We start from the raw sequence: 57,208 nt of genomic DNA, 5'->3' as shown, positions 1-57,208 counted from the left end.
CCACGGGCTTGCGGGCGAAGGTGCCCATCACGTATTCGGATTCCAAAGCCATTTCGCGGGCGAGAGTCATGGGATGCTCCTAACGGTTTTCGATGAGCTTGGCGGCGAATTTGCTGACAGGGGAGACGTTCAGGAACTGGGCCGAGGCGAGGCCTCCCACCATGGTGCCCATGCCGGAGTCGGTGAGCAGCTCCAGCAGCAACGCGTGGGGCACCGTGCCGTTGATGATATGGGCGGCGCTAACGCCGGAATCCAGCGCGCGCACGCAGCTGGAAAGCTTCGGGATCATGCCCGAGGAGAGTTTGTCGCCGCGCACCATGGCCTCGGCCTCGCCGAGGGTCATCTCGGCGATGAGGGAGTCGGGGTCGGGGTAGTTCTCGTAGAGGCCGTCCACATCGGTGAGGAAGATGATCTTGTGGGCGCCGATAGCCGCAGCAATGTAGCCGGCCGCCACGTCGGCGTTCACGTTGTAACAACCGCCGTCCTCGCCGATGGCGATGGAGGCAATGATGGGGATGTAATCGTCGGCCACCAAGTCCTCGATGAGCTGGGTGTTGATGCGGGTGATCTTGCCCACGCGCCCCAACTCCGGTCGGGCCTGCTCGGCCACGATGATGCCGGCGTCGGTTCCCGAGACGCCCACGCCCATGTTGCCGTGGGCGTTCATGGCCTCCACCAGATGCTGGTTCACTTCCCCGGTGAGCACCATGCGCACGAGATCCATGGCGTCGTCGGTGGTGACGCGCTGGCCGTCGATGAATTCCACGGGCAAGTTGAAGTTGGAGAAGGCGCGGTTGATGGCCTTGCCGCCGCCGTGGACGAGCACCGGGTTCACACCCAAGATCTTCAAAAGCACGATATCGGCCATGACTTCGGCGGCCAGCTGGGGGTTTTCCATGGCCGAGCCGCCGTACTTGATGACGATGGTCTTGCCCGTCACCTGCTTGAGCCATGGCATGGCCTCGTAGAGGATCTCGCCGGTGCGTACGGGTACGCCCTCAGCGCGAGCTTCGTTAGCGTATTTCATGAGCGGTAATCTCCATTGATCGTCACGTACTCGTGCGAGAAGTCGCAGGTCCACATCGTGGCCGACTCCTCCCCCGCGTGCAGATCCACCTCGATGGTCACTTCGGGTTCTTCGAAGCGACGCAGGGCCTCTTCTTCGTCGAAATCGACCACCAGGCCGGCACGGCACACAGGCAGGCCCAGTATATCGATATCCACGTCCTCCTGGTTGAAACGAGCACCGGACCGTCCGAGGGCGGCGGCAACACGGCCCCAGTTGGCATCGTGCCCGTAGACGGCGGTCTTCACGAGTGGCGAATTCGCCACCGTACGGGCAGCCGCATCGGCGTCGTCAGCCGTAACGGCCCCGCGCACGGTAACGGTGATGAGGCGCGTGGCCCCCTCGCCGTCGGCGGCCATCTTGCGGGCGAGCGTCGTCGCAAGCTGATCGAGAGCGCGCTGGAAGGCATCGAAGGCCGGCGTCCCGGGCGTGAAAGCGGGGCCGTCGGGCGCGGCAGCGCCGGAAGCCAGGGCGAAGCAGGTGTCGTTGGTGGAGGTATCGGAGTCCACCGTCACCTTGTTGAAGCTCTTGCTCACCGCCGCCGTGAGGGCCTGGGACAGATCGGGCGCGGCGAGAGGCGCGTCGGTGGTGATGACGGCGATCATGGTAGCCATATTCGGCATGATCATACCGGCGCCCTTGCACATGCCTCCCACCGTGAAGGTGACGCCCGGATATCCGATGCCGTCGCCGGAGAAGCTGACCGAGCCGTGTTTGGGACAGGTGTCCGTGGTCATGATGGCGCGGGCCGCCGTTGCGCCTTGGGATGTGCGGCCGGCGAGATCGTCGGCCACTTTCGCCATGGCCGCAAGCGCTGCTGGCACACCCTCCGCGAAGGGCTCAAGGCGCAGGTGCTGGCCGATAACGCCCGTGGAGGCCACGAGCACCTCGTCGGCCGGACAGCCCACGGCCTCGCCGACGAGCTCGGCGGTCTTACGGGCGTTTTCCAAACCGATCTCACCCGTGGCGGCGTTCGCGATGCCGGAGTTGACGACAACCGCCCGCGCGCATCCGTAGGCGGGAGCTCCCGCGCCCCCCTCGTTCAGGTGCTCGCGGGACACGCGCACGGGCGCCGCGCAGAACACATTGGTCGTGAAGGTGGCCGCCGCCGCACAGGGCTCGTCGGCCACGACGAGCGCCATGTCGAGACGCTCAGGATCGGCCCTAAAGCCCGCGTGTACGCCCACGGCGAAAAAGCCGAGCGCGCTGGCCGCGTTGCCCTCGGGATCGAAAGCGAAAGTGTCGTTCTCGGTCATAGGTCCTCTCTTTCCCACGGGACGGCGCCGAGGCGGCCCTCATCCCCTTCCACTGCTATACGGGGTTGGCGATCTCTTCCAAACCGCAAGTCTCGGGCAGGCCGAACACGATGTTGGCGCACTGCACGCCCTGACCGGCCGCGCCCTTCCCCAGGTTGTCGATGGCACCGGTGGCCACAATCATGCCGGCAGGGTGCACCGCCACGCCCACTTGGGCGCGACAGGTTCCCGCCACCGACGCCGTGCGCGGCTGCACGCCGGCGTCCATGACGGACACGAGCGGGCTTGCCGCATAGAAGTCGCGATACAACTCCACAAGCTCCTCGGTGGTAGGGGCGGCGCCCGGGGCCAGCGGCAACGTCACCGTGGACAGCAACCCGCGGTTGAGCGGAGCCAGATGCGGCGTGAACACGAGCCGGCCCTCGAGCCCCAGGATCTGCTCAATCTCGGGGGTGTGGCGATGGGTGCCCACGCCGTAAGCCTCCAGGTTCTCGTTGGCGAAGCAGTAATGGGTGCGCTCCGTGGCCTTCTTGCCCGCGCCGGTCACGCCCGAGACGGCATCGGCCACCACGGGGGCAGCAGCGTCCACGAGGCCCGCACGGATGGCGGGCGCAGCGGCAAGGGAAGTGGCCGTCGGGTAGCAGCCGGCGCAGCCCACGAGCACGGCCTCGCCGGCAGCGCGGCGCTCGGCCGCGGCGGCCAACTCATCGCCGGTCAGCTCGGGCAGTCCGAAGGCGGCCTGGGCCAAAAGGTCGGTGGCGGTGTGGGGCGCGTACCATTTCTCGTAGATAGCAGGATCCTTCAGGCGGAAGTCGGCCGACAGATCGACGACCGTGACACCGGCGGCGATAAGGTTGGGCGCCATGCCCATGGCCGCCTTATGGGGCACTGCCAAAAACACCACGTCGAAGGCAGAGAAATCAGTATCCTCGTGGGTGGAGAACGCGAGATCGGTTACCCCGGTGAAGGCGGGATAGGCCTTCGCAATGGGCGTTCCCGCCAGCGCGTCGGAAGTCGCCGCCGCCAAGTCGAACTCGGGGTGGCGCGACAGCAGGCGCACCAGCTCGATGCCGGCGAAACCGGCCGCTCCCACAACTCCCGCTCGATAGCCCATAGAAACTTCCTTCCTCTCTGCCCGTTTATATATTCGGCTCTTTCTTGAGCATGCGCACAAAGATGAGCGTTTTCATTACTGTTTTCATCATACCCCCACTGGGGCCATCCCAAAGGCAAAAAGCTCCGTTTATGACAACTTGGAGCAGGTTGCGCCCCTTCCCTGCCCCGCACGCCCCCTTCCGCTAGACTTAGGCGCACATCTTTTGGAAAGGAGCTCCCATGAGCAACAAAGGCAAGAAGGTCAAGGTGCACTACACCGGCACGCTGGACGACGGCACCAAGTTCGATTCGTCCGTGGATCGCGGCGAGCCCATCGAGTTTGTCTGCATGGCCGGCCAGATGATCCCCGGCTTCGACGCCGCCGTGGAGGACATGGCCATCGGCGAGAAGAAGACCGTGCACATCCCGGCCGCCGAGGCCTATGGCGAGCGCGATGACGCCATGGTGCAGAAGGTGCCCGTGGATCAGATTCCCAACGCCGACCAGCTGCCCGTCGGGCAGACCGTCTACATGATGGGCCCGGGCGGCCAGCCCTTCCCCGTGTTCGTGCAGTCCATCGAAGACGGCATTGTCACCTTCGACATGAATCACGAGTTGGCGGGCAAGGACTTGAACTTCGACATCGAACTTGTCGAGGTTGAGGACTAACCCCGGTTGTCCGGTCGGGAGTTGGCGGAGGGGGCACCGTGCTCAAACAGCATTGAAGTGCAGGGCTCGTCGAGGGTTCCGACATTTCCTAATGCACTTCAATGAACTGCGCGCGGCACCCCCTCCGCCAACTCCCGACCTACTCTTACTTACTTGAGCTTACTTGAGCTTATTTGAAGCGACCCCGCCGACTTTGGCGGGGTCGCTTTGCGTTTGGGGAAAACCGAGGCTGCCCTGGGTGGGAAATTGGCAGCCGGCAAGGCTTGAGAGTCGGTGACTCGGCACGCCAAGGGGCATGCGGCAGATGCAAGCGCGGCAGCACGGGGCCAACGAAAAAGTGGCACCATGCGGCGAAGCGGAGACGCCTGCCGCGACGAACCTAGGCGAGCGCTTCGGACAGAGAAGCCTCGAACGCCTCGGAGGCGGCAGGCTTCACCTCGGTTTTCTTCTGGAAAAGGCCCTTGAACGCGGAGGGCAGCGCGGCCCAGACGCCAACTTGGGGCACGGCATCGGCCTCGACGAGCGACTGCACGGCGCTGGAAGCCGCCTTTGAGTTGATGCCCATATGGGCGAAGCGCTGCTCCAGCTTGGCGCAGTAGGCGGCGTCGGCGGAATCGAGGGAAGCAACGGCGGCTGTAGCCTGGTCGTTGAACAGTTTCATGGTGGTTCTCCTTTCGACGGCGCCTAGTTTAGGCCCACGATGAAGGTCATCGTTTGGTCGATCGGATGAAGCTCGATGCCTCGCTTTGTGCAGTTGCACAACGATATGCGCATCGTGCCCTTTTCGCAGAAACGCACGCACGCCCCATTGCAGCAAGAGCGCCGAATAAAACGCTGCCCCCGGAAATCGGAGGTTACCCCAACGGCGCCTAGAGCGCGCCCGGGGCTACGTCAGATAGGCCAAGGTGAGCAGGGCAGCCAGTTCGCGATCGGTCGCGTCTTGCACGGAAAGAACTTCCTTGATCTTCTTCAGGCGGTAGCGCACAGTGTTCGGGTGCTGGAACAGGGCCTCAGCCGTGCGGCTCACCTCGCCGCAGGAAGCGGCGAAGGCCTCGGCGGTCGGCCCCAGGTCGCTACCGTGCTCGGCATCGTAGTCGAACAGAAGCGAGCGCAGAAGGTCGGCGGCACGCGCGTACAGGCGGTCGCTTCGGGCCGCGGCGCGGAAGGCGTCGAAGCGCAGGGTGGTCCAGCGCACGATGCCGGCGTCCTCCCGCTCGGCCGTGCGCAGGGCGGCCATGGCCTGGCGCACGGCTAGATCCCCCTCCCCCAGGCTCACCTCCTGGCTGATACCGCACACCAAAGGCCCGGCCATGGCGATGCACTTCGCCAGGTCGGCGTCGGAGATGGCGATAGCCTTCAGCGGGGGCCTCTTGAAGGAGACGAACCCCAGAAGCATCCCACGGTAGCGGCACACAAACGTGCGCTCGACATCGTCCCAGCGCTCGCCATAACCGGCGAGCACCCCTTCCACCACTTTCTGCAGAGCGCGCAGCGACGCCCCATCGTCGGTGATGGGGCGTATGGCCACACACTGGATAGTGGCGCCCGTAACCCCCGCGATGGTGAAGAACGTAGAGCGCACGGCCTGCTCGTCGGAAGGCGCCAGAATGAGGTCGATCAGGTGGTTGCGCTCCCACTCGGCGGCATCGTCGTCGAGCAGGTTCATGAGGTCGGCGATGACTCGCTCCATATAGCGCCCCTCATAGAAGAACACGGGCACACCCCGGGCGGTCGAGGCCTCCGCCACCGATGGCGGCAGCTCCTTCAGCACCACGGGCTTCACGGCCACCGCCGCCACGCCGTACTCGATGAGCGCGAGCAGCGCCTCTTCGGCCAGATCGGGGTGCATCCCGGCGAAACCCAAGGTGGTGAACACGAATTCGCCCGAGGTGAACACCTCATAGCCGCCCGTGAAGGGCTCGTGATCGAGGGTTCCCACGCCCGTGACCTCGCGCTCGGCCGCCCCCTCGCAAGGCGCCGCCAACCAAATGCTGTCGAAGGCCCTCATGTTCATAACGTCGCCAACGGTGATCATGAGATTCTCCTAACTGCCATGGCGGGCGGAGCGGCGGAAGGTGCGTTTGCGGAGGAAGGAACCCTCGGGCACGTGAGCGGCAGGGGCACCACCGCACGCGCCACCTTCCACGAGGATGCGGTAGAGGTTGCAGGAGCGGTTGGCCACGGCGGCGGCTTCCCAGTCAGCGGTGGTGGCGCGGGTGAGGGCCTCTTCCACCGTGGCAGGGGCGTCCTCGTCGTGGTTGTCAGGGCCGAAGGTGTTGAGCCAGTGCAGGTCGCGCACGATGAGCCGGCGACTGGGCTCGTGGGGCGCGAGGACTTCCAGCTCGTCGCCTTCCGCGAAGCGGTTGCGGCACAGGAGGTAGAGGTGGTGCGGGTCGCCGGCGACGACGTCCGCGATGTGCATGGTCTCTTGTTCGTAGCCGTCGTAGGCGGGGGCCTGCTCCGCCTCGGAGAAGTAGAAGCCCGTGCCGTAGGGGCGGTGGGAGACGGCCAGAAGCTCGTCAGCCACCTCATCGGGCGGTTCGCCGTCAAGCACGCGGCGATAGGCGCCCACGACCGTAGCCACGTAGAACGCCTTCTTGTTGCGGCCCTCGATCTTGATGGAATCGACTCCCGCATCAGCCAGCGCCTGCAGGTGCGCAAGCATGTTAAGATCTTTCGCGTTCATAATGAAGGTGCCGCGGTCGTCCTCCTCAATGGGAAAGAATTCGCCGGGCCGCTTTTCCTCTTCCAGAAGGAACTCCACGGGTCGCCCCGCCGCGAACTCCGTAGGGGCGGACTTTAGTCCGCCCTGGATACCGATGGCGTTTTCGCTTTGCGGCAACTCAACCACACTTGCGGGCGAGGGGCGACCGAGGTCGCCCCCTGCGGGTTCATCCGGCCGCGTCGCCGCAGGCGAGGCGGCGCCGAGCTGGTAGCTCCAGCGGCACGGCTGGGTGCAGTGGCCCTTGTTGCCGGAGCGGCCGGTGAGGTAGCTGCTGATGAGGCAGCGGCCCGAGACGGCCATGCACATGGCGCCGTGGGCGAAGGCCTCGATTTCCAGATCGGGCGGCGCGTCCTGGCGCAGGCGGGCGATGTCGGCCAGCGACATCTCGCGGGCGCACACCACGCGGCTCGCGCCGAGGGAATGCCACACCCGGGCGGCGGTCGCATTGGCCACCGAGGCCTGGGTGCTCACATGGCGCTCCACCCGCGGCGCCACCTCCCCGGCCACGGCGAAAGCGCCCACATCGCCGATGATGAAGGCGTCCACGCCAGCCGCGTCCAGCGCACGGAAGAACGGCGGCAGCCCGTCGATGTCGTCGGGATGCATGAGGATGTTGCAGGTGACGTGCACCTTCACGCCATGGTCGTGGGCGAAGGCCACCGCGGCGGGAATCTCGTCCATGCGGAAGTTCGCCGCCCGCGCTCGCATACCGAACCGCTCAGCTGCCAAATACACCGCATCGGCCCCAAAGGCCACCGCGGCCCGCAGCTGTTCCATGCCACCCGCCGGCGCCAGAAGCTCCATGCCGATTTTGCCCAACGAGCTACCCCTCGAACGTCACGCGGGCACCCTGGGGGGTGTCCTCGATCACGAAGCCGAGGTCGGCCAGGCCGTTGCGGACGCCGTCGGCCACGGCCCACATCTTCTCGGCGCGGGCGGTGGCGCGGGCCTCGAGCAGACGGGCCACGGCGATCTCGGAGTCGTCGCCCTCGTAGCCGGCCAAGTCGGCGGCCAGGCCCACCACTTCCGCGGGATAGGCCGCGCCTGCCTCGGCGGCGGTCACATCGATGCCGAGCACGTCCATGAGCTCGACGATGGCATCCCGGGCAGCGCGGCCGGCCGCGGCCTCTTCGGCCGCCAGCACGGTCACATCGGCCACAAGCCCGTTCACATCGCTCACGAAGGAGAAGATCTCGCCCAGAGCCGCCGGAGCGTTGAAGTCGTCGTCCATAGCCTCGGCGAAGTTGGCCCTCAGCACGGCCACGCGATCGGTCAGCGCCGCCGCATCCAGCACGGCCGCGAGCTCGCCCTCGGCGGTTTCCGGGGCCAGGGCCGCCTCGCCGCGGGGCGTGCCCGTCTCCAACAGCCAATCGAGGGCCTTCACGGCGTTCTCGATGCGCGTGAGGGCCGCGTCGGCCTCGTTCATGCGCTGCTCGCCGAACACGAGGGGGCTGCGGTAGTGGCTCTGCAGCATGAGCATGCGCAGGGCCTCGGGCCGCACCTGCTCGAGCACCTCGCGCAGCAGCAGGAAGTTGTTCAGCGACTTCGACATCTTCTCGGTCTCGCCGGTTTCGGCATTGGCGATCTGCAGCATGCCGGAGTGCATCCAGTAGTTGGCAAACGTGCTGTCACAGGCGCACTCGGATTGGGCGCGCTCGTTCTCGTGGTGCGGGAACACCAGATCGGCCCCGCCGCCGTGGATGTCGAAGGGCAGTCCCAGGTACTTCTCGGACATGGCCGAGCACTCGATGTGCCAACCGGGACGGCCCTGGCCCCAGGGCGATTCCCACGCGGGCTCGCCGGGCTTGGCCGCCTTCCACAGGGCGAAGTCCAGCTCATCGCGCTTGCGCTCTTCCAAGCCCTGGCCATCGGCGCGCAGCTCGCGATGGCCGCTTTCCGCCTCGTCCACATCGCGACCCGAGAGCTGGCCGTAGCCCGGATAGGAGCGCACGTCGAAGTACACGTCGCCCTCCGACACGTAGGCATGGCCGCGCTCGATCAAGCGCTCGATAAGCGCGATCATGGTGCCGATCTCCTCGGTGGCTTTCGGGCGGATATCCGGATCCTGCACGCCAGCCGCGCGCATGTCCTCGATGAACAGACGCGTGTACTCCTCGGCCACCTCGGCGGCCGTGCGCGCCTCCTCTCCGGCGCGCTTGATGATCTTGTCGTCCACGTCGGTCACGTTCTGCACGAAGGTGACGTCGAAGCCGCGCCAGGTGAGGTAGCGGCGGATCATATCGAAGGAGATGAACGTGCGCGCGTTGCCGATGTGGATGCGGTTGTACACCGTGGGCCCGCACACGTACATGGAGACCTTCCCCGGCTCCACAGGTTCAAAGTCCACCTTCTGGCGGCGGCGCGTATCGTACAACTTAATCATGGGTGAGCTCCTTCGGCGAAAAATAAGGTTCCGGCCATTGTAGCGCAAGAGAGCACCTCGCCTTTGCGACGCAGGGCGATTAGGATATGAACATCAGCCCAACAAGTCGGCGGCCTTCCGCATGACGCCCTTGCGCTTGGCTGTGCTTCTTACGATGCGTTGCGTCAGATCGTGGGCGTCATCGGCCAGGCCAACCCTCGCCGACTCGATAGCGGCCGCCTCGAATGCCGCTTCCAACGAACTGGCCAATTCCTCAAGAATCTTCGCAGCCACTCGCTTCGGCTGGCGCATATCCTGAGCATGATGGGGTTTTTGCGTCTCGTACTTCTCCCCCGAAGTGAGGCCGATAGCTTGGCAGAAGTCTTCCTGGTGCACCCGCCGCAACACCTGGAGCGCGCCGTCGCCGGATCCCTCCATCATCTCGCGATCGTAGCGACGAACAACGAAAAGAGGGTGCTCGCCTAAGACAATACGTCTCGGGAACTTCGAACCCCATAGCCCGCGCTGCTTCCATGCAAATAAATTCGTTGGAGGCCAGAAGCGGAAAACGATCGGCTATCTGAGGCTTGATGATATGGCTCGACGGTGCTCCCGCCAATGGCGCAAACCAGCCCTTGTCCAAAGGAGCACGATCGTCATAAAAAAGCGCGATCTTCTCTTGGCCTCCAGCAAGGGATAGGCGATACTCCGCGCGAAGTTGGGCGATGGCGCCGTACGGGTAGCGAACGATTTCCTCAAGGGTGTTTGGGAGCGGAACATAGGCCGCCTCCCCTGGCAAATCACAGCTATCACCCTCTTCCAGTATGACGACATCGCCGGCACAATCCTTGCCGAGCACGCGAATGAGTTCCATAGGTCGCATGGCCGACACATGGAACTGACGCGCCACCGCCTCGCGAACATCGTCTTCGGGGAGAAGGCCCTCAAAGAACGGCATCGCCTCATAGCCCGTGTAGCGACGAGCTGAAAGCGGCAGCGATAGGGACAGCGGCACAGCAGATGACGACTTCAGTTAGGCCTCATCATAGGTAAAACCATAGAACGGCTCGCTGTTGCCCTTGTCGAGAGCGCCAACTAAGACGCCCCCTTGAAGCACCTTGAGCGACTCGCTCATCGCGCCCCTCCTCTCACGTCGATACTCAGGTCAAGTCCGAGCATAGAAGCCACACCGAGAGCCTTGCCGAACTGAATGGTCTCCTTGCCATTCTCCAAATCGGAAATGAAACGCGTGCCGCACCCGCAATAATCGGCCATCTGTTGCTGCGAATAGCCGAGCTCTTTGCGACGCGCGCGAATAGCTTGTCCGAGGACCTCCGTCGAGTTAATGCGCATAATGGTCTCATCACCTATCGGGAATATCTGGTGTTCGTGAACTATATCATTCCCGATCGGGAATGAAAAAGGAATTCAAGTGGTTCCATTACCGATCGGGAATGATATGGAACTACTAATTTTAGTCAGCCAGCTATGCCCTATCGCCGACGAGCCCTATTCTTCCCCGTCGTCCAGGTAGTTGCGCAGGGCCTGCATGCGGCGATCCAGCTCAGCGGCGGTGTCGGCCAGATCGGCCAGCTCCGCGGCCACGGCGGCGGCATCCTCCTCGGCGAGGTCCTTCTTATAGCGCAGCTGGTGCTCCAGCGAGGCCCAGAAGTTCATGGAGATGGTGCGCAGCTGCACCTCCACCTTCACGCAGCGCTTTTCGCGTTCCAGGAAAATGGGCACCTCGACGATGAGATGCAAACTGCGGTACCCGCTCGGTTTCGGGGAGGCCACATAGTCGCGCCGCTCGATAAGTCGCACGTCATCCTGGGAGAGCAGCGACTCGGCCAGGGAGAACATATCTTCGGGGAAGGTGCAGACGACGCGCACGCCGGCAACATCGTAGATGTTCTTCTCGATGGAGTCCACCGACACGGGAAAGCCCTTGCGGACAAGCTTCTTCGCTAAGCTGTCGGTGCTCTTCAGGCGCGATTTGATGGACTCGATGGGGTTGCGATCGTGTTGCAGGCCGAACTCGGCATCCAGCACGCGGAACTTCGTCTCCACCTCCATCATGGCGCACTCGTAGTAGGTCATAAGCCGCCGGTAGGGCGCGAAGTTGCGCTCCAACATGGCAGAGAACTCGTCGCTGCCCGCCAACCGCGCGAGCATCTGGTTCGCCAGCTCCTCCCGCTGCTCGTGCAACGCATCTAGCGCACTTTGGCCCAGCGCGCCCTGGCCGTCACGCAGCCGCACCACCGCGTTTTCGAAAGCTCGCTCCGTCAATCTCGCCATAGCCGCTCCCTTTCCCGCGTCATCGTTGGTCCCTTGCTCCTTCCGAGCATGAGACTTCGCTCTCTTTCGCAAGATGATACTTTGTGGCCCCGATATGGCTTGGAAATCACGAAACATCGGTCGAAATCTACAAAATGAGACTTCATATCCTTCAAATGGCTTGAAAACGACGAAACATCGGTCGGAATTTTCAGATTAAGCTCTTTTGTAATACACGACCTGGGAAAACATCATCCTCAGTATTACAAAGAATGCTGAAAACAAGCTCTTCGACCGATGTTTCGTGTTTTCCAAGCCATTTCAGCCATTTCGGCAAGAAGGTCTCCCGCAGAGAGTGAGCTTCTGCGGGAGATCGCACGAATATGGTTAGCGCATAACAAAATTCTGCATCGATCTATCGCGCCGTCGCTTCGACCCTATCACGCATTCGTGGCTGCGAAAACTCTACCGCACCTCCGCAGCGGCGGACGGAGCGGCTTCGGCCTCGGCGTCTTCCAAATGCACGGAGGCGTGCCAATTGCCGGGTTCGCCGCTTACCTGGTACACGTAGGTGGCGCCGTCCTTTTCGTAGGTGCCCGTGGCGGCGCCGTTAGCGGCCAGCTCGTCAGTCAAGTCGATGGGCTCCACGCCCTCGGGGGCTAAAACCACGTGGCCGTCGGAGGATTCCAGCACCATATCGTCGGCGTTCGGCGAGCCGTCCTCGGCGCCTTCCACCGTGTAGTCGTGAATCTCGTAGGTGGTGCCGTCGAAGTCGCCGCCTTCCGAGATCATGGTCATCTGCACCGCGCCACCCTCGCCGTCGCCCACCTCGTAGGAGACCTCACCGACGGTGGTGTCGCCGTTCTGGCTCATCTGCACGTCCATCTCCACTGGCTCGCCGTTGATCCACACCGTGACCTTCTCCACCCAGGTCTCGCCCGTGGCCGCGTAGCAAACGCCGTTGGTGACCACAAACACCCCGAGCAGGGCCGCACAGGTAGCAGTCGCGAACTTCAGCGCCATGCCGCGCTTTTTCGTCTTCTCCATGGGAATGCCCTTAACCTTTCCTATCAGGTCAGCAGAGGCATGGACCTCGCCCATCATGGCTTTGTATTGGCTTTGGTTGCTCATCTTCCCACGCCTCCTTCAGTGACTGTTTCAGTAGCTTCCTTGCGCGGACGAGCCGGGTGCGCACCGTGGGTTCCTTGATGCCCAGCACCTCGGCGATCTGGCGCGTGCCCATGTCCTCGAAGTAGAACAGGTGCACCACGATGCGGCACTTCTCGGGCAGATCGCCCAAAGCGGCATACAGCGCCTCGTGGGCGGGCTCGGCGAAAGCGGGCTCCTCGAAGGGAGGGGCGTCGCCGTCGCGAATCTCGCGCAGCTCCACCCGCTGGCGCCACAGACTGCGCCAGAGACTCTTGCACTCGTTCACCGTGACGCAGATGAGCCACGCGCGCAGGCGCTCGTCGAGGGCGCCTGTTCGCTTGGTATCGCAACCAGTTCCGTCCCCTGCAGTGCGCTCGCCGTCACGGCCGCGACCGTGGCCGGCATCGCGCCCGGGATCAGGATCGCCATCACATTCGAGCCACGTCGGCGGCTTCTCGTACGGTTTTAGAAACACCGCCTGCACCACGTCCTCGGCATCGGGCACCCGTCGCGTCTGATTGAGCGCGATGCGGTACACCATGTCGGCGTAGTCGTCGACGATCTGTCGGTACTGGCGGTTGTCCACGGGTTTCCTTCTCGTCCGTCGAGAAAGCGGCGACAGCGCGGCCGCTAGCTTGCCGCCCCGTCGCCACCTTCCACAAAAGGCCTTTCACAGACAATACGCTTGGGCGCGGCACAATGTGCGACGTTTGGGAGAAATTTTCCCTGACAAAACTCGCCAGAAACGAGGGTGGTATAGAACAAGCAAGGAAAAGGCCGACTCGGGGCCGGCCTTCTTCTTGGGAGGGTGAGGGGCGATGCGCCTTGCGCGCAGTGGTACGCCTTGGGCGCCTTAGCAGTTGCGGGCGGTGAGGTTGCCCGCGGTGATGGCGTTCTGGATGCTCAGCGGCTCGGCGGCGTCGCCAATCACGTGCACGTCGAACTCGCCGGACAGCTCGTCGGCCAGAGCCGTGTTGGGGCTCATGGTGGAGGCGTCCACCACGCAGTCGCAGGCAAGGGTGACGTCCATGCCGAAGCTGTTCGTGACGACGATCTCGCCGTCGCCCACGCTCTTCAGCGTGCACTCGGGCATGAGGCGGCCGCCGGCGGCGAAGAAGGCGGGCTTCACGAAGGCGTTCAGCATCATGGCCTGACCGGTGCCGAAGGCCTCGGCGGGCTCCGGCGCGACCACCGTCACCTTCTTGCCCTGGGCGATGAGGTAGTGGGCCGTGTCGGTGGCCTGAGCGTTGAATCCGAGCACCGCCACGCGCTCGCCGATCTCGCTGGCCAAAAAGTCGGTGACGCCAATGACCGGCGTGGCGGCCGTGCCCGCAGCCGCCAGCTCCGGCCGTACGCCGCCGGTGGCGACGATAACCACATCGGGGCTCTGCTCACGCACGAAGGCCGCGTCCACTTCCTGGCCGGTGACGACGTTCACACCTTCCACTTCCAGCATACGGGAGAGGTAGTTGCGCAGACGGCCCAGGCTCTCGTGCTTGCCCTTCACCATTTCGGCGAAGTCCAAAAGGCCGCCCAGGCCGTTCTTCTCGTACAGCGTGACGGCGTACCCGCGCTCGGCGGCCACGCGCGCCGCCTCCATGCCGGCCGGGCCGCCGCCAATGACCATGACGTTCTTGTCGCCGTCGGCCGGGCGCACCTCGTAGCCCTCGGGCATGGCATCGGTGAACACCGAGTTGTTGCAGGGATTCACGCGGCACAGACCGCCCAGGCAATTCAGGCAGCGGCAGCAGGGGCGGATCTCGTCGATGCGGCCCTCGCGCAGCTTGTTGGCGTATTCCGCATCGCAGTTGGCCACGGGACGGTGCATATAGATCATGTCGAGCCACCCCTCGCTCAGGGCGTTCTCGAAGTAGTCGGGAGCAAGCGCCGGATCCATGAACACCACGCCGCCCACGGGGATACTCACGTGCTGCTTCACGTAGCGGCAGGCGCCCATGATGAGGCCGCAGCCGGAGTGCGAGCCGTCGAGCAGCCCGCTGAAGTGGCTGTCGAAGTCGTAGAAGGTGCCGAAGCTGGTGGCGCCGTCGTAGCCGTAGCCGGCGAAAACGCCGTCGTTGACAAACTGGGCCTCGTGGAAGGCGAAGGTACCCAGGCGCAGCTCCAGGGCATCGGCGCCAGCGGCCTCGAGGGCTTGACAGATAGCCACGGTTTCCTCGGGAGTGTTCACCAGCGCGTTGTCGCCGAGAGCGCCGTCGTTCTCCTCGGCGCCGTTCACGAGCACCTGCACCACGAAGTCCGCACCGCAGCGCTCCTTGATGCCGCGGATAATCTCGCAGGCAATGCGCGTGCGGTTCTCGATGGTGGCCGGGCCGTAGGGGTCATCGGCGGCGCGGTCGTTGCCGAAGCGCGAGAAGAACCGTGCGGGCAGGTTGTCGCCGGCGGCATTCAGATCGATGCCGTCGAAGCCGATGGCCTGAAGGCGGGCGGCCCCGTCAATGGTGTCCTCGATGTACGTCTGGATGTCGGCGGCCGATAGCAGGCTGGCCTTGTGGGTCTCGCCCTCTTCGCCCATGTTCTCCCACAGATACACGATGCCCGGCGTGGCCGTCTTCATCTGAATGAGGCACGGCACGTCATAGCTGTGCACTTCGGCGCAGATAGCCGCAAGCGGGCTTTCCTCGATGGTCATGCGCATATCGTTGTCGGCCACATTCACGCGCTTGTCCAGCCGCTCGAGCATGATATAGCTGCCCTCGACGAACACCGCGCCCATGCCACCGGCGGCGATGCGGCCGTGATAGGCCACGGCCTTCTGCTCCTCGTTGGGCACCATGGAGCTGGCCGCCGACTTGATGAGGCGGTTCTTCAGCGTGAGCGAACCGATCTTCAGCTCGGAGAACATAGTGGTGTTGGCGAAGTCCTCGATGCTGTTGGTCGTAAAGTCCCAGTCCTGGGGATTGATCTGCGCGTAGGGCGAAGCGGTGCTTCCCGTCTGCGACAACGCCGGGGACGTCGCATCACCGGACGCCGCTGCCTCGCCGCCGGCCTCAGCCGCACGAGGCTGCGGGGCGCACCCGCCCAGAAGCCCAAGCCCAAGCGCGCTTGCACCCAGGGCCGCCGCGCCTATGCCGCCCAAAAACCCGCGGCGGCTTACCGTTGCTGCTGTTTTCGTCTCTTCCATCGTGCTCATGCGAGCCTCCCTTTCTCTCCTTCGGCACGTTTCCGTTCCGTTTTGCCGCCCCACCCAACGCCGCCGGGATCAGTGCGCTCGCTGCGGCTTGTCGCCGCCTTGGCAAGTGGCCCTGGAGGGCGTTCGCGGCGGGGATGAGGACACGGTAGGACGGAAGCCCAGTTCAACGCATCGACCCGATGGAGGTAATTGCGAAAATATTTCCAGCATCGACCCGTTAGTACGATAGGAACGAGGCGGGGTGAGCGTCTATAATCTAGAGAGAAAGGAGGGGCCCGTGACATTCGATTCCGCGAAACCGCTGGTGGTGGAAATCGGCCTTGGCTGCTATTTCTGGCTGGCGCTGTGCACGCTGCTGTCGGGCGCGCTGTACCCCGCGCTGGAGGTGGGCACCGCTTGTCAGATACCGCTGACACTGTCGTGCGACGCAGGGCTGCTTCTGGGCTTCGCGGGGTGCCTGGCCGTGGCGCAGAGCGGCGGGCGGACCTTCGGGGCATCGAGCCTTGCGGGAACCGACCGCACTTCCGGCGCCGTCGTGCTGCCGTTTCTGCTAGCCTGCACGACGAGCGCCTCCATCTTGCTGCGGGCGGGGATGCTCTTCGAAGATGCAGCGGTACCCATGATCGCGGGCGACGTGCTGCTCGGCGCGTCCTTGGCCGCTGCCGGATACCTCTGGTGGCTCGCCTTTTCCGGCGAACCGCCGCGCGGCGCGTTCCTTCGGCTCGTGCGCGCGCTGCTCGGCGCCAGCATCGCCTTTGTCGCGCTCAGCCTCATGCCGCGCGGCATTCTGCTGCTTTGCGCCTGCTTGGTGGCGCCCGTCGCCATGGGTCTGGGACTGGCGGCGCAGCTCCCGGAAACCAAAGCGAGCAGCAGCAAGGCTCATCCTGGAACCGGCGAAGACAAGACCCCCCTAGCCGCTGACGTGCTGCGCAGCGCCGAAGTCAAAAGCGCGCTTAACGCCGATGCCGCCAGCACCGGCGCCGAAGCCGAGCGGCCCGCGCCCTTGCCCCGCGTGCTCTCGGCCTCCATCGTCATCTCGGTCTTCGTGGCCGATTTGCTGCTCAGCCTGTTCCCCGTGTCGCTCTTCTCGGAGGCAAGCCCGCTTTTCGCGCCGCTGACCGGCGACCCAGCCGCGGCGGTCCTCGGCAACCTCACCGAGCCGGCCTTTATCGCTGCGCTGCTCATCGCCCTGTTTTCGGTCGCCGCCCTTCTGCTTGAAGAGCGCGGGCGCCTGCGCCTCCCGCTCGTGTGCTCCGTGGGATTTTTCGCCGTGGCCGTGGGGTTCGTCACCTTCCCCTACCACCTTCCCGGCGGAGCACCCATCGGCATCGCCGAAGCCGGGCGCGTCATCATTCTCGTCTTCATCATCATGGCGCTTCTGCGCTACTACCAGGGCTGCCCGCCGCAGGCGTGGCTCATCCCCCTCGCCCGGCTCGCGTGCCTGTGCGCCCTGGCCATGGCCGTGGCCGACGTGCTTGTCATGACGCTGTACCTGAACCCGGCCCTCGACCTGTTCGACTTCACCAACCGCACCATCTTCGGCGGCGTTGGCGTCCTGGTTCTGGTGGCACTGCTGCTGGGGCCCATGCCCCATGTCTACGAGGTCGTGCGCCGGGGGGCATGCCACTCGGAAGCCGCAGGGAGCAATGCCGAAAATACCGACGAAGGAGCCGAAAGCGCGGCGGCGGTTTCCCTTCAACGCGAGGAGCTGGCCGAAGCGCACCTGGACGCCTTCGCCAGCACCCACCGCCTCTCGCCCCGCGAGCGGGAGATCCTAGGGCTCATCTCGAAGGGCCGCGACGTTCCCTACATCGAGCAGGAGCTCGTGCTTTCCAAGAGCACCGTGAAGACCCACATCCGCCACATCTACGAGAAGTGCGAGGTCTCCTCCCGCCAGGCCCTGATCGACCTCCTGCAGTCGCACCCGGGAGACTGAGGAAGCAGCCTCATTGAGGCCAGCACTCCCCCTACAACGGCGCACGCCGCGTCATCCAGCTCGGCAGCGAGTCGGCCGAGCAGGTGGGTCTCCCTAATCGTCCACCTGCAGCTCGACGAAGGCGCTTTCGGGGCTGTGCTCGCCGGCATCGTTCACCGAGCGCACGCGCAGCACGTAGAAGCCCGCCTTCGCCGGGGTATAACCGAAGGTCCAGATGGGGTTCTGGTTGTCGTTAAATGCGGTACACGAGACAGGTGGCGTAGGCGGTGATGCCCTCTTCGCGGCCTTCGGGACCCAAGTGCTCGGTGGTGGTGGCCTTCACGCCCACGTTCTCCACGGGAAGGCCCATGGCGGCGGCCAGGTTCTCGCGCATGGCCTCGCGGTAGGGAGAGAGCTTCGGAGCCTGGGCGGCAATGACGCTGTCCACGTCGATGATCTCGAAACCGCGCTCGCGCACGAAGCGAGCCACCTCGGCGAGCAGCTTAAGCGAGTCGGCATCCTTGTAGGCCGGGTCGGTGTCGGGAAACAGCTTCCCGATGTCGCCCCCGCGCACGGCGCCCAAAAGCGCGTCGGAGATAGCGTGGGCCAGCACGTCGGCATCGGAGTGCCCGTCGAGCCCCTGATGGTGCGGAATGTCCACCCCGCCCAAGATGAGCTTGCGGCCCGGAGCAAAAGCATGCACATCCATTCCCAGCCCCGTCCGAAGATTGCGCAGGTCGTTCATACCGGCTCCTTCCGCCTTCTTCCATCACGCATATCGCCTCTGAAAACCCTTCTCATTTCCTTCTCGGTCATCGAAAAGGCTCGTTTCTGCAGCAAATCGCGAGTTATAAGCGTCTGAGCGATGCGCTTCACCGCATTCCAGGTTTTCCGCCCAGCAAAACCCCAGGTCAGAAATTCGCAGCTTTTGAATGTCTCGAACGAAGCAAGCTCCAGACGCTTATAACTCGCGATTTGCTGCAGAAAGTGGCCTCTTCGTTAACCGTCATCGATGCTCGGAGTTCAAAAGCATAGTCCGAACGGCACTGGCGAGAAGCACATAGTCCTCGGGCACCGTAAGCTTAATGTTGTCGCGCTTCCCTTCCACGATCAGCACTTTGCCGCCAAGCCGCTCGATGAGCGACGAGTCGTCGGTTCCCACGAAGCCGTCGGACAGCGCGCTCGCATGGGCGCGGCGGTAGATGCCCGCGCGGAAGACCTGGGGCGTCTGGGCATTCCAGAAGACCGAACGGTCGGGGGTGCCCACCACCACGCCGTCTTCCACGACCTTCAGCGTATCCACCGCCGGATGTGCCACAATGGCGCCGTCGGCATCGAAGTTGCCCTTGACCATGTTGATGGTGTGCTCGATGAGATCCGGCGACACGAGCGGTCGGGCGCCATCGTGCAGCACCACGTATTCGTACTCGTCGCCCACCATCTCGAGCCCCGAAAACGCCGACTCCTGGCGAATGGCCCCCGAGGGCGCGAGCACCACGGGCGTGACGAAGGGGAACGGGTCGATGGCGCGGGACAAGTACTCGTGCATGCGCTCCTCGGGGCACACGATGACGATGAGCCCCACATCTCCTACCGCGTCGAAGGCCTCGGCCGACCACGTAAGGATGGGCTTGCCGGCAATCTCCACCAGCTGCTTGCCACCTTCTTTGCCGAAGCGCTCCCCTGTGCCACCGGCCAGAATGATGGCCGCCGTCTGGGGCTTTTTGTCCACTTTGCCCTGCAGCTGCAGAAGCGGCGAGCTCAGGGCATCGAAATCGAGCTCATCCATGCAAAAGGACGGCTCGCGAAGAACCGAGGGCTCGGTGACGGGATCGATGATGTTCGGCATAAGTACCCCCTGAGGGCTCGTGGAATGTTGGGACATAGTATAAGCCATCGCGCGCATTTTCGGTTTTCTTCCGCAAATGCCACTTCAGGCCCGCTTTGGTAAGGCGCGAGGACGAAAAATGCCAGTTGAAGCCCGCTTTGGTAAGATTTCGAGCTCCAGAGGTCTTGCGCCCTTACCATTCCGGGGTCGAACTGGCATTCGGGAAGGGAAAATCGAAATCGTCCCCAATCGCGGTTCAGACATGAAGAAGGAGGCTCCGGGGAGCCTCCTTGTAGACGCGGTTAGAATACGCTCGAATTACGACTGGGCGCAGCTGCGTCGGAGCCGAGGCGCGGCCTCAGTTGGCACCGAAACGCAGCCGGGGCGGAACCGAAGGACAGCCCCGCTAGCGCCGAAAGGCCGCCCCTACTCCCCTCCCGCCAGAGAACCAGCGGGGGTGCCGGCGCCACGGCCGCTTCCCACGCCAGCGTGGCCCAGGTCGTAGTTCGTCAGCAGCAGCTCGGCGTCACGGGCGATGGAGTCGCGCTTGCGAGGCGCCGGGATGGAACCGGTTCCCTCGGAGAACACCAGCTCCTCACCGTCCTCGGACACGGTGACGTCCACCACCGAACCGCTTGTCCAGCGGCCCTCAAGGATCTGCTCGGACAGCGGATCCTCCAGCATGCGCTGGATGGCGCGACGCAAAGGACGCGCGCCGAAGGCGGTATCAGTGCCCTCTTTGGCCACGAGGCGTTTGGCGGCGTCGTCCAGGTTGATAGTCATGTTCTGGGCAATCATGCGCTCGCGCAACTCGGCCACCATGAGGTCGACGATCTGCACGATCTCGTCCTCGGTCAGGCTCTTGAACACGATGATCTCGTCGATGCGGTTCAAGAATTCCGGACGGAAGGCGTTCTTCAGCTCGTGCATGACGCGGCTCTTGATCTCCTTGTCGGAAAGCCCGTTCTGCCCCGAGTTCGAGAAGCCCAGCGTGGTCGTGGTGGTGATGTCGCGGGCGCCCACGTTCGAGGTCATGATGATGACGGTGTTGCGGAAGTCCACGGTGCGGCCCTGGGCGTCCGTGAGGCGCCCCTCCTCCAGAATTTGCAGCAGGATGTTGAACACATCCGGATGCGCCTTCTCAATCTCGTCGAAGAGCACCACCGAGTACGGGCGCTGCCGCACGGCCTTGGTGAGCTGGCCGCCCTCGTCGAAGCCCACGTAGCCCGGAGGCGAACCCACCAGGCGCGACACCGTGTGCTTCTCCATGTACTCGGACATGTCGAAGGACAGCAGCGCGTCCTCGGAGTTGAACAAGAACTCTGCCAGCGCCTTGGAAAGCTCGGTCTTGCCCACACCCGACGGCCCCAGGAAGATGAACGAGCCGGCCGGGCGCTTCGGATCCTTCAGGCCGGAACGGGAGCGGCGGATGGCTTTGGAAAGCGCCGTGACGGCCTCGTCCTGGCCGATGATGCGCTCGTGCAGGACGCCTTCCATACGCAAGAGCTTCTCGGTCTCGGCCTCGGTGAGGTTGCTCACGGGCACGCCGGTGGACATGGATACCACGTCGGCGATGTCCTCAACCGTGACGTTCTGCACCGTCTTAGAGGTGTCCTCTTCCCATTGCTTCTCGGCCTCTTCGCGCTCCTTCTTCAGAGCCTCTTCCTCGTCGCGCAGCTCGGCGGCGCGCTCGAAGTTCTGGTCGCCGATGGCGCGGTCCTTCTCGGCGCGGCACTTCCGCAGCTTCTCGTCCAAGTCGCGCAGCTCTTTGGGCAGCGTCATGTTGCGGATGCGCATGCGGGCGCCGGCCTCGTCCATGACGTCGATGGCCTTGTCGGGCAGGTAGCGATCCTGGATATAGCGGTTCGCCAGCTGCACGGCGGCGGTCAGCGCCTCGTCGGTGAAGTGCACGCCGTGGTGCGCCTCGTACTTGTCGCGCAGGCCCTCCATGATGCGCACGGCCTGTTCCTCGTTGGGCTCGTTGATGGTAAGCGGTTGGAAGCGGCGCTCCAGCGCAGAGTCCTTCTCCAGGTGCTTGCGGAACTCCTCCAGGGTGGTGGCGCCGATGATCTGGATCTCGCCGCGCGACAGCGGGGGCTTCAGAATGGCCGCCGCGTCGATGGAGCCCTCGGCGGAGCCGGCGCCGATGATGGTGTGGATCTCGTCGATGAACAGCAGCACATCGCCGGCGTCCATGACCTCCTTGATGACCTTCTTCAGGCGCTCCTCGAACTCGCCGCGGTACTTCGAGCCGGCCACGAGCGCGGAAACGTCCAGCGTGATGAGGCGCTTGTTGCGCAGGATGTCGGGCACCTGGTTGGCCACGATGAGCTGGGCCAGGCCTTCGGCGATGGCCGTTTTGCCCACGCCGGGCTCGCCCAGAATGAGCGGGTTGTTCTTCTGGCGGCGCGAGAGGATCTGCATGACGCGCTCGATCTCCGAGGCACGGCCGATCACCGGATCTAGCTTGCCCTCGCGGGCCTTCTTGGTGAGGTCGGTGCCGAATTCGGTGAGCATGGAGTCCGATGAGCTGGGCCCGTCGAAGCCCGTGCGCCCGGCGTAGACCGGCGACTGGCCCACCAGGTCGTTCAGCGCCCCGCGCACGTCGTCGCCGGAGACGTTCAGCCGGCCCAGCACCTCGAGCGCCGTGCCCTCGCCCTCGCGCACGATGCCGAGCAGCAAGTGCTCCGTGGAGATGTAGGACTGCCCCATCCGCATGGCCTCGCGCAGCGAGTTCTCCAGCACGCGCTTGACGCGCGGCGTGAAGGAGAGGTGCCCCGAGACATCGGTGTCCTCGTCGATGGTGACCACCTGGCGGATGGCCTGAACGACGCCGTCGTAGCTGACGTTCAAGCGGTCGAGCGCCTGGGCGGCAAGACCGTCCTTCTCCTGGATGAGGCCGAGCAGGATATGCTCGGTGCCCACGTAGGGCTGGTGAAGCGAGCGCGCCTCATCCTGAGCCAGGACAAGCACTTTGCGCGCCTTGTCCGTGAATTTCTCGAATGACATGGTTGCCTCGTTCCTTGGGTTGGTGCCCTTCTGCGAATGCTTTCTCTCTGGTAAAACTGACACGTCGGGCACGGTAAATAGTTCCCGTGCAGTTTAGCACTCCCTATCTTGAATTGCTAAACCTGGGTCTTGGAAACCCCCTATTTGTGGGCACGTTGTGAGGGATCCGCAGAAGAATTCCGCGAGGGAGCTTCCTTTTCAGGCTCTTCGGCAACTGCGCGTTCGACCTCCTCGTCGGCGGCGCGCTCCTCCTCGTCGCGGTTGTCTTGACGGGCGTCCTCGCGGCGGACGTCGCGCTCGATCTTGCGCAGGTTGGCATTTTGGAACTCGGCCACGAAGCCGGCCGAGAAGATGCCGCCGGGAATGGCCACGAGCGCCACCGAGAGAAACATGATGACCGAGCCCACAATGCGCCCCGCCGGCGTGATGGGCACCAAGTCGCCGTAGCCGGTGCTTGTGACAGTGGTCACGGCCCAGTAGATGCCGGACAAAAGGTTGTTGAACTTGTCGGGCTGAGCCGGGTGCTCAATCTCGTACATCACGACACTGGCCACCACCACGAGCATGGCGATGACCAGAAACGACGCCACGATTTCATGGTAGTGCTTCGAAATGACGCGACCGATGGTGCGCAGCCCGCGCATATAGCGGGAGATCTTTATCAGGCGCACCAACCGCACCACGCTGATGACGTTCTGCAGCGCGGGCGTGACGGGCAAAAACCATGCCGCCATATTCGGCCCGAAGGACAAGAGGTCAATGATGCCCCACGGCGAGAAGATATAGCGCAGCCGAGCACGAGCCGGCGTGCAGTTACCGTAGGCCAAATCGGCAATCCAGATACGAGCGATATATTCCACGAAAAAGCACACCGTGGAGAATCGGTAGAAGCCCTGGATGATATTGGCCGCCACCGGATCGAGCCCCGGCTGAGCGGAGACGAACACCACCACGGCATTCAGGAGGATGAGCGCGAACAGCGCACCTCCGACGATCTTCGCCGGCCAGTTCGCCCGATTCAGGTTCTCCAGAGCGTAGAAGGTTTCCCGTTTGAACGTGGAGGAGTCGCCCAAGCGCCGACGCAGGCTCTCGCGGCGCGTGCGCTCCTTGCGCCGCCGGCGCTCCTCGCGGCGCTCCCACCGCTCGCGGGCAGCGCGCTCGTCGTCTTCGTCGCGTTGCCGTTCGTCATCTGTGGCGCTCATGGGGCACCTCCTCTCCCCTCTCATTTTAAGCAGGGGCACCGCGGAGATGCGCCGTCATTCACCAGCCGTCAAGAAGCTGGATACAAAGGACGGCCCCCTTCGCCGCAGTTGCGAAGGGGGCCGTCCTGGAGTCGTCAGCGCAAGCGCCTAGTACAGCTTGGCGCCGGCGGGGATGTGGTCGTCTACCATGAGGAGGTTCAGGCGCTCCTCGGGCTCGCCGTCGTCGCCGGGCACCTCGTGGATGGCGGACATGAGCATGCCCTCGGAGGCCACGCCCATCATCTTGCGCGGCGGCAGGTTGGTGATGGCGATGAGCGTCTTGCCCACGAGCTCCTCCGGCTCGTAGTAGGCGTGGATGCCCGACAGGATGGTGCGGTCGGCGCCCGTGCCGTCATCTAAGGTGAACCGCAGCAGCTTCTTCGACTTCGGTACCGCAGTGCACTCCTTCACCTTCACGGCGCGGAAGTCCGACTTGCTGAAGGTGTCGAAGTCCACCTCGTCTTCAAAGAGGGGCTCGATGACGACGTCGGAGAAGTCGATGGGCTCGGACGCGGGGGCCGCAGCGTCGGCATCGGCGCTGCCGGCAGCTTCGGCCGGCTCCTTCTCAGTCGCGCACACCGGCCTCCCGTCCCCGAGCACCTCGTCCTTCATGTGGGGGAACAGCAGCACGTCGCGAATGGACGGCGCATCAGTGAGCAACATGACCAGGCGGTCGATGCCGATGCCCACGCCACCAGCCGGCGGCATGCCGTACTCCAGCGCGCGGATGTAGTCGGCGTCGAAGCCCATGGCCTCGTCGTCGCCCATGTCCTTGGCCGCCACCTGGGCGCGGAAGCGCTCGGCCTGATCCACCGGGTCGTTCAACTCGGTGAAGGCGTTGCCGTACTCGTGGCCCAGGATGAACAGCTCGAAGCGCTGAGTGAGCTCGGGGTTCTCCGGATGCTTCTTCGCCAGAGGCGAGATCTCCAGCGGGTGGTCGACGACGAAGGTGGGCTGGATGAGCTTCTCCTCCGCCACGGCCTCGAAGATCTCGGAGATGAGCTTGCCCTTGCCCCAAGCCGCCTCGGCATGGCCGCCGTTTTTCTCCAGAATGGCCACCAGCTCCTCGCGGCTGCGGTCGAAGGACACCTCCTCGCCGGCGTGCTCGCTGGCCAGCTCCATCATGGAGGCGCGGCGCCAGTCGCCGGACAAATCCACCGGCGTTCCCTGGTACTCGATCTTCAGCGTGCCGCAGGCTGCCTCGGCCGCGGCCTTGATGCAACCCTCGGTGAGATCCATCATGGAGTTAAGGTCGCCGAAGGCCTCATAAGCCTCCATGGTGGTGAACTCGGGATTGTGGTACGGATCCATGCCCTCGTTGCGGAACTGACGGCCGATCTCGAACACCTTCTCGAAACCGCCCACGAGCAGACGCTTCAGCGGCAGCTCCGTGGCGATGCGCAGGTAGTAGTCGCGATCAAGCGCGTTGAAGTGCGTGATGAAGGGCTTCGCGTTCGCGCCGCCGATGATGGCATGCAGAAACGGCGTCTCTACCTCGTAGTAGCCCTGCTCCTCCATGTAGCGGCGGATGGCCGAGACGATCTTGAAGCGGCGCTCGAAGGTGGTGCGCACCTCGGGGTTCATAACGAGATCCACGTAGCGCTGGCGATAGCGGGTCTCCTTGTCCGTCAGGCCGTGGAACTTCTCGGGCAGAGGCCGCAGCGACTTGCTCATCAGCTCAAAAGAGTCCACCGCTACGGACAGCTGGCCGCGGCGGGTTCGCATCATAGTGCCATGGACGGCGATCCAGTCACCCACATCCAAATCGCACAGGGCCGCGAAGGCCTCCTCGCCGAGCGCGTTGATGCGGCAGAACAGCTGAATGTCGCAGCCGGACTCGCGCAGCTCCAGAAACGCGATCTTGCCCTGGACGCGCTTGGCCATGACACGGCCGGCGATGAGCACCTCATCCTCGGTGGACTCGCCGTCTTCCAAGTGCGCGTACTTCTCGTTCAGCTCGCCTACCGAATGACTGCGCTTGACCGAGTGCCCATAGGGATCGATGCCCGCGGCAATCAGCGCCTCGCGCTTGGCGCGGCGCACCTCGATGGGATCGTCTTCGATGATTTCTACCGCTTCGGCCATTCCGGTCTCCTAGTGCTCGATCTTGATAACGGTCAGCTTGATGTCGCGACCAGTGGGGCCGGTCGTCGTCACCTCGTCGCCCTTCTTGCAGCCGAGCAGCGCCTGACCCACCGGCGACTCGTTGGAGATCTTGCCCTCGTGGGCATCGGACTCGGCGCCGCCGACGATGGTGAACACGCGCTCACGGCCGTTCATGTCCACGGTCACCGTGGAGCCGATGTTCACCTTGCTCGAGCGCTTCGGCGCGTTCACAACGGTGGCCTCGGAGAGGATGCGGCTGATCTCGGCGATGCGCGCCTCCATCATGCCCTGCTCGTTCTTGGCATCGTCGTACTCGGAGTTCTCGGAGATGTCGCCGAACTCGCGGGCGACCTTGATGCGCTCGCCGATCTCGGCACGCTTCTCGTTCTCGAGGTAGTGCAGCTCCTCCTCGAGCTTCTTCTTGCCTTCTTCAGTCAGCACGTAGTTGTCGTTAGCCATAATGATTCCTATTTTCTCTCTTATACATCGGTGGTGCGCCCGCACAACGCAGCGGGCGCACCACCGTTCTTGCCTGATGTTGTCGAAGGAGCGAGGTTACTCGGCCTTCTTCTTGACGACCTTCTTCACCGTCTTCTTCGGGGCGGCTGCAGGCTCTTCCACGACCTCTTCCACCACTTCGACAACTTCCTCGTCGTCGGCGGCTTCCTCGACGTCCTTCTCGCCGGCGCCCATGCCCTCACGCAGGTTCTTCACCGTCTTGCCGAGCGCGCTGCCGAGTTTGGGCAGGTTCTTCGGGCCGAAGATGAGCAGGATAACGACCAGGATGATGAGGAGCTCGGGAACTCCCATGCCCAGAATCTTCATGCAATTCCTCCATAAGGTCGGGCAAGGGGTCGCCTTGCCTTATCGGTAATCGCCCGCCGTCGTCTCGTTTCCGACGAGCAGTGCGCCCGGACCCTCCGCGCGCCTTTGAATGCGCGGGCAATGGTAACACAAACCCCCTCACCGCGCCGCGTTTCGCACAAATACTTCAACGACGTCCGCCGTTCAGCCTCCACCTCTCGCAAAAGGCGCGAAAGAAAAGCGGCGACCGTAGCCAGAAACAAATTTTTGCCACCCCGGTTCGAAGAGCCAGGCATTTTTCCTTGTCTGGCTACGGTGTTATCCTGATACAACAAATCGCCCCGGGGCTACGACCAGGCGATATGCCAGAAATCGATATGTTATCCACACGATACACCGTAGCCTGGGGCAGGATAATGACGCGATGCTTGCTGCGTCGTGACAAAAACACGCCTCGGGCTACGGTTCGCCGCAACCTCGATGGGATAGAATGGGTGTTCAGCATTCGCATCCAGAAGGAGCAGCTATGTACCGCATGACCGATGAGGAATTCGAAACCGCCATCGCCGAGGCCCTTGATGCGATGCCCGAGCAGTTCATGGAAGCGCTGAACAACGTGGCCATCGTATGGGAAGAAGAGCCAAGCGCCTACCATGTGGGCTATGACGAGGAATGGGACATCGAACCAGCGTTTGTCGAAGACGAAGATGGCCCCGAATCGTATACGCCTGCGGAACGCGATGCAAAAGACGACGCAGCAGCGGAAGACGCAGGCGGCGAATACGAGGCGGAGGACGACGAGGACGAATTCGACGACCTTCTCGGGCTGTTCGACGGGCTGTCCATCGTGGAACGGGCCAACGGCTACGACGACGACATCCCCGACGTCATCACCATCTTCAAAGGCCCACACGAGCGCTGCTTCAACAGCCGCGAGGAAATCGTGGAAGAGGTCGGCAAGACCATCATCCATGAGCTGGGCCACTACTTCGGCCTTAACGAGGACCAGCTGGCCGCCATGGGCTACGAGTAAGGGGGCAGGATAGCCCCGCGCCGAGCCATGCAACCCCTTGAGCGAAAGAGAGCGTGCGGCCCTATCGAGGCAGCAGGTTGCTTGCGTACTCCGTCCTTCCCGCCAGAACATCGTCGTAGAAGCCCTGTTTCCAATCGATATAGTCGATGCTCTTTTGCACCTCGACGAGTAGCTCCGCAAGTCGCGCGCGCTTGGCCTCGAGCATCGTTTTGCGCTCGGGAATGCTGGCGGCCCCCTGCAAGCACAGCGCTAGGTACTCCTTCATTTCCTGGATGCTCATATCGCAGCGCTTAAGGCACGTCAGACTTTTGACCCACTCGACATCGCGCTCGTCGAAAACGCGGCGGTTGTTCGCGCCTCGCTTCACATTGGGCACGAGCCCCTGGTTGCAGTAGAACTTCAGCGTCTCGTAGGTGAGGCCCGTCGTCTCGCACACCTGCTTCATGGAGTAAAGCTGCGTCATGTTTGTGAATGCTCCTTGCTTTCGCTGCCACTGCCCTTTTGCGGTAGTAACTACCGATTGATAGAGTCGCACTTTAGCAGCTGAAAGACATCCTGACAAGAAAGGATTCCCATGAACTCGTTCACTTACCAGTACCCCGTCAAGAACTACTTCGGCGAAGGCGCTCTGCACACCGCGCTCGCCGCCGAGCTGCCCGCCATGGGCGAGAAGGTCATGCTCGCTTACGGCGGAGGCTCCATCAAGCGCACGGGCCTCTATGACGAAATCGTGGCGGCGCTTCAAGATGCGGGGAAGACCGTCGTGGAATTCCCGGGCATCATGCCTAACCCCACCTACGAGAAGGTGCAGGAAGGGGCCCGCATCGCCCGTGAGGAAGGGGTCGACTTCATCCTCGCCGTGGGCGGCGGCTCGGTGTTCGATTGCTGCAAGATCGTCTCCGCTCAGGTGCTGCTCGACGAGGACATCGACGATTTCGAGCACGTGCAGGACAAGACGCCGACCGCCTTCATCCCGCTGGGGTGCGTGGTCACGCTCTCCGGCACCGGCGCCGAGCAGAACAACGGCGGCGTCATCACTAACGAAGCCACCAAGGTGAAGGGCCGGGGGTGCGGACGTTTTTTCGTACCTTCCTACACCGCCCAGCCCTCGCTGCGGCGGTACTCGTCGGGGCTCAGCCACCCCAGCGAGCGCTTCTCATCACATCGCGGCAGCGGTTTTGGGCGCAGACGATCAGCCACGCCTTCTCATGCTCGGCGTCGTTGAACGTGCGGGGATGCTCTACCAGCGAGAGAAACACTGCCTGGGCGGCATCCTCGGCCTTGGCGGCGCTTCCCAAATAGGAGTAGCACAGCCGGTACACCGCCCCAATGTGGAGGCGGTACACAGCTTCCACCTCGGTTTGCGAGGCCACGGTTTCTCCTTCCCTTTCCTCTAACACGATTGGGGAAGGTGTTTTGTCGGAAGATTTCGGAAAATGCTTTACCCCAGCTGGCTTACGAGGTTGTCGGTTTCGCGGGCGATGCGCATCTCCTCGTCGGTGGTGACCACGCAGATTTTGATGGGGCTGTCGTCGATGGAGATGATGCGGTTCACGCCGATCTGGCCCACCACGTGATTGCGCTCGCGGTCGAGGATCATGCCCATGTGGGCCAGCCCGTCGAAAATAAGCTCGCGCAGCTCAGCGGAGTTCTCGCCGATGCCGGCGGTCATCACCACGGCGTCGGTGCGGGTCATGGCCGCGTAGAAGCCGCCGATGGCCTTCTGCACCCGGTACACGTACATGTCGATGGCCAGCCGCGCCTGCTCGTTGCCCGCATCGGCCGCCGCCAGCACGTCGCGCATGTCGGCCGACAGCCCCGACACGCCGAGCACGCCGCTCTCGCGGTTCAGCACGGCATCCATCTCGTCGAAGGAGATGCCCTCGCGGCGCATGATGTAGGTGAGGATGGCCGGGTCGATGGAGCCGGAACGCGTGCCCATCATGAGACCCTCCAGCGGCGTGAAGCCCATGGTGGTATCGATGGACTTCCCATGGTTGACCGCCGTAATGGAGCCGCCGTTGCCAAGGTGGCACGTGATGAGGCCCAAGTCGCGCAGCGGACGGCCGAGCAGGTTCGCCGCCTGCTGGGCCGCGTAGCGGTGGCTCGTGCCGTGAGCGCCGTAGCGGCGGATACGATAATCGTCGTAGTAGCGAGCCGGCAGCGGGTACATGTAGGCCTTCGCGGGCATGGTGGCGTGAAAGGCCGTGTCAAAGACGGCGACCTGGGGCGTGCTTGGCATGAGCGCGGCCATCATATCGATGCAGGCGTCAGCCGGCGGGTTGTGCAGCGGCGCCAGCTCCTCACACAGCTCAAGTTTCTCGCGGGCCGGCCCGTCGATGATGACGGACTTGGTGAAGTACTCGCCGCCGGCCACGATGCGGTTGCCGATGGCGTCAATTTGCGAAAGGTCGCTGATGGGACTCTCCGGATCGTCCACCAGCGCTTCCAAAAGTTTCTTCAGGCACTCGGCTACCGTCATATCCGCCACATGATAGGTGACCTTCTGGAAATCGGGCGCAAAGGCCACGTTCATGTAAGCGTCGGGGGTTCCCACCTTCTCGGCCAGGCACTTCATGAGCGAAACCTTGCCGTCAGTCTCGATAAGCTGGCTCTTCAGCGACGACGAACCCGCATTCACGACCAGTATGCGCATGAGCATTTCCCTTCCATACAAGAAGAGCCGGCGCGGGGCCGGCTCTTGAATTCGATGGTCGGGTTGACAGGATTTGAACCTGCGGCCTCTGCGTCCCGAACGCAGCGCTCTACCAAACTGAGCCACAACCCGAAAGTGCGTCCTTGCGGACAGCGAACGCTATGATACCACAGAGCACGCACAGTGCAAGGGGGAAGTCAGGGGAATTTTACGCCTGCCCGCGCTCGGCGAGCTTTTGGGCGAGGTAGTCTTTCGGCACCACCTTCACCACGATGACGCCGTCGCTGATGACGTCGCCGTCCCCGTCGTAGGCGGCCACGTCCCAGTACAGCTTGTAGCCGGCCTTCGACGACGGTTTGCGCTCGGCGAGTTTCGCCACGCCGCGAGCCACATCGCCTTCCCGACCGCTCTTCTTGTGACGGATGGTCACCTCCACGCCGAAGGGCTGCTCGGTCTCCAAGTCGCATGCCAGCTCGCCGCCGGCCGAAGCGACCGATTCCAGAAGCGCGATAGTGGCGCCTCCGTGCAGAAAACCGAAAGGCTGCAAAAGCGCCGGAGTGATGGGCATCTCTGCCTCGACGAGGCCCGGTTCCACCTTGGTGAAGTGAACGCCCAGCGTGTGGTTGAGCCCCTGCGTCTCGCGCTTCTGCGCTACTTCCAAAGCAGCGCCCGCCAGATTCGTTCCCGTCATCACTCTCGTTTCCTTTCGCGCCGGACGCCTTCGCGGTGCCCGTCTATTTCGTTTTCTTCGGAGCCTTCCCCGACCCGGACTGCGAAACCTTCGCAGACACCGACACCTTCTCGGCCTTGGCCTCGGCGGAGTCCCACTTGGCGACCTCGTCGGCCTCCACCTGCTTCACGGCCTCCACCTTGTCGGGCAGCTCGTGCTCCATGGCTTCGGCCTTGCCCTTCAAATCGCGCTTTCCCAGCGGCATAAACGCCTTTATGCGCTGGATGACCACTGCGCCCACGAGGAACGGCAGCCAGAACACGATGCCGCGATAGACGATGACCACGGCAAGACCCGTGGCCGAGCCGATGCCGAACAGCGCGAAGGCCACGGTCACCGCCGCCTCCACGACACCGACGCCCTGGGGCACAAAGGAAATCATAGCGAACAGCGTGGCCACAACATACCCGCAAATGAGCGCTTCTGGGTGGTGCACGCCGAACGCGAAGCCAACGAGCACAAAGCAGCTCATCTCGCAGATGCTGGAAAGGGTCGTCCACAAAAACGATTGCACCGTCTTGCGCGGGTTCTTCGTGATGAGATGCGCAGCGCTGGAGAAGTTGTGGATCGTGCGCTCCACGGACTCGTCAATGGCCGGCTTCTTGAACTTCGCGAGGATCTTGTCGGCGAGCTTCACGAACGGACGCAGCACCTTCAGCACCAGCTGGGGCTTCAGCCCGCCCACAGCGATGACGAACACGAGGCCGCCCACGAGCGCCACGGCCACCAGCCCGAGCGCCAGCCACCCCGGTTGCAGCCCCACCGTGAAGGTGAGCACGCCGAAGGTGGTGAGCATGATGATGACGAAACCGGAATCGATGGATAGCTGCATGAGCAGCGCCGCCGTGGTGCCCTTGCCCGCCTGCATGCCGTTGCGCGTGGCCGTGGCCATGACGAGCGACGTGCCGGCCAGGTTCATAGAGGGCGCCACCGTGTTCATAAAGAAGGTGCCGAACACGAGCGAAAGCCCCGTGCGGTAGCTGATGTGCCCGTTCACCGTGTTGAAGCAGGCCTGAAAGCCGCGGCCCTGGGCCAGGTACTTGCACAGTTGGGCCACTACCGCCGCAATGATGAAAAAGGGCGTGCCCTGCTTGATGGTGTCGACAAGCTTCACCAGCGAGTCGCCGGAAAAGAATATGAATGCGAGCACGATAACGACCACCAGGCCGATCATGATCTTCTGCAAATTGCCGCGCATCAGCGCACCTCCGTCGTGGTAGGAGACAGGGGTAGGTGCATCATTATAACGCGCCGCCCACAAACTCCATGAGATCGCTGCGCAAAAGCCAATCGCGCTCGTCAGCCCCCGTGCCTTCCGCATCGGTTTCCAGGAACAGGAACCCGTAGAAGCCCACCGTCACCGGATCGAAAACATGGTAGGCGAGCACATGGCTGAACCGCTCGCAGAGCGCCGCGCCGTCGAAGGGACGCGCCAGATCGGCCTCCGGCGCCGGATTCAGAAGCGACATGGAGTAAACCTTGCCCGGGTGCGCCGCGTACAGCGCCGCCAGATCGACCGGCTCGTCTTCCAGGAACGCCTCGTAGGTGCGCAGGCCCACCCCGTAGAAGGCCACGTCCGTGCCGCCGAGGCCCGCGAAGCGCAAGGGGTTGAACTCGATGGGCGCGATAAAGTCGCCATCGACGCGCAGCTCCACATGCACGGGAATGTTACGGGCGCCCACCACCTCGTTCACAGCCGCCAGCCACGCCGTGAAGCGGTCATTCCACGCATCCACAATGGTTCCGTCGGTGAGATACATCCTGTCGGAGGTATCCTCGGGCCCGGCGAAATCGTGACGCAGGATGTTCAGGATATGGGGAGCGCCATCCTCGTCGAAGTAGGCGTCCAGGGCGTATTCCGTACCAGCGAGGTAGCCTTCGATAAGGTATTCGCTGCCGCCGACGACGCTTTCCGGATAGCGCTCATGCCAGCCGTCCTCGCGCCGGGCGATGTCGGCCACGGCCGCCGCCCAATCCTCGGGCTCTTCGATGACGTAGACGCCCATGGAACAGAAGCCCACCGCCGGCTTAAGCACCACCGGCAACGGCAGATCGGCGACGTTTACCGCTTCCAATCCCGCACGATCGACGGTCTTATGGAACAGGCCAGGGCTTAGAGGCGCGAGCTTCTCGCGCATGGCCGCCTTGTCCTTGAACAGGCGAATGGCATCGGTGAGCGTGGGGTTGTCCACGTGGTCGAGAATCCAGGCCAGAGCGTTCTCGGAGTTTGTGTAAATGCGCTCCCCCGCCTCCAGGCGCCGGGCGCACTCGTCGGCGTCCACCAGGTTCAACGTGCGGCCGCCCGCCACGAGCTTCTCGGTGAACCCGTTGGCGAGCACGGGATGCGCCGAGGCCTCCATCCAGTCGAGCAGCGGAACGGAGGCGTAGGGTTCATCGAGAATGATCATGGAAAGCTCCTTCGCATAGGGGACTTGCAAAACGGGCCCCTCGCTTGGAGGAGCCCGCCGGATTGCGCGCTTGGCGCGGAGGGGTGGCTAGCCGGCGTAGAACGACCACTGCACGGAGTCGCCGGCGGCCAGCTGGCGCACGTCGCAGGCTTCCATGACCGTCTCGTCGTTCACCGTGTACACCCAGCCGGAGGCCTCGCCTTCAGAGCCGTTGGCGATGCCGTTGATGGAGGTGACGAACTTGCCGTAGTCGCTGTCCTCCACCTGCACATCCCAGCCCGCAGCCTCGGTCGCCTGCAGCACCGTGGCGCCATCGGGCACCGTCACCTCGATGGTCTTGGGCTCGGCGCCGGCGCTTTCCGGCATCGTGATGGAGACGGGAACAACGATGTCCTCCGCCGCCTGGCCGGCCTCGATGGGGCCTTCCTCCTCGGCCACTTGGGCCGCCTGCTCGGCCGCGTTCTCGCCGTTGCCGCCGTTATCGGCCGCCTCCCCGGCGCAGCCCGGCACCACCAGCAAGAAGGTGAAGGCCAGGGCCACCAAGGCCACGAGCCACTGTTTGGGAAGCTCCGTGATATCGAATTTGTTCATAGTTCCTTATCCTTTCTTCCAGGGCCCTGTTGTTCGGCTCGGTGTTCCGACTTCGCCACCGCCGCGCCCTTCGGCGCAACGGCGAACCTTACGGTTACTGGCATAGCGCGGGCTTTCCACCCACATTTCCCGAGACGCGCATTGCCGCATTCTCATCCACGGCGCGCACCGCGCTCCCACGCGCGGCCCGACGGGCCATTGACCTACCCATTATGGCGCAAAACGGCCGCCCTCGAAAGAGCGGCCGCAAAGGGTTCGACAACCGACACTTTAGGCCCCAAGCAAGGCCCCAATCGTCCGATTAGTGATGGAACAGGCGCATGCCGGTGAAGGCCATGGCGATGCCGTACTTGTTGGCCACCTCGATGACGTTGTCGTCGCGGATGGAGCCGCCGGGCTCGGCGATGTAGTCCACGCCGGACTTGCGGGCGCGCTCCACGTTGTCGCCGAAGGGGAAGAAGGCGTCCGACCCCACGGTCACGCCGCTCATCTGCGCGATCCAGGCCTTCTTCTGCTCGCGGGTCAGGGCCTTGGGCTGCTCGGTGAACACGCGCTGCCACTCGCCGTCGCGCAGCACGTCGTCGCACTCGTCGTCGGACAGGTACACGTCGATGGCATTGTCGCGGTCAGGGCGACGAATGTCGGCCTTGAAGGGGAGGTTCAGCACCTCGGACATCTGGCGCAGCCACCACTGATCGGCCTTGTTGCCCGCCAGGCGCGTGCAGTGGATGCGGCTTTGCTGGCCGGCGCCCACACCGATGGCCTGGCCGTCCTTCACATAGCACACGGAATTGGACTGGGTGTACTTCAGCGTGATGAGCGCGACGATCATATCGATCTTTGCCGATTCCGGAATTTCCTTGTTCTCGGTCACCACGTTTTCCAGCAGCGCCTCGTTGATCTCGAAGTTGTTGTGGCCCTGCTCGAAGGTGATGCCGAAGACGTCCTTCAGCTCGGTCTCGGCCGGCACGTAGTCCGGATCGATCTGCACCACGTTGTAGGAGCCCTTGCGCTTGGTCTTCAGAATCTCCAGCGCCTCGTCGGTGTAGCCCGGCGCGATGATGCCGTCGGACACCTCACGCGCCAGATAGCGGGCCACATCGGCATCGCACACATCAGACAGCGCCGCCCAGTCGCCATAAGAGCACAGACGGTCGGCACCGCGGGCGCGGATGTAGGCACAAGCGATGGGAGAAAGCTCGCCCGCGTCTTCCACGAAGTACATGGCGCGGTCGGTCTCGGTGAGGGGATGGCCCACGGCGGCGCCGGCCGGGGACACGTGCTTGAAGGAAGCGGCCGCCGGCAGCCCCGTGGCCTCCTTCAGCTCCTTCACAAGCTGCCAGGAGTTGAAAGCGTCGAGGAAGTTGATGAAGCCGGGCTTGCCGTTCAGCACCTGAATGGGCAGGTCGCTGCCGTCCTTCATGAAGATGCGCGACGGCTTCTGGTTCGGATTGCAGCCGTACTTGAGTTCCAGTTCGTTCATGATTCTCCTATCTATGATGTTTCTGGGTCCTCGGGGGCGAAGCTACGCGGTATTCTGATTCGCTCAGACAGTCCTCGCTTTGTGGAAATGCCCACTGGGCATTTCCAGTCGCTGCGGAACTCGCTCGGTCAGAACACCCCGTATCTTCGCTAAGCTCAGCCGTAGTTGAGAGTGCGCAGTTGCGCTCGCTGCGGAACTCGATTGGTGAGCGGCGCCCCGCATCCCGCCAAGCTCAACCGTAGTTGAAGATGGGCGCGATTAATCCCCGAGGTTCTTGTTGTAGAGGGTCACTTCGCCGCCGACATTGGCGTAGAGGCTCACCTTGTTGTCATCGTTCAGCGCGGCCCACAGCTCATCGGGAGTCGGCAGCGTCACCGGGATGGGCTCGCCGGCGAAGGTAGGCAGCGGATTGCCGTCGCCCTGATAGGTGCTGATGAAGTAGCCTTGCCCCTCGTCGGCACCTTCGTAGGCGAAGAACTCGCGGATACAGCGGTCGCCATCGGCGTGCTTCAAGATGGACATCTCAAACGAGCCGTCGGGGTTCACAATGGCCGAGATGCGCGGCGTGAAGTTCGGCGCGTCGGGCTCGTACTCGCGCTGCATGCAGCCAGCGCGGAAATCGCCCGCCTCCACGATAGTGTCGGTTTGATCGCCGTTGGTGACCACGAGCGCGTCGCCCATCGTGCGCACGGGGTGGTAGATGATGAGGCTCGGATCTTCCAGAAGCGCGGGATCGTGGGCCTCGGTGCGGATGCCGTCGGGTTCTGCGGCGAAGATGCGATTGCGGCTGTTCACCGAGCGGCCCATGATGAAGTAGTACACGGTGTCCTTGCCCACCACGATACCGCGGCCCGGGTAGGGATTGTTTTCCAGCAGTTCGACGAGGTCTTGCACGGGCGTTCCCTTTCTCTTCGGCTCTCCGACGTTGCCGCGACCGGTGCGCTTTCCGCATCGGCTCTCGACGCGTCGGCATCTTCCGCGCCCCACCCAACTAAAAAGGGCAAGCCCCTCCTGCGAGAAGGCTTGCCCAGACGGTCGGCAGGATATGCGCGCTGCTCCCCCGTGGTTCCCCACGCGTACCCGTCAGTCACAGCGCGTTCGCTTCGAAAAGCAGGTTATCACGGAAGGAGCCGTCTGCGAAAGAGCGCTCCTCGTTTTCCCACGGCTTTTCCGTCGGCGGCGCAAGCGCGGCCAGAGCGGCTATTCCCGCCCCAGGCTCTTCTCGTGGCGGGCCTGCGCCTCTTCGCTGTAGCGCTGCTTGTAGCGCACGTCCACCAGCTCGCCGACAATGGCGATGGCCAGCTCCGCCGGGGTCTTCGCGCCGAAGCTAAGACCGATGGGCCGCTTCACGCGATCCCAATCGGACTCGGAAATGCCCGCATTGATGACGAGGTCGTGCACCGTGGAGTTCTTGCCCGCGCACCCCATCATGCCCACATAGTGCACGCCGTTCTGCAGCGCCCAGACGCAGCTTTCCGGGTCGAACATATGCCCGCGAGTCAGCACGCACACATAGTCCTCAGGGCGCCCCGGCATGTTAGCCAGCTCGTCGAAGTTGCCCCCATGCAGCATGATGCGCTCGGCAGTCGGGAAACGTTCCTCGTTCAAAAACGCCGGGTCGTAATCGACGGCCACCACATGGAAGCCCACGTGGTCGGCCAGCTGCGCCACCTCCACGGCAGCATCGGACGCTCCAAGCAGCCAGACGCGCACCTTCCCGAATAAAGGCTCGCTGGCCCAAGTGAGACCGTCGAACTGATCGTTGTGCATCGAGGGGCCGCGGGTGACGTCCTTCGCCTGGAAGATATCGCGGGGCGACAGCTCGCGGGAGGCGACAATTTCCTTGGCATCGTTGCAGAAGAACACAAGCAGCTCTCTGTCGGCGGAACCCTGCTCGCCGTACTTCTTCGTGACCTCATTGTCCACATTGCCCTGGGCAGCAGCCCCGTCGTAGACGACCTTGAAGCCGAGCCACGCCAAATCGCCCTCGTCCATAGCGCGCAAGGCGCGCTCGAACGTGGGGATATCGGCCTCAGTTAGCGTGGCGGCGATAGCCTCCAGCGTCGCGGGGCCGATGTGCGCATCGCCCGCCGTCGCCTCTTCCGAGAACGCCGGGAAATCCTCGACGGCCAGCTCGGGCACACGACCGGCTCGCAAATCAGCGACAATGGTTTCGATGGTCTCTCGTTTCATGGGTTCCTCCGCAATATTTTTCTCAAAAATGGTCAAAAAGTCGAGAAATGAGTCTATATTTTGACCAACAAGACGCTATTCACGCCAAAATGATGCGCAACGGGACACATTTTCGATTGTTTCGAGCCCAAAACCAACGTCGCAAGACTCACTTCTCAGGTTTTTGACCAAAAAATCCAAAATTTGTGTCACCGAGCGCGCTTTTAACCGAGCGGTTGAATATGAATCTTGCGGTCGGCATCCAGGGTCATGCGGCCCTCGGCGATGGCGCGCAGCACCTCGGGGTAAATGACGTGCTCGGTCTCGTGGATGCGCGCCTCCAAAGCGTCGATATCGTCACCTTCCAGCACCGGCACCGCGCGCTGAGCCACGATGGGCCCCTTGTCGTAGTCCTCGTTGGCCAGATGCACCGTTACGCCCGTCACCTTCACACCGGCATCCCATGCATCTTGAATAGCATGGGCGCCCTTGAAGGAGGGCAATAGCGCCGGGTGCAGATTCAGCACGCGATCGGGGAAGGCGTCGAGCACTACCGGGGTGAGCTTGCGCATATAGCCGGCCATGACCAGGTACTCAGCCCCAGCCTTATCCATGATGGCGGCAATGCGCCCGTCGGCGGCCGTGGGATCCTCGTAGCAGGAGCGGTCGAACACCGTCACGGGAATGCCGGCCGCCCGAGCGCGTTCGATGCCGTAGGCATCGGGGCGCGAGGACAGCACATGCACGATCTCAACCGGCAGATCCTCGGCAATCTCGTCGATGATGGCCTGCAAGTTCGTTCCGCTACCGGAGAGCAGCACGCCGATCTTCAGCTTCTCCATCTCATTTCCCTTCTCTCGGTCGCAGGGACTACGCGAACAAGCCGCCCTCGTTGGCGTACTGGACCTCGCCCCCGCCAGCGACGATGCGGCCGACGCGGAAGGCCTGCTCGCCGGCATCGGCCAGGGCGGCCTCCACGGCCTCAGCCTCGTCCGGATTCACGATGAGAATCATGCCGAGGCCCATGTTGAAGGTCTTGAGGGCCTCCTCCTCCGAGAGATTCGCCTGCTCGCAGGCAAAGCGCACCACCGGTGGAATGGGCCAGGTGCCCAAATCGACCTCGGCGTTCACGCCTGCGGGCAAGGCGCGGTTCAGGTTCTCGGTGATGCCGCCGCCAGTGATATGAGCCAGAGCGCGGGTGCCGCCGGGCACCTGCTCCATGACCGCGCGCACCGGCTTCACGTAAATGCGCGTCGGCGTGAGCAGGGCTTCCAGAATGCTCTGGCCACCCAAGTCCTCGCGAGCCTCGCGCAGCTCCTCCTCGGTACGGCCCTCGATACACACCTTGCGGGCCAGCGAGTAGCCGTTGGAATGCAGGCCAGACGAGGCGAGGCCGATGAGCACGTCGCCTTCGCGCACGCTTTCGGGATCGAGCATGCGCGGGCGATCGACCAGGCCCACGCAGAAACCGGACAGATCGTAGTCGTCCGGGTCCATCACGCCGGGATGCTCGGCCATCTCGCCGCCGATGAGCGCGCAGCCAGACTGGCGGCAGCCTTCGCCGATGCCGCCGACGATCTTGGCCATGGCCTCGGCATCCAGCTTGCCCACGGCCACGTAGTCGAGGAAGAACAAAGGCTCCGCGCCGGTGGCAAGAATGTCGTTCACGCACATGGCCACCAGATCGATGCCCACCGTATCGTGCACGCCAAGACGCTGAGCGACCTTGAGCTTCGTGCCCACGCCATCGGTGCCCGACACCAAAAGCGGATCGACCATGTCCTTGGCCACCGCGATGGAGAACAGGCCGCCGAAGCCGCCGATGTCGCCCACCACTTCGGGGCGATAGGTGGAATGCACCGTGTCCTTGATGGCGTCCACGGCACGGGCGCCCTCCACGATATCGACGCCGGCCTCGGCATAGGTCACGCTGTTCTGGTTTTCCATGGGGTTCCTTTCAGTGTCTATGAAACCTCGCCGGCGTACACCGCCTCGAAGTCCTTGCGGGTAAGAAAGCTCTTCTTTGCCACATCGTCGGGAATGGGCACCGGGTAGTCGCCGGTGAAGCAAGCCGTGCAGAAGCCGTCGTGGCCCGCATCGGCGAGCGAGGCGCGCAGGCCGTCCAGGCTGATGAACGCGAGCGAATCGGAGCCGATCCAATCGTTCATCTCCTCCAACGTCATGTTCGCGGCGATGAGCTGCTCGCGGGTATCGGTGTCGATGCCGTAGAAGCAGGGCCAGAGCACCTCGGGGCTCACGATGCGCAGGTGCACCTCGGCCGCACCGGCATCGCGCAGCATCTGCACGAGCTTCTTGGAGGTGTTGCCACGCACGATGGAATCATCGATGACCACGAGGCGCTTGCCGGAAATCACGCTCGGCAGCGGGTTCAGCTTTAGGCGAATGCCCAGCTGGCGCATGGCTTGGGTGGGCTGGATGAACGTGCGGCCCACGTAGCGGTTCTTCACAATGCCGTCGGTGAACGGAACGCCCGAGGCCTCCGAATAGCCCAGGGCCGCGGGCACGCCAGAGTCGGGCACGCCAAGCACGAGGTCGGCCTCCACGGGCGCCTCCTCGGCCAGAATGCGGCCCATGGCGCGACGCGCCTGGTAGACCGACTGCCCGTCGAGCACGGAATCGGGCCGGGCGAAGTATACGTATTCGAAGATGCAAGAGGCCCGCGGGCGCGGCGGCACGGCCTGCTCGCTCACCATGCCCTCGGCGGTGAAGCGCACCATCTCGCCAGGCTCCACATCGCGCACGTACTCGGCGCCGACGATGTCGAGTCCGCAGGTTTCCGAGGACACGACCCACCCGCGGCCCTCGGGCAGCTGCCCGATGCACAGGGGTCGGATGCCGTGGGGATCGCGGAAGGCGTAGAGCGCCTCGGGGCTCGCGAGCACCATGGCATAGGCGCCCTCCAGGTTCTCCATGGCGTAGCGGATGCCCTCGCGCAGATGATGGGTCTGGCGCGTGAGGTGGCCGATGGCCTTGGCCGCCACCTCGGAATCGGTGCCGGCGCGCAGGTGCTCCCCCTCGTCGATAAGCTGCGCCCGCAGGTGGTTCGTGTTCACCAGCGTGCCGTTGTGGGCGAGCGCGATGAGCGTGTCGTCGATAGCGGAGATGTGCGGCTGCGCCGCCTCCCAGGAGGCCTTCCCGCCGCTGGTGGAGTAGCGCACGTGCCCGATGGCCACCACGCCCTCGCCAAGGCCCGCCAGCGTTGCCTCGTCGAAGACCTGGGTCACAAGCCCCAAGTCCTTCGCCTCGATGACCGTGGAACCGTCGCCCACGGCGATGCCCGCGCTCTCCTGGCCGCGATGCTGCAGGGCCTGCAGCCCGTAGCAGGTCAGGCGCGCCACGTCCTCCCCCGGCGCGTAGACGCCGAAGACGCCGCACTCCTCTTCCAATCGATCCGGCTGCTCGCCGGGAAATATGCTATCGGCCACTAGCCCTCCACTCGCTCTTGCGCGTCGGCGGCAATCTCGCCGGCCGCATCGTCTTCCACCGCCGTGTCGCCTTGGTAGGTGTCGGTGCCAACATAGCTGATGGGCACGAATTCAGCAACATCGGCGAAGGTGATATAGCGCCAGGTGTTGTCGGCTCCATCGCACGTACAGAACCCAAAGAGCTTCGTCGCATCGGCGAGGGTGTCGGTGGTATCGGGGTCGGGCGTGACCACGGACTCCTCCACGAGCCAGTCCTTGAAGGCCGTGAATTCCTCGTCGGTCGGGTAGTTCGGCGTGGCGATGGAGGAATGGGTCATGGGCACGTGCTCCACGGCGAAGGTCTGCAAGCGGTAGTTGCCCTCGGGGGTGAGCAGGTAAATGGTGCGGTGCTCATTGAAAATGGCCGAATCGCGGAACTCGGCGAACAGGGCGAACATGGACCCATTGCGCATATGATGGCCGTAAAGGATGTTCACCTCGTCGGAGAAGTCGCCGGCGTTCTCGCCCGACAGCATGATGGAGCCGAACTCGGCGCCGAAAGAGCCCTCGCCCAGGCTGAAGTTGTGGTGCAGGTAGTACTCCGAGTCGCCGTCTTTGTGAGCCACCGGGTAGTTGATGACGGTGCCGGGCATATACACCCAGGCGACGATGTCCGGATTGATCTCGCGCAGGGCGTCCCAATCGACCACCAGATCAGCCAAGTTCGCGACATGGCCGTCCTCGGGCACTTCAACGACACGGCTGGCAATCTCCTCGTACTCGTTTTGGCCCTGCCAATAGGTGTAGAACAGATAGCCCAGCGTGCCCACCGAGCCGATGAACACGATGAGCGCCAGCCAGAACACGATGCGCCAGAAGCGCCCGCGCTTCTTCTTTTTCTTCCTCGTATCGGTATTCTCTGCGGTAGCCATGAGGCGTCCCCCTTCGATATCGATCTCTCTGCGTAGTGCCGGACCGCAGGGACGGCCCTCGGCCGCGCCGCCCACGACGTCCTCGCCGGTCCCGTGCCGGCGCTCTCGCCTTCCCCGGCCCTGCGCCGGCGGAAAACAAAAGGGCCCCCGCAGGGGCCCTGAGCTCACCCCGTCGAGCGGGCGAGCTGCTACTTCTTCATCTCGTCCATGAAGCCCTTGGCGATGAACACCACGATGACGAGCACGATGATGGCCACAACGACCCAGATGGCCTCCATGGGCACTTCGAAACCGAACAAAGACATAGCGGACTCCTTCTATGCAACGGGGCCATCCTCTGCGCACCCGCCAACTTGCTGATGTTGGGTTCATAGTACCCTGAACCCCGGGTTGGCGCAAGGAAAAACCCCGCGACGACGGCGAACTGTCCTCTTGGAGGGCATCACGAGGCGGGGCACTCGCCCAAGCGCTTCTCCAGGGCTTCCACGATGATGCGCAGGGCCTTGATGCGGGCGTAGCGCTTGTCATCGGACTCCAGCACCACCCAGGGAGCGAACGTGGTCGACGTCAAGCGGAACATATCGTCGATGGCGGCCTTGTACTGGGGGTACTTCTCGCGATTGCGCCAATCGTCCTCGGTGATCTTCCACTGCTTGGCCGGGTCGTCCTCGCGGTCCTGGAAGCGGCGCAGCTGCTCCTCGGGGCTCACATCGACCCAGAACTTCAGCAAGATGGCGCCCCAATCGACCAGATCGTGCTCGAACTCGTTGATTTCGTCGTAGGCCCGCGACCACTCGGCCGGCGTGGCGAAACTCTCCACGCGCTCCACCAGCACGCGCCCGTACCAGCTGCGATCGTACATGCCCACGTGCCCCGCCTTGGGCAGGCGCGTCCAGTAGCGCCAGAGGAACGGATGGGCGAGCTCGGGCTTGGTGGGCGCCGGCGACGGGAAGATGGTGTAGGCGCGAGCGTCGAGGGCCTGGGCGACACGCTTGATGTTGCCGCCCTTGCCGGCCGCGTCCCACCCCTCGTACATGAGAATGAGGGGGACCCGGCGCTGGAACATGATGTTCTCCAGGCGGAACAGGCGATCCTGCAGGCGCTTGCGCTCGGTTTTGTATTCCTCCAAGGTGAGCACCAGGCTGTGGTCGATCGTGTCCACCTGGGGGTAGTGCTTCACGATGTCGAAGCGGGACTTCTTGGGGGCCAAATCGTGGGCCGCGGCCGCCTGGGCCTCGGCGCGGGCCAAAGCCACGCCGGTTAACATGCCGCGTCCAGGCTGGGTCGCCGGCGCTGGCACCGCACCGGCTGCCTCGGCAGCGGCGGCCTCTTCCACGGCGCGCTCTTCCGCGAGAAGCGCATCGGCCTTCTCGCGGGCCGCCAGCGACGCCTTCAGCACGTCGTCGGCCTCCTTGCGGGCGAGTGCGCGCTCCAGGGCGTCCACCAGCGTGCTGGCGATGGTGAGGTTCGTGCGGCGCTTGTCCTCGCCGTTGAGCAGCACCCAGGGAGCGAAGTCGTAGTCGCTGCGCTCGAGCAGACGGTCGTACAGCTCGTAGGCGGTCTCGTAGCCGTGATGGCTCTCGAGCTTCTTCTCGGTCACGCGCCAACGGGTCACGGGATCGTCGTGCAGCCGCTGCAAGCGTTCGACTTGGGCTTTCTTGGTCATATGCACGAAGAACTTCACCACCACGTAGCCATCGGCCACAAGCTGCTGCTCGAAGTCGTGAACGGAATCCAAGTAGTGGCGCTCCTCCTTCTTGGGAAGCAGCAGTTTGGCCGGCGCGTTGTAGAGCATATGCTGAATGACCGCCGTATACCAACCGCGATCGTAGAACGTGATGGAGTTCCGCTCGCCTAAGGCCTTCCAGAAGGGCTGCATAATGGGGTAGAAGCCCGTCACGCCGCACTCGCGGCCGACGAACTCGCGCTCGGTGTCCGGATCGAGGTCGAGCCCCACGTAAACCCCGGTGGAGCGGGCGTCTAAGTGATACATGAGATCGGAGATACGACTGCCCTTGCCGGCGCCGTTCCAGCCCTCGAACAGTACCACGAGCCCCACGCCCTCGTTATGAGCCTGCTGCTGGAGCACCACGAGCTTGGCCAGAAGTTCGTCCCACTGCTCCTTGTAGACGGCCTTCTTCATGGGCTTCTTGTTGAACGTGACCTTCTCGAGCATGGCTTTCCTTTCCCCTATCTTTGGGCGTTCGTCTTCTGTGAGAACCGGGCGCTGCGACGCCGGCCTATTTGCCGAACAGGCGGCGAAAGAACCGCGCGATGGCATTGCCCTCAGGCGCCGGTTCCACCACGGCGGCCGGCACGATGGCGCGGCCGTCATCGGTGCGAGCGGCATCGATGACCTCGGTTGCGGGGGCCGGAGCGGGGGCCGGAGCAGGGGCCGGTGCCGCAGCAGCGCTCGGCGCGGTATCGGGCAGCGGGCGCCCCTCTTCCACGGCCGTTGCCGCCGCGGCATCCAACTCCGCGCGTTCGGCCACGGGGCCCTCGGCGGTCGGGGCTGTCGCAGCCGGATCAGCCGCCTCGGCCGGATCGGTCGCAACCGGATCAGAACCGGCAGCAGGGGCATCTTCCGAGGACGCCGTCGCCCCTTGGGCCTCACGGGCCTGCAGAGCGGCCACCTCCTGGGCCACGCCCTTGGTCACCGCCTCCAAAACCGACGCCGCCGTAGCCGTCGCAGCCGCGGCCATGGCATCGGCCGCATCGCGCACGGCCTTGGCCTCGGCCGCCTCCAACTCCGGCGAGCGATGGGCGATAAACTCCGACTCCTCTTCCGTCACCACCTCGTCGGCGCCGGCCGGGGCGCTCCCTGCGGTCGCCACCTCCCCGAGCGGAAACACCATGCGCGCACTGCCGCCGTTGTTGGCCTCCTGACGGGCGGCCAGCTCGGCCGACACGAGCTTCATGCGCTGAGCTTCGGCAATGAGGTACTTCTGGGAATCGAACAGCTCTACCTCCCCGTTCTCGTCGCGCTCAGCGAAGGCGCCGAGCGCCGTGTAGGAGCCGTCGGGCAGAAGCTCGCGCAGCTTGGCGGTGTCGGAGTAGCAGATGCCCAAATACCCCAGCACCTGGTTGCGCAGCGTGTCGTTCAGAATGGGCCAGGCGATCTCGATGCGCTTGTCCATGTTGCGGGTCATGAGGTCGGCGCTGGACAAATACAGCTTGCAATCGTCGCGCGGGCCGAAGCCGTAGATGCGGCTGTGCTCGAGCAGCTGGCCGACGATGGACACCTCGCGCACGCGGTCGGTGTAGCCTTCCACGCCCGGCAGGATGCAGGAGATGCCGCGCACGAACAGGTCGATGGGCACCCCCGCCTGGGAGGCCTCCACCAGCTTGTCGATGACCTCCTTATCGGTGATGGAGTTCGTCTTGAAGAACAGCCCACACTTCTCGCCGCGGCGCGCGCGCTCGATCTGCTCGTCGATGTTGCGCAAGATGTTCTGCTTGATCATGAGCGGCGCGACCCACAGGATGTCGTAGTTGTCCGAGGTGTTCTCCAGCGCCATGTTGCGGAAGAAGTCGGCAGCGTCGTGACCGATTTGGGAATCGCAGGTGATGAACGAGAAGTCGGTGTAGAGCTTCGCCGTCTTCTCGTTGTAGTTGCCCGTACCCAGCTGGGTGATGTGCTGCAGGCCGTTTTCCGTCTGACGCGTGATAGTGCAGATCTTCGAGTGCACCTTGAAGTTGCGGAAGCCGTAGATGACGTGGCAGCCGGCGGCCTCGAAGCGCTGGGACCACTCGATGTTGTTGGACTCGTCGAAGCGGGCGCGCAGCTCGAACAGCGCCGTGACCTCCTTGCCGTTCTCGGCGGCGTTGATGAGCGCCTCGGCCAGATGCGACTGGCTCGCCAGGCGGTACAGCGTGATTTTGATGGAAACGACGGCCGGGTCCACCGAGGCCTCGCGCAGAAGCTGCACGAAAGCGTCCATGGACTGGTAGGGGTACGACAACAGCACCTCGTGCTCGCTCACCTGCTCGATGATGGAGCGCTTGCGATCGAGGCAGGCGGGCCACTGAGGCGTGAACGGCGCCTGGGTGAGCGCGGCGCGCGCCTCGGCGGACAGACGACTGCCCAACCCCCAGGTGTAGCCCATGTTCAGCGGCACGCGGGTGACGAACAGCTGGTGCTCGGCCAGGCCCAACTTCTCCAGCAGAAGCCCCTTCACCGTGCGCGAGAGCGGCCGCTCGCTTTCCAGGCGCACCGGCGCCAGGCGGCTGCGCTTCTTCAGGATGCGCTTCATGTGCTCGCGGTAGTCCTCGCCCTGCTCTTCGGCGCCTTCCGTGGCATCCAAATCGGCGTTGCGGGTCACGCAGATGATGTTGGTGTGCTTGACGGTGTACATCGAGAAGACCTCGGCAGCGAACATCTCGATGGCGCGCTCCACCAGGATGAACTGCAGCCCGTCGCCGGGCAGTTCGATGACGCGGCTCGTCTGGCGCGGTAGCGGGATGATGCCCAGCGTCACGCCCTCGGCTCCCAGATTCTTCGTGGCCTTCGCCTCGGCCTTGTCGCGGGCGCGCTCCTCCTTCGACTTCTTCGCCTTGGGACGCGCCTCCTCATCGAGGCGCACGACGATGTACAGGCCGCCGTTTTCCAGGTGCGGGAAAGGGTGCCGCGCGTTGATGATCTGCGGCGAGAGGAAGGGCAGCACGTTGTCTTCCATGTAGCCGCGCAGATAATCGCGCTGCTCGGCCGTGAGGTCTTCCTTGTGCAAACCGCGAATGCCCTGTTCGGCGAGGAGGCTGCGGACCGTTTTATAGGTTTCCTCGTAGTAGGGGTACAGCTCGTGGCAGCGGGCGTAGATGGCGTCCAGCTGCTGGGCCGGCGTCATGCCGGACTTCGGGTCGATGATGGACTTCTTCAAAAGCGACAGGTCGGTGAGCGAGCCGACGCGCACCATGAAGAACTCCTGCAAGTTGCTCCAGAAGATGGAGATGAAGTTCAAACGCTCAAGCAGCGGCACCGTGGGATCGGCGCCCTGGTCGAGCACGCGCTTGTTGAAATCGAGCCACGAGAGCTCACGGTTCTGCATATAAGGCGGCTTCACAATCGTCGTCGTTGCCGCGGTATCCTTCGATGCCTGTGCGTTCATGGGCCTAGCCTTCTCCCTCTTGTATAGTCGCTGGCCGAAAAAATCAAGCCGCGCACCGGAACGCGCGCGACCTATGTATTTTACCATTCTTTGGACGATTAGCCGAAATTTGGCAACGGGATGTCAACGGCCCTGGAAAAAGCAGTCCGATGCGTCAGGCCGCTCCTAAGATCCTCGCCAAAACGCCCACCCTACAAGCTCGCCGCCCCGAGACAGTTCACCCCATTGGCCTCGCAGATGGCTCTCAGCTTCTTGTCAAACGTGAAGAGCGTAGCAGCATTGCGCCGAGCGAGGACGAGATAAAGCATATCGTAAACAGGGTGGTTGTTCCGCGCAGCCTCATGAAGCGCCTCCAGCAGAAGCGATTCGTCATCCGCATAACCGTCTATCAAATCAAGCGCATTCTGGAAGAGCTCGATGCCTTCCTCCTCGGAAAGACCCCCTATCCGTATGTACTTCCAAGCCACATTGCCCATTTCGGTTACGAAGCATCGCGGAGCGATGATCGCCTCCCCATTGCCCACAAGCATTCTGAGCGCCTGCCCCGCTTCTCCGCCTTGGGCCATCGCCACGGCGGCATTAGCATCCAGAACGATCATTGACACCCCCCTCGTCTTCGATGTCGGCAAAAGGATCAAGGGATGCCATAATGCGATCGGTGCGCTCTTCCCTTCCCTCTCTTACCAATGCAACGATCTCATCAGTCGTCAGCGTCTTGCACTTCCAGTTCAGTTCATCGAAATTGGCGAAAATCTGCTGACGCCTCTGCGCTCGGGACTCCTCGATTGCCCCTCTTTCCTGCCAGAAGCTTCCCTTTGCGACCCCCGCTGAAGCGAGCTGAATATCACCATTGCGCGGCGCGGGGCGTGACAGACGATCTGCATCGAACGGGAAGGACTCCTGCCGCAGCGCCGATGCCTCGGCCAGCATCTCCTCCACGGCGATGATCGTCTGCTGGGCAATAGAGCGATGGTTGCGCGCCGCGTATTCCTTCAGCTCATCGTAAAGCGTCGCCGGAAAATCCCTTACCTGAAGCGCAGGCATCTCTTGTCCTCTCTTCCGGAGCAATCATTGCATGCATTATACCTACTTTTACATGCATATACAAGCGGCCTAGTGCAATCCCCGTTCTGACTATCGTTCTACCGATAGTCAGAACGGGGTCACCGTGGCGATCGCCCTGGCCCGCGTCCTCGGCTGCTCCGTGGAGGATCTGATGCAGGGGGTGTAAAGATCAATCAGCTGCGCCGTCGACGAGCTTGAGGCCGATGACGCAACCGACGAGGCCGGCGATGAGCAGGATGCGGGCGAGGTTTGCGGGCTCCGACCCTGTGGCCATACCGTAGATGACCGTGAGGGCCGCGCCGATGCCCACCCACACGGCGTAGGCCGTCCCCGTCGGCAGCGTCTTCACAGCGAAGGAAAGCCCCAGCATGGAAAGCACCAGGGCCACGACGAACACAATGGTGGGGCCGACATGGGTGAAGCCCTCGGACTTGCCGAGGGCTATGGCCCACACCGATTCCATGCAGCCCGAGGCCACAAGCACAAGCCAACTCATTATTCGTCGATCACCATGGTCGGATTGTCGCGGGTGACGATCTGCTTGGCGAAGATGTCGGCACCCAGGTACTGCTGCACCATGGCGGCCAGCTGGTCGGTGGCAGCCGCCAGATCGTCGGCGCGGGCCGGATCCACGGACTCGATGATGAGGAAGGCCTTCTTCGAATCGTCGGTCAGGGCCGTGCGCTCGCCGTCGCGCCAGTTCCAGCAGCGGCAGATGGCACCGGCATCGTCGCGATAGCACAGCTCGCCTTCCAACGTGGGCGCGTCCTCCTCCTCGCCGAGCGGACGGAACGCATCGCCGCCCTCGGTAATGCCGAGGCGAATGTCACCGGCCATGGCATCGATGTCCTCACCGCCCACGGGCAGCGCGTGCGTAAGCGACACCGTGTTGTAGATGTCCACCGACGGCGTGATGGAGCCCACGGGATTGCCCTTCAGCACGCGCTTCAGCAGGTTCTCGATGGAACAGCGCACTCCCTTCTTCGTCTTGAACTTCTGGTAGGCGTCGCGCCATACGGCCACCACCTCGTTCTGCGAGATGGTGTTGCTCTCCAGGTGCTGATCGGCCTTTCCGTTGGCCTCGGCCAGAGCGCGCGCGATGGCGGCGGCGTCTTCGGGCGCCACCTCTTCAGTCGGCTTCATGTTGTGAGCCACGACGATGCCGATCTGAGCCTCGGGGAACAGCTCCCAAAACGACTCTTCCGTCACGAACTGCTTCATAGGTCTTCCTTTCTCGACGGCCGTCGCGCCCGCAAAGCCCTCAGCTTCGCGTGCCAGCACAAACGCGACGACCTTCTCCAACGAAAAAGCGCCCGCGGGGCGAACATCTTCAAAGGCCTAACGATGTCCGCGCTGCGAGCGCTTCGTGCCTACCCGGCGGCAGGCTATGTGCTTTAAGCTGGCTCCATGATAGCACGATGGCAGCGGCTATATCCAGTTTGGCATTTTCAGAGACCGAACTCCACGAGCAGCGCTTCGCGGTAGGCAGCGTCCTCGGAGACGCGCTTTGCGTCGTCGAGGCGGCCCGCGTCAATAAGACGACCGACGAGAGCTCCTAAGCGATCCATGCCCTGCTCGATACCCTGCTCGATACCCTGCTCGATACCCTGCTCGATGCCCTGCTCGATGCCCTGCTCCAGAGCCTCTTCCCTGGCCCGGCGACAGCGCATCTCGGTCTCCTGCTCATAGGTCAGCACGCGATTCACCCACTCTCGATCTTCGTTGAACGCATCGACCAGAGCGTCGATCTCTTCCGACAACGGCCCCAAGGCCTCTCCAGTCTGGAGGTATCGTAGCACATCCCGCAAGCCGGGATCAGCAGCTGTCTCCCACGCTGTGGCATTGAGCACCACCCAGGGAGAGCCGTCCCCTACATCAAGATCTCGATAATCAATGCACTGCCGCTCAATCACGTACAATGGGGAGCCTTTGCCATAGGCGTCGAAGGTGCAGACGAACATCACGTAGCTCTCAGGCAGATCACCGAAGTCCGCCCCCGCGCCCAGCTCGCCCACGTCCATGGCGGCCTGGTAGTAGCGCATGCGACGCCCTAGGTCGCGTTCCTTTGCGACTTGCATCTCGATGTCATAGACCCGCCCGTCCCCTCTGGCGAACACATCCAGGCGCACGCCCCGCCCTGACGTCAGCGGCTCGAAGCACTGCTCGGCGTTCAAGTAGGATATCTCGCCCGCCTCTATCCCAAGCGCGGCGCGCAGAATCTTGCGGCAAACATCCTTCTCGCATAGTACTCGATTAAACATCCAGCGGTCCTGGAACCCCAGTTTTCTCTTTGTCATCATGAACCCCCTTCGATCAGCGACAAGTCGATGGAGGGACATTCTGCCAGAGCACGACCGTAGCAATGACGCGGGAAAGTCCCGTTCTATTCCTCGCGCCAACCGCAACGGAGTCGCACTAGAGTCGCATCTTCTACCCGATGCCGCCGTAGAAGATGCCGAGCACGATGACCAGCGCGGTGATGCCCACGAACACGTAGCGGGTGAACACGTTGAACCACGCTCCCAAAGGCTTCTTGCGCCCCAGCTCCGCCTGGCTCTTCGCGAAGCCCGCCGGGCACACCCAGAAGAACATGATGGCCGCCAGGAACGCGCCCACAGGGATGACGTAGATGGAGATGACGTCCATCCAGTCGCTCACCGAGCTGCCGCCTTCGATAAACAGGCCCACGGCCACGGCAGCCACGGCGATAATGCCCACCGACGCCAACCGCGACAGTCCCAGCTGTTTCTGAAGCGCCTCCACCGGTGCCTCGAACAAATTCATGAGGCTCGTGATGGCGGCGAACACCACGGCCACGAACAGGATGACCGCGAAAACGCCGCCGAAAGGCATCTCCTGAAACACCTGGGCCAGCGTGATGAACAGAAGCGGCGGCCCAGAGGACACGTCCAACCCGAAGGCGAACACCGCCGGCACCACCACGCACGCGGACACGAGCCCCGCGATGGTGTCGAAGATGGCGACGTTCTTCGCCGCGTCCACCACGTCCACGTCTCGCTTCAGGTAGCTGCCGTACACCAGCGTGCCGCAGCCGGCCAACGACAGGCTGAAGAATGCCTGGCCGAGCGCGTACACCCAGGTAGTGGGATTCAGCAGCGCCTCCCAGCGGGGCACGAGCAGGTACAGATAGCCCGCTTCCGCCCCCGGCAGCGTGGCCACGCGGATGGCGATGATGACGAACAGCACGAAGAAGGTGGGCATGAGCACCTTGTTCGCCTTCTCGATGCCCCGGGACACGCCGAGGATCATGATGCCGAAGGTGATGGCCAGCCCCAGCAAGTGGAAACCCACGTTACCGAAGTCCGACGCCATGGCTCCGAAGAAGGCGCCCGTATCGGTTTGGGCCATAAGCTCGCCGGTCATCGCCGAGAACAGGTAATGGCAAGCCCAGCCCAGCACCACGGCATACCCGATGGCCAAGGCGAGCGACCCCAGCGTGGGAATTAGCCCGATGATCTTGCCGATGCGCTCGCCATGCCGCACGCCGCGCATCTCCATGGCGCGCCCGAAAGCGCCCATGGGGCCGGTGCCCATGGCGCGGCCGAAGGCCATCTCCCCGATCACGCCAGTGAAGCCGAGCAGGGCCACGAAGATGAGGTACGGAATGAGGAAGGCCGCGCCGCCCAGCTGGGCCACACGGTAGGGGAACAACCAGATATTGGCCATGCCCACCGCACTGCCCACGCAGGCGAGGATGAACCCGGTGTGGGTGGCCCAGGTGTCGCGACGCCCGCGACCCGAACCGCCCGATGGGTTCGGCGCACCGACGGCCGTCTCCTCTCCGACCTCGATGGCCCGCGCCTCCTCCGCAATGATGTTGTCGTCTCTTGTCGCCACAGCATCCTCCTTGAATTTCTGTGACTTCCATCATAGCGAAAGGCACGAAACGAACAAGCAAGTTCTGGCCAGAGGGAGAATCCTGCACACTTTTCCGGCGCGTTCAACAAGGGGCAGCAACGCCAGCGGGATGCTAGGAATGCAGGAAACCGCTCGCTTCCATTTCGTCGAGCCAGGCGGCCACCTCATCGCGGGACTGAGCGGGAGTCCCGTTGAAATAATGACGCAACGCATCGGCGATGCCCTCAGCGGAAAGGCCCGTGAGGGCCAAAGCGAGAATGGAGCCGCCCATCTTATTCATGGCAAAGCACTTGCCGTCGGCATCGTACAGCGAGACGCCCTGGCCGCTTCTCGCCAGATAGGCCCCAGGAGCAAGGGATCGCGTTTTCATGTCGCCCGTCCTTTCGGCAGCAGATAAAGCAGGACCGAGGACAGAAAGCTCTTGCGCCGATCACTACCAAGAAATAACGACAGTGTAACGGTGACTCCTTGTAAATAACCCCAGGTTAACAGCGATGCTGCGTTCTGTTGCCAAAGCGAAATCAATGAGCTATTCGCTTATAGAAGAACATAATCGAGCGAGCCTTATGATTCCGACGAGCAAAATCATTTTCGAAATCTCCCAAGTAAATGCCAGTTCGACCCCGCTTTGGCAAGAAGGGGAGACGATTGAGGGGCGAAAATGCCAGTTCGACCTCGCTTTGGTAAGAAACGGGACTGACACTCTTACCATTACGGGGTCGAACTGGCATTTATTGCATTGTTCTCGAAAACAGGGCCTGTCGGTCGCCTTCGCCTTACGCGCAGGCTTCCACCACGGCGGCGATGGCCTCGGCGTGCGCTTGTGCGGCGGCCGGATCAACTGCCTCCACCATCACGCGCACCACCGGCTCGGTGCCACTCGGGCGCAGAAGCACGCGACCGTCCTCGCCGAGCGCCTCCTCAGCAGAGGCCACAGCAGCGGCCACCTCGGCGCTGTCCTCCACGGCATGCTTGTCGTTCACGCGCACGTTAATCAGAGTCTGCGGCATCTTCTCCATGACCTGGATGGCCTCGCCCACTGGCTTGCCGGAACGGATGACCGCCGCCAAGAACTGGCAGGCCGTCATGAGGCCGTCGCCCGTGGAGTTGTGATCGAGCAGAATCATGTGGCCAGACTGCTCGCCGCCAATGGAGTAGCCGTGCTCGCGCATAGCCTCCAGAACGTATCGGTCGCCTACCTTGGTCTGCACCACGTTGATGCCCATCTCTTTCATGGCGCGCACGAAACCGAAGTTGCACATCACCGTGGACACAACCGTATCACCGGCCAGCACGCCGCGCTCGCGCATATCGAGCGCGCAGACCGCTTCCACCATATCGCCGTCGATCTCGGTGCCATCGGGCGCCATGAGCATGACGCGGTCGGCATCGCCATCATGTGCAATACCCACGTCGGCACCCGTCTCGGCCATAAGCGCGCGCAGGGGCTCGAGATGAGTGGAGCCGCACTGCACGTTGATGTCCATGCCATCGAAATCATCGTTGATGACGATCACCTCGGCGCCCAAGCGTCGCAGAGCCTCCGGGGACGTGAGTGAGGAAGCACCGTGGCCCGTATCCAAAGCGATGCGCAGGCCCTTGAAGGAAATGCCCTGATCCTCGATGGAACGAGCCGCGTGGTCGATGTAAATGTCGCAAGCGTTTTCCAGCGGAATGACCACGCCCACCTCGGCACCAGCAGGCATCTTGATCTCGGAGGCCAGATAGCTCGTCGCATCGGCGGGAGCATCGGGCGCAGCAGCTTGAGCGGCGCTCCAGGCGGCCTCCTCGGCGGCAGCGACCTCGCCTTCCAAGCCACCGTTGACGATGAAGGCCTCAATCTCGTCTTCCACGGCGTCGGGCAGCTTGAAGCCCTGAGCATCGAAGAACTTGATGCCGTTGTACTCCGGCGGATTGTGAGAGGCGGAGATGACCGCGCCGCCCGGCGCGCGCATCTCGCGCACGAGCAGGGCCACGCCCGGCGTGGGGATGATACCGGCCTCGAGCACGGTACCGCCCGCGCTAATGATGCCCGCGGAAAGGGCCGCGCCCAGCATGTCGCCGGAGCGGCGCGTGTCGCGACCCACAACGATGGTCTTGCCAAGGTAGATGGCGGCGGCCTGGCCGAGACGATAGGCCATCTCGCAGGTCAGCTCCACATTTGCAATGCCGCGCACGCCATCAGTTCCAAACAGTCGGGCCATGAAATCCTTCTTTCCTTCAACTCGGGGGCTCCCCCGAAGTTCTTCATATCGTTTCGCTCGTTCAGGCTGCCGCGAGATTTCCGTCTCTTCCTCACTTAAGGCCTGCAGCTGAACGCTACTTTCCGCGTCGTACGAACTCGTCGTGCAAGCGAACGGCGCCGCGCGGCCGCTCTCCTTCGGTCATGCGATTGTTCAGCTCGGCAGCGAACTCGTCAAGCGTGATGCCGTAGCGCTCCAAAACGACGAGAAGATGATACACCACATCAGCGGCCTCGTAGCGCAAATGATCGACCGCCTCGCCGTACTCCGGGGGCAGCTGGACGGAAAGAGGGGCGCCGGCACCCTCATCGGCAGCTTCGGCGTCGGAGACCGCATCGCCAGCCCCGGCACTAGCAGCTTCCAGCGCCACGGCGGCCGCGAGCGAGGAGGTCGCCCAACCTTCCACATCCTTGGCGGCCAGAGCCACTTCCCCGGATTCTTCCATGACTTTCTTCAGCACATCGTCGACGTTGCCCGTCAGAAGCCGGTAGGTGTAGCTCGCCTCGTCGGCGTCGCGACGCGCGGCGATAGTGGCGGCGAGCGCCTCCAGCGTCGCGCCAATCTGCGAGGCCGGGACCGCCTCGCCTTCGGGGATGAACGTCTTGTTGACCATTGAATGCAGCACTTTCTCTCGGCAGCCACCATGATATTTCCCTCCATGATACCCAACCACAAAAAGCAGGGGCGGCCCGAAAGCCGCCCCTGATAAAAATCACAGGTTTTGAAAATACCCTATGCGCGCTCCTCGCAGGGGGCGAACTTGGTCGCCCCTAGGTCTCGGGCATGATGCCGTCTTTGGAGGGCAGACCAAGGTCTGCCCCTACGGGATCGACCGGTACGATCGCTCGGAGAAGATGCCCGCAGGCGAAAGCGCCCTTACGCTTCTTCGGGTTCCAAATCGTCCAAAGCCGGTGCGGCAGACGTTTTCGCCTTGCCACCGGAGCGCACCGTGGAGAGGGCATCGGCGAAGGGAACGGGCTTGCCGCTGACGACGCGGAAGGAGATGGCACTCGTGGGGCAGGCGTCGATGCAGTCGCCGCAGCGGGCGCAGTCGTGCAGGGGCAGCTCGCCCAAGTCGGGGTGACGCAGGTTCACGTCGAAGGTGCAGGCCGTGGCGCAGCGGCTGCAGGCCGTACCCTTGGCCGTCTCCAGGCAGCGCTCGTTGTCGATGACCGGCATGCCCGTGCGGCTGAAGCGGGAGATGAGGCTCATGAACGCCGAGATGGGGCAGAACCGGCCGCACCATTTGCGCAAGAATACCAGCTCAATGACAAGCATGGCCGGCACGAACAGAAGCGACCAATTCAAGTCGCCCGCGCCGAACAGGCTCACCAGCAAGGCCACCGCTGCGAAAGTGAGGCCCACGGGGCACACGAGGCAGAACACGGGGAACCCGAACACAGCCGTCGTCAGCAGCGCACCGCCGAGCACCGCATGGCGCGAGTCGAAAGGCGCGTTGCGCTTGGCGTGGCAGGCTCCGCAGGCGGCGCAGTCGTGAGTCGCCGACGCCTCTTTCAGCGCTGCGATCTCCTCGGCGGCGAGGGCCTGGTTCGCTTGAGAGAGGGCCTCCGCCTCCTGCTCGCGCGTTTTCACGGGCTTGAAGAACTCCTTCACTCGGCGCCACAGGGTCACGGGGCAGATCCAGCCGCAGAACAGGCGGCCCAAAAGCAGCACGAGGGCGATGGCCACCACGATGCTCAGCACCGCACGCGGGATGAGGGTCTTGGCCGCCACCATGGATAGCAGCGCGCCCACCGGGCACAGAACCGCGATGTCGTTCGCCCCGAATCCGCACCAGGTTCCCGTGGCCACGCCGGCAATAAGGCAGACGGCCAGCGCCGCAAAAGCCACAGCGGCCACCGCAGTGCGCGCATTCTTGAACTTCATGACGACCCCCTACCCTTCCAGCGGCTTCACGACAATGGCACGCTCCGAGGCGTTCATGGTGGAGCCGGCCTGGGCCGACACGCACACGGCCTCGCAGGCGCCGCAACCGTTGCACTTCTCGGCATCCACCACGGGCAGCCGCGTGTCCAGGGCATCCGCCGCATCGGCGTTCTGGTAGTAGATGGCCGCATTCTCCTCGCCACGCACCTGGATGCACACGTCGTGGCAGAAAGCGCAGAAGCTGCTGCGGTAGGCGATGCACGTTTCGGTATTCAGCACCGCCACGCCAATGACCTCGGTTTCGGGTGCGTAATCGACCGGCAGCTGCAAAGCCCCGGAAGGGCACACAGCCGCGCAGAGGGGCACGCCTCCGTTGCGCTCGGCGCAGAAATCACAGTAGCGGAAATCGTCCAGCTGACCAGGGTAGCAGTCGGAGAACTCCATGCGCGGCGTGCGCGTATTCAGCACGCCCGCATCAAGAGAGGCAGCCACGATCACCTTCTCGGGGCACGCCTCGATGCAGCGGTAGCAGTGCACGCAGCGGGACACCAGGTTCTCCTCGTCCTGTCCTCCCGGCGGTCGCACGAGCGGCTCGCTGCCCACATAGCGCAGCGCCCCCAGCCCGGCCATGGCCACGGTAGCGCCCACGCCAATACACAACGTCCGCCGCGTCAACGGATTTCCACCAGCCATGCTCATCCTCCTCTCTCGGACTTATCAACAGGAATGGGAGCGACCGATCAACCAGCCGCCCCCATTCCCGGCGCTTCTAGGAAAGCGCGCTCGTCTCCACCCAGATGGCGGGACGCACGCCAATGTTGCCGCCGAGCGTGCTCTTAAGCTCGCTTCCGTGGTCGTCGAAGCCGTCGTGCAGCTCGCCGGCCATGCGGTAGCCGTCGCCGTGCACGTAGCCGTCGTCGGTCACCACCGAGGCGTAGCCGGCGTAGTA

52 protein-coding genes, 1 tRNA gene, 1 pseudogene and 2 riboswitches (2 of these 56 only partly in view) are annotated in these 57,208 nt (G+C 63.6%); of the genes and pseudogenes, 4 read left to right on the top strand and 50 right to left on the bottom strand.

The genetic code is table 11. The features are described from left to right. The 4 genes in view from NE591_RS07855 to argC are tightly spaced (at most 55 nt apart) and all read right to left on the bottom strand, a layout consistent with a single transcriptional unit that may run on beyond the window. On the bottom strand, positions 1–70 hold the beginning of the coding sequence (locus NE591_RS07855) for an aminotransferase class III-fold pyridoxal phosphate-dependent enzyme (protein ID WP_022738949.1). Its footprint begins 1,166 nt before the window's first position; 70 of the gene's 1,236 nt are visible here — the first part of the coding sequence; the start codon lies at positions 68–70; the stop codon falls past the left edge of the window. A gap of 9 nt (positions 71–79) precedes the next feature. Next, positions 80–1,027, bottom strand: a complete 948-nt coding sequence (argB, locus tag NE591_RS07850) for an acetylglutamate kinase (protein WP_157012659.1) — start codon at positions 1,025–1,027, stop codon at positions 80–82. Then, on the bottom strand, positions 1,024–2,322 hold the full coding sequence (gene argJ, locus NE591_RS07845; protein ID WP_256156553.1) for a bifunctional glutamate N-acetyltransferase/amino-acid acetyltransferase ArgJ: 1,299 nt from the start codon (positions 2,320–2,322) through the stop codon (positions 1,024–1,026). Before argJ ends, argB begins: the two co-directional genes overlap by 4 nt. 55 nt (positions 2,323–2,377) lie before the next feature. Then, positions 2,378–3,436 carry an N-acetyl-gamma-glutamyl-phosphate reductase gene (argC, locus tag NE591_RS07840; RefSeq protein WP_157012661.1) on the bottom strand — a complete coding sequence of 353 codons (1,059 nt, stop codon included), beginning with the start codon at positions 3,434–3,436 and terminating at the stop codon, positions 2,378–2,380. Positions 3,437–3,657: 221 nt separating this feature from the next. On the opposite strand from argC, the gene NE591_RS07835 reads away from it, so the two are divergent. After that, positions 3,658–4,086 carry a peptidylprolyl isomerase gene (locus tag NE591_RS07835; protein WP_114538816.1) on the top strand — a complete coding sequence of 143 codons (429 nt, stop codon included), beginning with the start codon at positions 3,658–3,660 and terminating at the stop codon, positions 4,084–4,086. 379 nt (positions 4,087–4,465) lie between these two features. Here NE591_RS07835 and NE591_RS07830 read toward each other — a convergent pair whose 3' ends face one another. The 10 genes and pseudogenes from NE591_RS07830 to NE591_RS07785 form a co-directional block, all read right to left on the bottom strand. Continuing rightward, positions 4,466–4,747, bottom strand: coding sequence for a hypothetical protein (locus NE591_RS07830; RefSeq protein ID WP_114538815.1), 282 nt, complete (start codon positions 4,745–4,747; stop codon positions 4,466–4,468). 225 nt (positions 4,748–4,972) lie between these two features. Next, a complete protein-coding gene (locus tag NE591_RS07825; protein WP_157012663.1) occupies positions 4,973–6,121 on the bottom strand; it encodes a helix-turn-helix domain-containing protein in 1,149 nt (382 codons plus the stop codon). A gap of 9 nt (positions 6,122–6,130) precedes the next feature. Further along, positions 6,131–7,615 (bottom strand): peptidase U32 family protein, encoded by a 1,485-nt coding sequence (locus tag NE591_RS07820; protein WP_227069945.1) that lies wholly within the window; start codon positions 7,613–7,615, stop codon positions 6,131–6,133. 19 nt (positions 7,616–7,634) lie between these two features. Then, on the bottom strand, positions 7,635–9,194 hold the full coding sequence (gene cysS, locus NE591_RS07815; protein ID WP_256156552.1) for a cysteine--tRNA ligase: 1,560 nt from the start codon (positions 9,192–9,194) through the stop codon (positions 7,635–7,637). A gap of 93 nt (positions 9,195–9,287) precedes the next feature. Further along, positions 9,288–10,206: pseudogene (locus NE591_RS16265) on the bottom strand (HipA domain-containing protein). Positions 10,207–10,304: 98 nt separating this feature from the next. Then, entirely contained in the window at positions 10,305–10,526 is a 222-nt protein-coding gene (locus tag NE591_RS07805) for a helix-turn-helix transcriptional regulator (protein WP_157012668.1), read from the bottom strand. 156 nt (positions 10,527–10,682) lie between these two features. Next, positions 10,683–11,468, bottom strand: a complete 786-nt coding sequence (locus tag NE591_RS07800) for a GTP pyrophosphokinase family protein (protein WP_197745982.1) — start codon at positions 11,466–11,468, stop codon at positions 10,683–10,685. A 444-nt stretch (positions 11,469–11,912) separates the two neighbouring features. Continuing rightward, positions 11,913–12,494: a hypothetical protein gene (locus tag NE591_RS07795; RefSeq protein WP_114538809.1), complete on the bottom strand. Its 582-nt coding sequence runs from the start codon at positions 12,492–12,494 to the stop codon at positions 11,913–11,915. Positions 12,495–12,522: 28 nt separating this feature from the next. Beyond that, positions 12,523–13,182, bottom strand: coding sequence for an RNA polymerase sigma factor (locus NE591_RS07790; protein ID WP_157012669.1), 660 nt, complete (start codon positions 13,180–13,182; stop codon positions 12,523–12,525). Between the two features lie 267 nt (positions 13,183–13,449). Further along, entirely contained in the window at positions 13,450–15,747 is a 2,298-nt protein-coding gene (locus tag NE591_RS07785; protein ID WP_256156551.1) for an FAD-dependent oxidoreductase, read from the bottom strand. Positions 15,748–16,024: 277 nt separating this feature from the next. Between NE591_RS07785 and NE591_RS16260 the strand changes: the two genes are divergently transcribed. Further along, positions 16,025–17,683 (top strand): helix-turn-helix transcriptional regulator, encoded by a 1,659-nt coding sequence (locus tag NE591_RS16260; protein WP_256156550.1) that lies wholly within the window; start codon positions 16,025–16,027, stop codon positions 17,681–17,683. A gap of 232 nt (positions 17,684–17,915) precedes the next feature. Here NE591_RS16260 and ispF read toward each other — a convergent pair whose 3' ends face one another. From ispF to tatA, 7 genes are all read right to left on the bottom strand, one after another. Next, on the bottom strand, positions 17,916–18,407 hold the full coding sequence (gene ispF / locus NE591_RS07775) for a 2-C-methyl-D-erythritol 2,4-cyclodiphosphate synthase (protein WP_157012672.1): 492 nt from the start codon (positions 18,405–18,407) through the stop codon (positions 17,916–17,918). 261 nt (positions 18,408–18,668) lie between these two features. Further along, positions 18,669–19,511, bottom strand: coding sequence for a 2-C-methyl-D-erythritol 4-phosphate cytidylyltransferase (gene ispD, locus NE591_RS07770; RefSeq protein WP_022738886.1), 843 nt, complete (start codon positions 19,509–19,511; stop codon positions 18,669–18,671). 405 nt (positions 19,512–19,916) lie between these two features. Beyond that, positions 19,917–22,499 carry an ATP-dependent Clp protease ATP-binding subunit gene (locus NE591_RS07765; RefSeq protein WP_157012673.1) on the bottom strand — a complete coding sequence of 861 codons (2,583 nt, stop codon included), beginning with the start codon at positions 22,497–22,499 and terminating at the stop codon, positions 19,917–19,919. A gap of 140 nt (positions 22,500–22,639) precedes the next feature. Further along, on the bottom strand, positions 22,640–23,701 hold the full coding sequence (locus NE591_RS07760; protein WP_198161041.1) for an ion transporter: 1,062 nt from the start codon (positions 23,699–23,701) through the stop codon (positions 22,640–22,642). Between the two features lie 147 nt (positions 23,702–23,848). Next, positions 23,849–25,825, bottom strand: coding sequence for a lysine--tRNA ligase (gene lysS / locus NE591_RS07755; RefSeq protein WP_157012675.1), 1,977 nt, complete (start codon positions 25,823–25,825; stop codon positions 23,849–23,851). Between the two features lie 9 nt (positions 25,826–25,834). Continuing rightward, positions 25,835–26,305, bottom strand: a complete 471-nt coding sequence (greA, locus tag NE591_RS07750; protein WP_022738867.1) for a transcription elongation factor GreA — start codon at positions 26,303–26,305, stop codon at positions 25,835–25,837. 96 nt (positions 26,306–26,401) lie between these two features. Further along, positions 26,402–26,671: a twin-arginine translocase TatA/TatE family subunit gene (gene tatA / locus NE591_RS07745; protein WP_114538803.1), complete on the bottom strand. Its 270-nt coding sequence runs from the start codon at positions 26,669–26,671 to the stop codon at positions 26,402–26,404. Between the two features lie 505 nt (positions 26,672–27,176). On the opposite strand from tatA, the gene NE591_RS07740 reads away from it, so the two are divergent. Then, positions 27,177–27,683, top strand: coding sequence for a metallopeptidase family protein (locus NE591_RS07740; RefSeq protein ID WP_227069746.1), 507 nt, complete (start codon positions 27,177–27,179; stop codon positions 27,681–27,683). Positions 27,684–27,744: 61 nt separating this feature from the next. Here the strand turns inward: NE591_RS07740 and NE591_RS07735 are convergent, their stop codons facing one another. After that, the gene (locus NE591_RS07735; protein ID WP_114538802.1) at positions 27,745–28,146 is read right to left on the bottom strand and encodes a MerR family transcriptional regulator; all 402 of its coding nucleotides are present in this window, start codon (positions 28,144–28,146) and stop codon (positions 27,745–27,747) included. A 111-nt stretch (positions 28,147–28,257) separates the two neighbouring features. Here NE591_RS07735 and NE591_RS07730 point away from each other — a divergent pair, with 111 nt between their 5' ends. Further along, positions 28,258–28,908, top strand: a complete 651-nt coding sequence (locus NE591_RS07730) for an iron-containing alcohol dehydrogenase (protein ID WP_114538801.1) — start codon at positions 28,258–28,260, stop codon at positions 28,906–28,908. On the opposite strand, the gene NE591_RS07725 is transcribed toward NE591_RS07730, so the two are convergent. The 28 genes from NE591_RS07725 to NE591_RS07590 all read right to left on the bottom strand — a co-directional run. Next, positions 28,817–29,056, bottom strand: coding sequence for a sigma factor (locus NE591_RS07725; protein WP_256156549.1), 240 nt, complete (start codon positions 29,054–29,056; stop codon positions 28,817–28,819). The two genes, NE591_RS07730 and NE591_RS07725, sit on opposite strands and share 92 nt — an antisense overlap. A gap of 68 nt (positions 29,057–29,124) precedes the next feature. Then, a complete protein-coding gene (locus tag NE591_RS07720; protein ID WP_173111680.1) occupies positions 29,125–30,339 on the bottom strand; it encodes an acetate/propionate family kinase in 1,215 nt (404 codons plus the stop codon). A gap of 55 nt (positions 30,340–30,394) precedes the next feature. Further along, positions 30,395–30,471, bottom strand: a tRNA-Pro gene (locus tag NE591_RS07715). Between the two features lie 76 nt (positions 30,472–30,547). Next, positions 30,548–31,030: a PaaI family thioesterase gene (locus NE591_RS07710; RefSeq protein WP_114538799.1), complete on the bottom strand. Its 483-nt coding sequence runs from the start codon at positions 31,028–31,030 to the stop codon at positions 30,548–30,550. Positions 31,031–31,073: 43 nt separating this feature from the next. Further along, on the bottom strand, positions 31,074–32,267 hold the full coding sequence (locus NE591_RS07705) for a lysylphosphatidylglycerol synthase transmembrane domain-containing protein (RefSeq protein ID WP_173111677.1): 1,194 nt from the start codon (positions 32,265–32,267) through the stop codon (positions 31,074–31,076). Between the two features lie 43 nt (positions 32,268–32,310). Beyond that, positions 32,311–33,477 carry an ATP-grasp domain-containing protein gene (locus NE591_RS07700; RefSeq protein WP_173111674.1) on the bottom strand — a complete coding sequence of 389 codons (1,167 nt, stop codon included), beginning with the start codon at positions 33,475–33,477 and terminating at the stop codon, positions 32,311–32,313. Positions 33,478–33,564: 87 nt separating this feature from the next. After that, a complete protein-coding gene (locus tag NE591_RS07695; RefSeq protein WP_173111671.1) occupies positions 33,565–34,068 on the bottom strand; it encodes a DUF4430 domain-containing protein in 504 nt (167 codons plus the stop codon). Beyond that, positions 34,061–34,218: riboswitch (adenosylcobalamin-variant (AdoCbl-variant) riboswitch) on the bottom strand. Its footprint overlaps the gene before it by 8 nt. A gap of 151 nt (positions 34,219–34,369) precedes the next feature. Continuing rightward, complete coding sequence (locus NE591_RS07690) at positions 34,370–35,551, bottom strand: phosphoribosylaminoimidazolecarboxamide formyltransferase (protein WP_173111668.1); 1,182 nt, start codon at positions 35,549–35,551, stop codon at positions 34,370–34,372. A gap of 258 nt (positions 35,552–35,809) precedes the next feature. After that, positions 35,810–36,445 carry an IMP cyclohydrolase gene (locus NE591_RS07685; RefSeq protein WP_173111665.1) on the bottom strand — a complete coding sequence of 212 codons (636 nt, stop codon included), beginning with the start codon at positions 36,443–36,445 and terminating at the stop codon, positions 35,810–35,812. Between the two features lie 124 nt (positions 36,446–36,569). Then, positions 36,570–36,652: riboswitch (ZMP/ZTP riboswitch) on the bottom strand. A gap of 99 nt (positions 36,653–36,751) precedes the next feature. After that, positions 36,752–37,744 (bottom strand): XdhC family protein, encoded by a 993-nt coding sequence (locus tag NE591_RS07680; RefSeq protein WP_117284195.1) that lies wholly within the window; start codon positions 37,742–37,744, stop codon positions 36,752–36,754. 203 nt (positions 37,745–37,947) lie between these two features. Further along, on the bottom strand, positions 37,948–38,565 hold the full coding sequence (gene purN / locus NE591_RS07675; protein WP_114538792.1) for a phosphoribosylglycinamide formyltransferase: 618 nt from the start codon (positions 38,563–38,565) through the stop codon (positions 37,948–37,950). Positions 38,566–38,593: 28 nt separating this feature from the next. Beyond that, on the bottom strand, positions 38,594–39,670 hold the full coding sequence (gene purM / locus NE591_RS07670; protein ID WP_173111663.1) for a phosphoribosylformylglycinamidine cyclo-ligase: 1,077 nt from the start codon (positions 39,668–39,670) through the stop codon (positions 38,594–38,596). A gap of 17 nt (positions 39,671–39,687) precedes the next feature. After that, the gene (purF, locus tag NE591_RS07665; protein WP_173111660.1) at positions 39,688–41,169 is read right to left on the bottom strand and encodes an amidophosphoribosyltransferase; all 1,482 of its coding nucleotides are present in this window, start codon (positions 41,167–41,169) and stop codon (positions 39,688–39,690) included. After that, on the bottom strand, positions 41,169–42,080 hold the full coding sequence (locus NE591_RS07660; RefSeq protein WP_256156548.1) for a class B sortase: 912 nt from the start codon (positions 42,078–42,080) through the stop codon (positions 41,169–41,171). The genes purF and NE591_RS07660 overlap by 1 nt, the downstream gene beginning before the upstream one ends. A gap of 442 nt (positions 42,081–42,522) precedes the next feature. Continuing rightward, positions 42,523–44,256, bottom strand: coding sequence for a polyphosphate--AMP phosphotransferase (locus NE591_RS07655; RefSeq protein ID WP_117284199.1), 1,734 nt, complete (start codon positions 44,254–44,256; stop codon positions 42,523–42,525). Between the two features lie 64 nt (positions 44,257–44,320). Beyond that, a complete protein-coding gene (ppk1, locus tag NE591_RS07650) occupies positions 44,321–47,185 on the bottom strand; it encodes a polyphosphate kinase 1 (protein WP_256156547.1) in 2,865 nt (954 codons plus the stop codon). Between the two features lie 191 nt (positions 47,186–47,376). Then, on the bottom strand, positions 47,377–47,784 hold the full coding sequence (locus NE591_RS07645; protein ID WP_117284201.1) for a type II toxin-antitoxin system VapC family toxin: 408 nt from the start codon (positions 47,782–47,784) through the stop codon (positions 47,377–47,379). Further along, positions 47,765–48,229: an argininosuccinate lyase gene (locus NE591_RS07640; protein ID WP_117284202.1), complete on the bottom strand. Its 465-nt coding sequence runs from the start codon at positions 48,227–48,229 to the stop codon at positions 47,765–47,767. The genes NE591_RS07645 and NE591_RS07640 overlap by 20 nt, the downstream gene beginning before the upstream one ends. A 190-nt stretch (positions 48,230–48,419) precedes the next feature. Continuing rightward, a complete protein-coding gene (locus NE591_RS07635; protein WP_117284203.1) occupies positions 48,420–48,746 on the bottom strand; it encodes a multidrug efflux SMR transporter in 327 nt (108 codons plus the stop codon). Next, on the bottom strand, positions 48,746–49,471 hold the full coding sequence (locus NE591_RS07630) for a B3/4 domain-containing protein (RefSeq protein ID WP_117284204.1): 726 nt from the start codon (positions 49,469–49,471) through the stop codon (positions 48,746–48,748). Before NE591_RS07630 ends, NE591_RS07635 begins: the two co-directional genes overlap by 1 nt. 227 nt (positions 49,472–49,698) lie before the next feature. Further along, complete coding sequence (locus NE591_RS07625; protein WP_173111654.1) at positions 49,699–50,550, bottom strand: Rpn family recombination-promoting nuclease/putative transposase; 852 nt, start codon at positions 50,548–50,550, stop codon at positions 49,699–49,701. A gap of 130 nt (positions 50,551–50,680) precedes the next feature. Beyond that, entirely contained in the window at positions 50,681–52,108 is a 1,428-nt protein-coding gene (locus NE591_RS07620) for a sodium-dependent transporter (RefSeq protein ID WP_231699564.1), read from the bottom strand. A gap of 133 nt (positions 52,109–52,241) precedes the next feature. After that, positions 52,242–52,499 carry a PqqD family protein gene (locus tag NE591_RS07615; RefSeq protein WP_256156546.1) on the bottom strand — a complete coding sequence of 86 codons (258 nt, stop codon included), beginning with the start codon at positions 52,497–52,499 and terminating at the stop codon, positions 52,242–52,244. 406 nt (positions 52,500–52,905) lie between these two features. Beyond that, the gene (locus NE591_RS07610) at positions 52,906–54,333 is read right to left on the bottom strand and encodes a phosphoglucosamine mutase (protein ID WP_256156545.1); all 1,428 of its coding nucleotides are present in this window, start codon (positions 54,331–54,333) and stop codon (positions 52,906–52,908) included. A 115-nt stretch (positions 54,334–54,448) separates the two neighbouring features. Continuing rightward, complete coding sequence (locus NE591_RS07605; RefSeq protein ID WP_256156544.1) at positions 54,449–54,985, bottom strand: phosphoribosyl-ATP pyrophosphatase; 537 nt, start codon at positions 54,983–54,985, stop codon at positions 54,449–54,451. 263 nt (positions 54,986–55,248) lie between these two features. Next, positions 55,249–56,259, bottom strand: coding sequence for a 4Fe-4S binding protein (locus NE591_RS07600; protein ID WP_114548182.1), 1,011 nt, complete (start codon positions 56,257–56,259; stop codon positions 55,249–55,251). A gap of 9 nt (positions 56,260–56,268) precedes the next feature. Further along, entirely contained in the window at positions 56,269–56,952 is a 684-nt protein-coding gene (locus tag NE591_RS07595) for a 4Fe-4S dicluster domain-containing protein (protein ID WP_231699563.1), read from the bottom strand. A 76-nt stretch (positions 56,953–57,028) separates the two neighbouring features. Beyond that, positions 57,029–57,208, bottom strand: partial view of a DUF6273 domain-containing protein gene (locus NE591_RS07590; RefSeq protein ID WP_256156543.1) — the 3' portion only. It continues 687 nt past the right edge of the window; only the last 180 of its 867 coding nucleotides appear in the window; its start codon lies beyond the right edge, outside the window — the gene reads right to left on this strand; it ends in the stop codon at positions 57,029–57,031.

The sequence above is a fragment of the Adlercreutzia sp. DFI.6.23 genome (assembly GCF_024462535.1).
Taxonomy (GTDB): Bacteria; Actinomycetota; Coriobacteriia; order Coriobacteriales; family Eggerthellaceae; genus Adlercreutzia; species Adlercreutzia rubneri.
The sequence above is the reverse complement of the archived record's forward strand: the minus strand, read 5'-3'. Positions and strand labels throughout refer to the sequence as shown.

Bases quoted from the DNA above. Each gene is read 5' to 3' on its own strand.
- ispD (WP_022738886.1), bottom strand. From the start codon at position 19,511: ATGCCGAACATCATCGATCCCGTCACCGAGCCCTCGGTTCTTCGCGAG.
- NE591_RS07765 (WP_157012673.1), bottom strand. From the start codon at position 22,499: ATGTCATTCGAGAAATTCACGGACAAGGCGCGCAAAGTGCTTGTCCTG.
- ispF (WP_157012672.1), bottom strand. From the start codon at position 18,407: ATGAACGACCTGCGCAATCTTCGGACGGGGCTGGGAATGGATGTGCAT.
- NE591_RS07645 (WP_117284201.1), bottom strand. From the start codon at position 47,784: ATGATCGTTCTGGATGCTAATGCCGCCGTGGCGATGGCCCAAGGCGGA.
- NE591_RS07800 (WP_197745982.1), bottom strand. From the start codon at position 11,468: ATGGCGAGATTGACGGAGCGAGCTTTCGAAAACGCGGTGGTGCGGCTG.
- NE591_RS07740 (WP_227069746.1), top strand. From the start codon at position 27,177: ATGTACCGCATGACCGATGAGGAATTCGAAACCGCCATCGCCGAGGCC.
- NE591_RS07795 (WP_114538809.1), bottom strand. From the start codon at position 12,494: ATGGAGAAGACGAAAAAGCGCGGCATGGCGCTGAAGTTCGCGACTGCT.
- NE591_RS07785 (WP_256156551.1), bottom strand. From the start codon at position 15,747: ATGAGCACGATGGAAGAGACGAAAACAGCAGCAACGGTAAGCCGCCGC.
- argC (WP_157012661.1), bottom strand. From the start codon at position 3,436: ATGGGCTATCGAGCGGGAGTTGTGGGAGCGGCCGGTTTCGCCGGCATC.
- NE591_RS07610 (WP_256156545.1), bottom strand. From the start codon at position 54,333: ATGGCCCGACTGTTTGGAACTGATGGCGTGCGCGGCATTGCAAATGTG.
- NE591_RS07655 (WP_117284199.1), bottom strand. From the start codon at position 44,256: ATGCTCGAGAAGGTCACGTTCAACAAGAAGCCCATGAAGAAGGCCGTC.
- NE591_RS07625 (WP_173111654.1), bottom strand. From the start codon at position 50,550: ATGATGACAAAGAGAAAACTGGGGTTCCAGGACCGCTGGATGTTTAAT.
- NE591_RS07720 (WP_173111680.1), bottom strand. From the start codon at position 30,339: ATGCGCATACTGGTCGTGAATGCGGGTTCGTCGTCGCTGAAGAGCCAG.
- NE591_RS07635 (WP_117284203.1), bottom strand. From the start codon at position 48,746: ATGAGTTGGCTTGTGCTTGTGGCCTCGGGCTGCATGGAATCGGTGTGG.
- NE591_RS07660 (WP_256156548.1), bottom strand. From the start codon at position 42,080: ATGGCTACCGCAGAGAATACCGATACGAGGAAGAAAAAGAAGAAGCGC.
- ppk1 (WP_256156547.1), bottom strand. From the start codon at position 47,185: ATGAACGCACAGGCATCGAAGGATACCGCGGCAACGACGACGATTGTG.
- NE591_RS07835 (WP_114538816.1), top strand. From the start codon at position 3,658: ATGAGCAACAAAGGCAAGAAGGTCAAGGTGCACTACACCGGCACGCTG.
- NE591_RS07805 (WP_157012668.1), bottom strand. From the start codon at position 10,526: ATGCGCATTAACTCGACGGAGGTCCTCGGACAAGCTATTCGCGCGCGT.
- NE591_RS07690 (WP_173111668.1), bottom strand. From the start codon at position 35,551: ATGAACGAACTGGAACTCAAGTACGGCTGCAATCCGAACCAGAAGCCG.
- NE591_RS07825 (WP_157012663.1), bottom strand. From the start codon at position 6,121: ATGATCACCGTTGGCGACGTTATGAACATGAGGGCCTTCGACAGCATT.
- NE591_RS07760 (WP_198161041.1), bottom strand. From the start codon at position 23,701: ATGAGCGCCACAGATGACGAACGGCAACGCGACGAAGACGACGAGCGC.
- purM (WP_173111663.1), bottom strand. From the start codon at position 39,670: ATGGAAAACCAGAACAGCGTGACCTATGCCGAGGCCGGCGTCGATATC.
- NE591_RS07680 (WP_117284195.1), bottom strand. From the start codon at position 37,744: ATGAAACGAGAGACCATCGAAACCATTGTCGCTGATTTGCGAGCCGGT.
- NE591_RS07735 (WP_114538802.1), bottom strand. From the start codon at position 28,146: ATGACGCAGCTTTACTCCATGAAGCAGGTGTGCGAGACGACGGGCCTC.
- NE591_RS07630 (WP_117284204.1), bottom strand. From the start codon at position 49,471: ATGAAGCAGTTCGTGACGGAAGAGTCGTTTTGGGAGCTGTTCCCCGAG.
- cysS (WP_256156552.1), bottom strand. From the start codon at position 9,194: ATGATTAAGTTGTACGATACGCGCCGCCGCCAGAAGGTGGACTTTGAA.
- NE591_RS07605 (WP_256156544.1), bottom strand. From the start codon at position 54,985: ATGGTCAACAAGACGTTCATCCCCGAAGGCGAGGCGGTCCCGGCCTCG.
- NE591_RS07730 (WP_114538801.1), top strand. From the start codon at position 28,258: ATGAACTCGTTCACTTACCAGTACCCCGTCAAGAACTACTTCGGCGAA.
- argJ (WP_256156553.1), bottom strand. From the start codon at position 2,322: ATGACCGAGAACGACACTTTCGCTTTCGATCCCGAGGGCAACGCGGCC.
- argB (WP_157012659.1), bottom strand. From the start codon at position 1,027: ATGAAATACGCTAACGAAGCTCGCGCTGAGGGCGTACCCGTACGCACC.
- NE591_RS07830 (WP_114538815.1), bottom strand. From the start codon at position 4,747: ATGAAACTGTTCAACGACCAGGCTACAGCCGCCGTTGCTTCCCTCGAT.
- NE591_RS07595 (WP_231699563.1), bottom strand. From the start codon at position 56,952: ATGGCTGGTGGAAATCCGTTGACGCGGCGGACGTTGTGTATTGGCGTG.
- NE591_RS07600 (WP_114548182.1), bottom strand. From the start codon at position 56,259: ATGAAGTTCAAGAATGCGCGCACTGCGGTGGCCGCTGTGGCTTTTGCG.
- NE591_RS07705 (WP_173111677.1), bottom strand. From the start codon at position 32,267: ATGCGCGGCAATTTGCAGAAGATCATGATCGGCCTGGTGGTCGTTATC.
- greA (WP_022738867.1), bottom strand. From the start codon at position 26,305: ATGGCTAACGACAACTACGTGCTGACTGAAGAAGGCAAGAAGAAGCTC.
- NE591_RS07640 (WP_117284202.1), bottom strand. From the start codon at position 48,229: ATGCCTGCGCTTCAGGTAAGGGATTTTCCGGCGACGCTTTACGATGAG.
- NE591_RS07700 (WP_173111674.1), bottom strand. From the start codon at position 33,477: ATGATCATTCTCGATGAACCCTACGCCTCCGTTCCGCTGCTCGACTGG.
- tatA (WP_114538803.1), bottom strand. From the start codon at position 26,671: ATGAAGATTCTGGGCATGGGAGTTCCCGAGCTCCTCATCATCCTGGTC.
- lysS (WP_157012675.1), bottom strand. From the start codon at position 25,825: ATGGCCGAAGCGGTAGAAATCATCGAAGACGATCCCATCGAGGTGCGC.
- purN (WP_114538792.1), bottom strand. From the start codon at position 38,565: ATGGAGAAGCTGAAGATCGGCGTGCTGCTCTCCGGTAGCGGAACGAAC.
- NE591_RS07695 (WP_173111671.1), bottom strand. From the start codon at position 34,068: ATGAACAAATTCGATATCACGGAGCTTCCCAAACAGTGGCTCGTGGCC.
- NE591_RS07710 (WP_114538799.1), bottom strand. From the start codon at position 31,030: ATGACGGGAACGAATCTGGCGGGCGCTGCTTTGGAAGTAGCGCAGAAG.
- NE591_RS07820 (WP_227069945.1), bottom strand. From the start codon at position 7,615: ATGGAGCTTCTGGCGCCGGCGGGTGGCATGGAACAGCTGCGGGCCGCG.
- NE591_RS07615 (WP_256156546.1), bottom strand. From the start codon at position 52,499: ATGAAAACGCGATCCCTTGCTCCTGGGGCCTATCTGGCGAGAAGCGGC.